The 57,671-nt window shown below is 35.3% G+C and carries 40 protein-coding genes (1 of these 40 only partly in view); 26 read left to right on the top strand and 14 right to left on the bottom strand.

The window, feature by feature from the left end; genetic code table 11:
* Nucleotides 1-126: 126 nt before the first annotated feature.
* Both DM397_RS06730 and tnpA read left to right on the top strand, forming a co-directional pair.
* Entirely contained in the window at nt 127-600 is a 474-nt protein-coding gene (locus tag DM397_RS06730) for a CinA family protein (RefSeq protein ID WP_111376798.1), read from the top strand.
* A 432-nt stretch (nt 601-1,032) separates the two neighbouring features.
* Entirely contained in the window at nt 1,033-1,494 is a 462-nt protein-coding gene (tnpA, locus tag DM397_RS06725) for an IS200/IS605 family transposase (protein ID WP_111376797.1), read from the top strand.
* 96 nt (nt 1,495-1,590) lie between these two features.
* On the opposite strand, the gene DM397_RS06720 is transcribed toward tnpA, so the two are convergent.
* The gene (locus DM397_RS06720; protein WP_111376796.1) at nt 1,591-2,505 is read right to left on the bottom strand and encodes a DsbA family protein; all 915 of its coding nucleotides are present in this window, start codon (nt 2,503-2,505) and stop codon (nt 1,591-1,593) included.
* 281 nt (nt 2,506-2,786) lie between these two features.
* Here DM397_RS06720 and DM397_RS06715 point away from each other — a divergent pair, with 281 nt between their 5' ends.
* The 4 genes from DM397_RS06715 to DM397_RS06700 all read left to right on the top strand — a co-directional run bounded on the left by DM397_RS06715 (nt 2,787) and on the right by DM397_RS06700 (nt 6,371).
* Nucleotides 2,787-3,485 carry an SMI1/KNR4 family protein gene (locus DM397_RS06715; RefSeq protein WP_111376795.1) on the top strand — a complete coding sequence of 233 codons (699 nt, stop codon included), beginning with the start codon at nt 2,787-2,789 and terminating at the stop codon, nt 3,483-3,485.
* Nucleotides 3,486-3,516: 31 nt separating this feature from the next.
* Nucleotides 3,517-4,866: a DUF6138 family protein gene (locus DM397_RS06710; protein ID WP_111376794.1), complete on the top strand. Its 1,350-nt coding sequence runs from the start codon at nt 3,517-3,519 to the stop codon at nt 4,864-4,866.
* Nucleotides 4,867-5,273: 407 nt separating this feature from the next.
* Nucleotides 5,274-5,750, top strand: coding sequence for a TlpA family protein disulfide reductase (locus DM397_RS06705; RefSeq protein WP_111376793.1), 477 nt, complete (start codon nt 5,274-5,276; stop codon nt 5,748-5,750).
* A 6-nt stretch (nt 5,751-5,756) separates the two neighbouring features.
* Nucleotides 5,757-6,371, top strand: coding sequence for a thioredoxin family protein (locus DM397_RS06700; protein ID WP_111376792.1), 615 nt, complete (start codon nt 5,757-5,759; stop codon nt 6,369-6,371).
* A 145-nt stretch (nt 6,372-6,516) separates the two neighbouring features.
* Here DM397_RS06700 and DM397_RS06695 read toward each other — a convergent pair whose 3' ends face one another.
* The 4 genes from DM397_RS06695 to DM397_RS06680 all read right to left on the bottom strand — a co-directional run bounded on the left by DM397_RS06695 (nt 6,517) and on the right by DM397_RS06680 (nt 10,183).
* Nucleotides 6,517-7,746, bottom strand: a complete 1,230-nt coding sequence (locus DM397_RS06695) for a PQQ-dependent sugar dehydrogenase (protein ID WP_111376791.1) — start codon at nt 7,744-7,746, stop codon at nt 6,517-6,519.
* A gap of 349 nt (nt 7,747-8,095) precedes the next feature.
* Nucleotides 8,096-8,389 carry a DUF3861 domain-containing protein gene (locus DM397_RS06690; RefSeq protein WP_111376790.1) on the bottom strand — a complete coding sequence of 98 codons (294 nt, stop codon included), beginning with the start codon at nt 8,387-8,389 and terminating at the stop codon, nt 8,096-8,098.
* A 19-nt stretch (nt 8,390-8,408) separates the two neighbouring features.
* Nucleotides 8,409-9,140 (bottom strand): LytR/AlgR family response regulator transcription factor, encoded by a 732-nt coding sequence (locus tag DM397_RS06685; protein WP_111376789.1) that lies wholly within the window; start codon nt 9,138-9,140, stop codon nt 8,409-8,411.
* Nucleotides 9,137-10,183 (bottom strand): sensor histidine kinase, encoded by a 1,047-nt coding sequence (locus DM397_RS06680; protein WP_111376788.1) that lies wholly within the window; start codon nt 10,181-10,183, stop codon nt 9,137-9,139. Before DM397_RS06680 ends, DM397_RS06685 begins: the two co-directional genes overlap by 4 nt.
* Nucleotides 10,184-10,449: 266 nt before the next feature.
* Here DM397_RS06680 and DM397_RS06675 point away from each other — a divergent pair, with 266 nt between their 5' ends.
* The 4 genes from DM397_RS06675 to DM397_RS06660 all read left to right on the top strand — a co-directional run bounded on the left by DM397_RS06675 (nt 10,450) and on the right by DM397_RS06660 (nt 16,888).
* Nucleotides 10,450-11,604, top strand: a complete 1,155-nt coding sequence (locus tag DM397_RS06675) for an efflux RND transporter periplasmic adaptor subunit (RefSeq protein WP_111376787.1) — start codon at nt 10,450-10,452, stop codon at nt 11,602-11,604.
* 5 nt (nt 11,605-11,609) lie between these two features.
* On the top strand, nt 11,610-14,780 hold the full coding sequence (locus DM397_RS06670) for an efflux RND transporter permease subunit (RefSeq protein WP_111376786.1): 3,171 nt from the start codon (nt 11,610-11,612) through the stop codon (nt 14,778-14,780).
* 18 nt (nt 14,781-14,798) lie between these two features.
* Nucleotides 14,799-16,205, top strand: coding sequence for an efflux transporter outer membrane subunit (locus DM397_RS06665; RefSeq protein ID WP_111376785.1), 1,407 nt, complete (start codon nt 14,799-14,801; stop codon nt 16,203-16,205).
* Nucleotides 16,206-16,384: 179 nt separating this feature from the next.
* Complete coding sequence (locus DM397_RS06660; RefSeq protein WP_111376784.1) at nt 16,385-16,888, top strand: hypothetical protein; 504 nt, start codon at nt 16,385-16,387, stop codon at nt 16,886-16,888.
* Nucleotides 16,889-17,308: 420 nt separating this feature from the next.
* Here DM397_RS06660 and fucP read toward each other — a convergent pair whose 3' ends face one another.
* From fucP to DM397_RS06625, 7 genes are all read right to left on the bottom strand, one after another.
* Nucleotides 17,309-18,613 carry an L-fucose:H+ symporter permease gene (gene fucP / locus DM397_RS06655; protein WP_111376783.1) on the bottom strand — a complete coding sequence of 435 codons (1,305 nt, stop codon included), beginning with the start codon at nt 18,611-18,613 and terminating at the stop codon, nt 17,309-17,311.
* Between the two features lie 135 nt (nt 18,614-18,748).
* On the bottom strand, nt 18,749-19,192 hold the full coding sequence (locus tag DM397_RS06650) for a MaoC/PaaZ C-terminal domain-containing protein (protein WP_111376782.1): 444 nt from the start codon (nt 19,190-19,192) through the stop codon (nt 18,749-18,751).
* 106 nt (nt 19,193-19,298) lie between these two features.
* Nucleotides 19,299-20,372 (bottom strand): Gfo/Idh/MocA family protein, encoded by a 1,074-nt coding sequence (locus tag DM397_RS06645; RefSeq protein ID WP_111376781.1) that lies wholly within the window; start codon nt 20,370-20,372, stop codon nt 19,299-19,301.
* A 33-nt stretch (nt 20,373-20,405) separates the two neighbouring features.
* Nucleotides 20,406-21,662 carry an extracellular solute-binding protein gene (locus DM397_RS06640; RefSeq protein ID WP_111376780.1) on the bottom strand — a complete coding sequence of 419 codons (1,257 nt, stop codon included), beginning with the start codon at nt 21,660-21,662 and terminating at the stop codon, nt 20,406-20,408.
* On the bottom strand, nt 21,662-22,801 hold the full coding sequence (locus DM397_RS06635; RefSeq protein ID WP_111376779.1) for a CaiB/BaiF CoA transferase family protein: 1,140 nt from the start codon (nt 22,799-22,801) through the stop codon (nt 21,662-21,664). The genes DM397_RS06640 and DM397_RS06635 overlap by 1 nt, the downstream gene beginning before the upstream one ends.
* A 117-nt stretch (nt 22,802-22,918) precedes the next feature.
* Nucleotides 22,919-24,061 (bottom strand): CaiB/BaiF CoA transferase family protein, encoded by a 1,143-nt coding sequence (locus DM397_RS06630; protein WP_111376778.1) that lies wholly within the window; start codon nt 24,059-24,061, stop codon nt 22,919-22,921.
* The gene (locus tag DM397_RS06625) at nt 24,058-25,206 is read right to left on the bottom strand and encodes an ABC transporter substrate-binding protein (RefSeq protein ID WP_111376777.1); all 1,149 of its coding nucleotides are present in this window, start codon (nt 25,204-25,206) and stop codon (nt 24,058-24,060) included. Before DM397_RS06625 ends, DM397_RS06630 begins: the two co-directional genes overlap by 4 nt.
* 399 nt (nt 25,207-25,605) lie before the next feature.
* Between DM397_RS06625 and DM397_RS06620 the strand changes: the two genes are divergently transcribed.
* The 4 genes from DM397_RS06620 (at nt 25,606) to DM397_RS06605 (ending at nt 29,366) form a co-directional block, all read left to right on the top strand.
* Nucleotides 25,606-26,460 carry a fumarylacetoacetate hydrolase family protein gene (locus DM397_RS06620; protein ID WP_111376776.1) on the top strand — a complete coding sequence of 285 codons (855 nt, stop codon included), beginning with the start codon at nt 25,606-25,608 and terminating at the stop codon, nt 26,458-26,460.
* Between the two features lie 188 nt (nt 26,461-26,648).
* On the top strand, nt 26,649-27,662 hold the full coding sequence (locus DM397_RS06615; protein WP_111376775.1) for a zinc-binding alcohol dehydrogenase family protein: 1,014 nt from the start codon (nt 26,649-26,651) through the stop codon (nt 27,660-27,662).
* A gap of 63 nt (nt 27,663-27,725) precedes the next feature.
* On the top strand, nt 27,726-28,523 hold the full coding sequence (locus DM397_RS06610) for an SDR family oxidoreductase (protein ID WP_111376774.1): 798 nt from the start codon (nt 27,726-27,728) through the stop codon (nt 28,521-28,523).
* Between the two features lie 6 nt (nt 28,524-28,529).
* Entirely contained in the window at nt 28,530-29,366 is an 837-nt protein-coding gene (locus DM397_RS06605; RefSeq protein WP_111376773.1) for an amidohydrolase family protein, read from the top strand.
* 176 nt (nt 29,367-29,542) lie between these two features.
* Here DM397_RS06605 and DM397_RS06600 read toward each other — a convergent pair whose 3' ends face one another.
* Entirely contained in the window at nt 29,543-31,219 is a 1,677-nt protein-coding gene (locus tag DM397_RS06600; protein ID WP_111376772.1) for a glycoside hydrolase family 28 protein, read from the bottom strand.
* A 433-nt stretch (nt 31,220-31,652) separates the two neighbouring features.
* Here DM397_RS06600 and DM397_RS06595 point away from each other — a divergent pair, with 433 nt between their 5' ends.
* The 4 genes from DM397_RS06595 to DM397_RS06580 all read left to right on the top strand — a co-directional run bounded on the left by DM397_RS06595 (nt 31,653) and on the right by DM397_RS06580 (nt 38,100).
* The gene (locus DM397_RS06595) at nt 31,653-34,160 is read left to right on the top strand and encodes a right-handed parallel beta-helix repeat-containing protein (protein WP_111376771.1); all 2,508 of its coding nucleotides are present in this window, start codon (nt 31,653-31,655) and stop codon (nt 34,158-34,160) included.
* 149 nt (nt 34,161-34,309) lie between these two features.
* On the top strand, nt 34,310-35,374 hold the full coding sequence (locus DM397_RS06590; RefSeq protein ID WP_111376770.1) for a Gfo/Idh/MocA family protein: 1,065 nt from the start codon (nt 34,310-34,312) through the stop codon (nt 35,372-35,374).
* A complete protein-coding gene (locus DM397_RS06585; RefSeq protein WP_111376769.1) occupies nt 35,371-36,951 on the top strand; it encodes a sodium:solute symporter in 1,581 nt (526 codons plus the stop codon). The genes DM397_RS06590 and DM397_RS06585 overlap by 4 nt, the downstream gene beginning before the upstream one ends.
* Nucleotides 36,952-37,188: 237 nt before the next feature.
* Nucleotides 37,189-38,100 (top strand): M23 family metallopeptidase, encoded by a 912-nt coding sequence (locus tag DM397_RS06580; RefSeq protein ID WP_162615470.1) that lies wholly within the window; start codon nt 37,189-37,191, stop codon nt 38,098-38,100.
* Nucleotides 38,101-38,175: 75 nt separating this feature from the next.
* Here the strand turns inward: DM397_RS06580 and DM397_RS06575 are convergent, their stop codons facing one another.
* Nucleotides 38,176-39,387 (bottom strand): MFS transporter, encoded by a 1,212-nt coding sequence (locus tag DM397_RS06575; RefSeq protein WP_111376767.1) that lies wholly within the window; start codon nt 39,385-39,387, stop codon nt 38,176-38,178.
* A gap of 101 nt (nt 39,388-39,488) precedes the next feature.
* On the opposite strand from DM397_RS06575, the gene DM397_RS06570 reads away from it, so the two are divergent.
* From DM397_RS06570 to DM397_RS23785, 8 genes are all read left to right on the top strand, one after another.
* Nucleotides 39,489-40,307 carry an AraC family transcriptional regulator gene (locus DM397_RS06570; protein WP_111376766.1) on the top strand — a complete coding sequence of 273 codons (819 nt, stop codon included), beginning with the start codon at nt 39,489-39,491 and terminating at the stop codon, nt 40,305-40,307.
* 436 nt (nt 40,308-40,743) lie between these two features.
* Nucleotides 40,744-42,930, top strand: a complete 2,187-nt coding sequence (locus DM397_RS06565; protein ID WP_111376765.1) for an alpha-L-rhamnosidase-related protein — start codon at nt 40,744-40,746, stop codon at nt 42,928-42,930.
* Between the two features lie 257 nt (nt 42,931-43,187).
* On the top strand, nt 43,188-44,867 hold the full coding sequence (locus DM397_RS06560; RefSeq protein WP_111376764.1) for a glycoside hydrolase family protein: 1,680 nt from the start codon (nt 43,188-43,190) through the stop codon (nt 44,865-44,867).
* A gap of 326 nt (nt 44,868-45,193) precedes the next feature.
* Nucleotides 45,194-46,315 carry a glycoside hydrolase family protein gene (locus tag DM397_RS06555; protein ID WP_111376763.1) on the top strand — a complete coding sequence of 374 codons (1,122 nt, stop codon included), beginning with the start codon at nt 45,194-45,196 and terminating at the stop codon, nt 46,313-46,315.
* A gap of 166 nt (nt 46,316-46,481) precedes the next feature.
* On the top strand, nt 46,482-49,823 hold the full coding sequence (locus tag DM397_RS06550; RefSeq protein ID WP_239457810.1) for a glycoside hydrolase family 2 TIM barrel-domain containing protein: 3,342 nt from the start codon (nt 46,482-46,484) through the stop codon (nt 49,821-49,823).
* 316 nt (nt 49,824-50,139) lie between these two features.
* Nucleotides 50,140-53,529 carry a glycosyl hydrolase gene (locus tag DM397_RS06545; RefSeq protein ID WP_111376762.1) on the top strand — a complete coding sequence of 1,130 codons (3,390 nt, stop codon included), beginning with the start codon at nt 50,140-50,142 and terminating at the stop codon, nt 53,527-53,529.
* Nucleotides 53,530-53,792: 263 nt separating this feature from the next.
* Nucleotides 53,793-55,226 carry a sialate O-acetylesterase gene (locus DM397_RS06540; RefSeq protein WP_239457809.1) on the top strand — a complete coding sequence of 478 codons (1,434 nt, stop codon included), beginning with the start codon at nt 53,793-53,795 and terminating at the stop codon, nt 55,224-55,226.
* A gap of 186 nt (nt 55,227-55,412) precedes the next feature.
* Nucleotides 55,413-57,671, top strand: partial view of a DUF5703 domain-containing protein gene (locus tag DM397_RS23785; RefSeq protein WP_162615469.1) — the 5' portion only. 69 nt of this gene lie beyond the right edge of the window; the window shows 2,259 of its 2,328 coding nt (coding positions 1-2,259); it begins with the start codon at nt 55,413-55,415; its stop codon lies beyond the right edge, outside the window.

The following is a 57,671-nucleotide window of genomic DNA, read 5'->3' as shown; positions in this document are numbered from 1 at the left end:
AAATGATAGTTGCATAATTAACAGTTACTTACAATGTAAATATTGTAAGAAATTATGTAAGTTTACTATATTGAAACAATCTACATTTGAGGTTGAAATTAATGTGTAATTAAATTTGAAATCAATATGGCGTCAGATAAGGTAACCGCATGTTGTCAGAGTTTAATAGAAAAGAACTTAACAATAGCATTTGCAGAAAGTGCTTCTGCTGGAAAAATATGTTATGAATTTTCGACAGTTCTTAATTCTGGAAGAATTCTCATAGGAGGAATAGTCTGTTATCATTCTTCAATGAAAGAAGATTTACTTCATATTCCGTGGGGAACCATAGAACAATACAGCGCCGAATCTGCTGAGGTTACCAAGTTGATGGCGCAAAATTTTTACCGCTATATTAATTCAGATATTTGTGTGGGTTTAACAGGACTGACTACACCAGGCGGAAGCGAAAGCGAGTCAAAACCAGTTGGGACCATTTTCATCCATATCATTTTTGGCGAAAAACAAATTGCCAAGCGTTTTGAGTTTAAAGGAACTCCCGAAAAAATTATTAATCAAGCAATAGATGTTGTGGCCGATTTGATTTTGAGGGAAATTTAACCAATCAAACGTCCCTACGGGACGTGAACCAACTAAACATTTTTTTTGCTACCGATGAGATGTTCCTAGCGGAACATTTTTTTATTTTGGATTCATAGTTTTTTAGATGTTGTAGGCGATTTGATTTTGAGGGAAATTTAATAAACCAATCAAACGTCCCTACGGGACGTGAACCAACCAAATATTTTTTTTGCTACCGATGAGATGTTCCTAGCGGAACATTTTTTTAATTCTTTCTATTCTATAAAGAAATGCTCCTATGGAATATTTTGTCTTAAAGTAATATTCTAAAGACTTTTAGAAGGCATATCAAAAGCGATTATTTTTAAAATTCGTATTGGTGAGAAAAGAAATGTTCCGTTAGGAACATCTCATCGGTAGAATTTTTAATTAATCATGTTTATTTCGTTCCGTAGGAACGTTTGGTTGGTAATGGCAAACACATATACACAATTGCATATACAATTTGTATTTGCAGTGAAATACAGAAAAGCTTTAATTGCAAAGGATTGGCAGGACAAATTGCATCAATACATTACGGGTATAATTCAAGCGAACAATCATAAAATGTTATGTATTAATAGCATGCCTGATCATATACATATTTTTATAGGGATGCGTCCTACTCAATCCATTTCTTCATTAGTTCAAAATGTAAAAACAGAAACCAGCAAATGGATTAAAGAACAAAAATTATCACCTGATTTCTCATGGCAAGAAGGATATGGCGCTTTTTCATATTCAAGAAGCCATGTTCCAAATGTTATTAGATATATTCAGAATCAAGAACAGCATCATAAAAAAGAAACATTTTTAGAGGAGTATCAAAAATTATTGAAAGCATTTGAAATAGAATTCGATTATCAATATATTTTTAAAGAACCAATTTTATAATACCAAACGTCCCTACGGGACGAAATGTACAATCTCAAATTATTTTTTTCTACCAACCAAATGTTTCGATGGAACATGATTTCAATGCTCTTTTAATTATTTCTTACTATAAAGCGAACCATTTTTAATTGTCTTTTTATCCAATTTTTCTTTGCTGAATAATTCCTCTAAAATAATTTTTGCCTCATTAACTGCGATGTTGTGAATTACAGCATATTCTTTTGGAGCAAGTGTTGGATAAATTTCGAAAATTGACAATGAATTTTTATTCTCAAACTTTTTCGCTTTAGCCTCAGGAAACAGAGCTAGCAAAGCATTTTCATAAGCATCATAAGGTTTAGAACCGTAAACAGTTAATTGATTATTATCGGCGTTGGCTAGAAATAAAGTTGGAAAACCTCTTACGCCAAGAGTTTTTCCTAAATTTAAATCTTCTTGAAAAAGTTCTTCGGCATCATCATAATCAGCTTTTAGTTTCGGAACGTCCAAACCTGCGATTTTTGCAGCTTCTGCTATATTTTCCCATTTTGCAATATTCTTTTTATAGAGATAAAGCTTTTCGCGAAGAATACGCATAAAGTAAACCGCTTTTTCCTTGCTTTGCATTTGTGCTGCTTTCACAGCAATACAGGAAGGATATGAAGAATCTAACGGATCTTCAAGCCAAACATTTCCATCAATTGGCATTTCGTAATATAAACTAGCTTCGTCCCAATGGTGTGCAACGTCAGAAGGTTTGCTTATTCCGCCACTGTTATAGCTCCAATCTGGTAATAAACCGCCCATTCGATAATCGATTTCAATATAATCGCCATATTCTAGTTTTAATTTTCTAAGCTGAGGTTCAATTCCCCAACAAGAAGAACAAATAGGGTCGGTATAGTAAATTATTTTGACAGGTTTATTTTCTGTTGGAATAGCTGTTTTTTGATTCGATTTTTCGCCAGCAGGCATTTCGCACATTCCGCTTACAGGATCGCATAATAACGGATTTGTTTTGTCTTCACTCATTTTAGAATTCGTTTGCGATTGGCAGCTTGAACTGCAAATCAAGATTAATAGTATCGACAGTATTTTCATAATAGTTTTTAAAAGGTACTCTCGGATTTATGAATTTATTGCAAAGTTGAGCCGAATATCATAGCCAGTCAATTAGTCAAAAAAACATGACTAGAAAATATATCCTAGTTTTAAGAAATTGCTTTTCTGAAAAAGTGAGATTATCATTATAAAGTAATTGCAGGCTTGTAATTAATTGTTTATTTTTCACTTCCTAAAAATAGAAGCCAAAGATGAATTATATTCAAAAGATTAAACGCCTTTACAACCTGTCTGAAAATAAAAACTACGGATTTTCAGAAAATCAGATTCTCGATCTTGAGAAAACATTAAACGTAAAACTTCCTTCAAAACTTAAAGAATATTATTTAGAATTAGGAACAGAAGAAAACCTCAATTACTGTTTTAATAGACTTTTGAAACCCGAAAATGAAATCGGATTCTCGGATGATGATTTTCTGGTTTTTTATGAAGAAAATCAAAACGTAGCTTTTTGGGGAATTAAAAAAGAAGATTTATCATTGGAGAATCCGCCAGTATATGGCAACTACGACACAATCGAAAAATCAGATTGGGAAATGGAAATCGAGACAACGGAAAACTTTTTTCTGTTGATGGCAGTTTTTAATGGTACTTTAGGCGGACTTCAATTTAACGGAAATTATTTAGGAGAAATTGATTCTGAAATTGTAAAGTTGGTTGAAGAAAACTATGCGCTTGTTCCAGAAATCAGCAGAGAAAATCAAAAGGTATATACAGCTGATTTTTATGATGTAATCAGTTTGTCATTCGATCAAGAGAACAACTGTACTGGAGCTTTTATCGGATCAAGTGATCAGGAACGATTTGATGCCATTCTTGATCTTGTTGATATTGATTGGTCTTATCTGTCTTATGATCATGAAGAATATGATGAAGACGATGTGGAATAATCAAATTAAAAATGTGACAATAAAATAAACAATGAGAGAATTAAATTATTTAGTAAAAATAGAAGGCAACGAAGCGCTTTTAGAAAAATTCATTGAAGCGATTGATAATAATACGGTTAAAATTGATAAAGCATATCCAAATCCGTACGTATTAGATTCGGACGAAAAATTTCTGTTGTCGCCCATAATTGAATACTTTTTCCAGACTAGACCTTTCTCAAAAGAGTTTTATATTTCATTTGTAGAAAAACTGAGAAAACTTACAGGATTTGAGAGTTACCGTTATGCATTAGGATTGCAAGCTGAAGAATTGGTTTTTAATAGTTTTGAAAGAGTAAAAAAAGGCAAATACAAGATTTTTATACCCAAAACAAAAGAAGAACTTCCGAAACCCATATTGACAGAAGAACAGAAAGAACTTTTAAGTTTTATATGTTATATCGCTGTCTCACATATTAAATATGGGCCAAGTTATGCCACAGTTACGGCAAATGAATATTTTGATGTCGTGACCGAATTAGGTTCTGATGAAGTAGAACAGCTGAAGAAAAACGGAACGGGAAAAATTCCAAAAGAGTTGACCGAGTATAAAGACAAAGATTTTACAGGAAAAGCAAATGATGTTTTTGCTGAAATAAGTCTTAAAATGATTACCGAAACAGAAGAAAGTTACGCAAAAGCATTACACTTCGTGAATAACCTTCTAAAATCTGATTTTCCTAAAAGCTTCGAAATTAGTTTTACATCAAAAGAAAAAGAACTGCTTCCTATAAAAGGGCTTCCAAAATGCGGACAGAATTATCTTTTTGCAGGAGCAGTAAAATATCCAAATCTGCACAAAAGCATTTTAGAATATATTGATCTTACAAAAAAGAAATACGAATGGTACACCAATCTTGAAGCTGAAAATTGTGCCATGCCTTCAACTTTTGCCGTTTTTGCTTTAGGATTACAAGACGAAAAATATTTTGATACGCTGATCGATTATTATCAAACAATAGATGGTGAACATCAGTCTATTCAGCAGAAATTTACACCAGTGTTTCTGGAGAAATTCGGAATAAACGAAAAATCAATTAAAGTCTATATCAATGCTGTTTTATCAATGCAGGAACATCCGCATAATAAATCGTTCATTTCTTATTTTACAAATGAAAATAGCTTGAAGTTATTATTGGATAGTAAAGAGAATTTTGTTTCGTATTATTTTACAGAAGAAGATTTAAAAGAATATTCAGATAGTGGCACTAATGTTCAGGAAATGGCAGATTATTGCTGGGAAGGCGTGATGTATACAACATTTGGCGAGAAAAAGAATTTTGCTAAAATTAGCAAACAGCTTACAAATGGAGAAAAAGAAATCTTTGAAAAGATCAAATAAATACATTTCATCCCAATTTATTTTTAAATATAGAGAAATAAAACAAATGTTCCATCGGAACATCTCATCGGTAGAAATGATATTTGTTTTTTTTAGATCGTCCCGTAGGGACGTTTGAGATCATCAAATTATGCAAATGCTTATATTTGTTAGCAAACGTTTAATCAAACGTTCCTACGGAACGAAAAAAATATGCGCATTTTTTTCTACCAATGAGATGTTCCGATGGAACATTGCTGTTACTGATGTGAATTGTTTAGTTTAATGTTTCTAAAGCGCAATTTGAGAATCTTTGCTCTCTGCAATTTGGTCTTTCTTAAAAAACTCATTAAACTTTCATTAACAAAAACTAATTTATCATTATTTTATATTTGTAAGAGACAAATTAATTCTAAAACATTCTTCTCATGAAAATTAAGCCTTTTTTCTATATATTTTTATTCAGTATTATTTCGGTTTCTGCTTATAGTCAGAATGTGAAACTTATAAATATTAATCAGCTTAATGAGAGAATCAAAAACGGAAAAGACAGCACTTATGTTGTCAATTTTTGGGCAACATGGTGTGCACCATGCATAAAAGAATTACCATATTTTGAGAAGTTAGGAGCAGAGTATAAATCAGAAAAACTGGCTGTTTTATTAGTAAGTTTAGATTTTAAATCGAAACTAGAATCGAATGTTATTCCGTTTGTGAAAAGGAAGAATTTAAAGAATGAAGTCTTTTTATTAAACGAAAGCAGCCCACAAGAATTTATCGATAGAATAGATCCAAGCTGGTCTGGAAGTATTCCGGCAACGCTTTTTATTAAAAATGATAAACGAAAATTTGTCGAAAGCGAATTTACCTACGAACAATTATTAACTGAATATAAAAAACTGTAAACCATTATGAAGAAAATAATCTTATTACTAGCATTAGCATTTTCTGCTTTTCTATCTCACGCACAAAATGCTGTAACACTTAAAGCGGGCGATGCGGCTCCAGATTTCAAACTGAAAAATGTAGACAACAAAGAAGTTTCTTTCGGAACTTTTAAAGATGCAAAAGGATATATTGTAGTTTTTACGTGCAATACATGTCCGTACGCAATTGGATACGAACAGCGAATTATCGATTTGGATAAAAAATTCAAATCTCAAGGATATCCTGTAATTGCAATCAATCCAAATGATCCTGAAGCTTCTACAGCAGATACTTTTGCTAAAATGCAAGATTTGGCAAAAGATAAAAAATACTCTTTCCCATATTTATTTGATCCAGGACAAAAAATTACGGATGAGTATGGAGCAAAACGTACACCTCATATCTTTATCGTTTCTAAAACAGCAAAAGGAAATGTTGTAGAATATGTTGGAGCAATTGATAATGATCCAGAAGGAAATAATCCGCAGAAAATAAAATATGCTGAAGATGTAATCGCATCATTAAAAAGCGGACAGAAACCAGCCATTACACAAACCAAAGAAATTGGCTGTACGGTAAAAAGAAAAGCAAAAGCTTAAGTTTTTTGTTTCAAGTTTAAAGTTTCATGTTTCAAGCTAAACGCAACAGAATAAAACTTGAAACATGAAACCTGAAACAAAAAAACATAAAATACAAACGCCCCATATTTGGGGCGTTTCTTTTGGCATGTATAGATGAACAAGTTTACTTTTTATCTATTCTATAAAGTCTTCCTTGATCGGTAACGGCGTATAATGCTTCATCTTTTCCTTGTGTAATATCTCTAAATCTTTGTCCTTCTCCAGCCAATAATCTTTCTTCACCAGCTACTTTATTGTCTTTAAATGCTAGACGAACAATATGCATACCGCTTAAAGCGCCTATAAATAAATTATTTTCCCATTCCGGAATTCGTTTTCCAGCGTAAAACGTCATTCCACTTGGTGAAACTACAGGATCCCAGTAATAAATAGGCTGTTCCATTCCGGTTTGCTGTGTAATACCTTCTCCAATTTTCGTACCACTGTATTCAATTCCGTAAGTAATTGTTGGCCAGCCATAATTTGCTCCAGCTTTAATTCGGTTAATTTCGTCACCGCCTCTCGGGCCGTGTTCACTTTGCCATAATTCTCCTGTAGTAGGATGCATAGCCAATCCCTGCGGATTTCTGTGGCCAATAGTATAAAGCTCAGGTAAAGCCCCAGTTTGTGTAAAAGTAGGATTTCCTGGCGCTGCTTGTCCGCTTGTGGTAATATGTACAATTTTGCCTAAACTGCTCGTTACTGATTGAGCCAATGGGCGTGTTTCTAGCACAGATCTTTCGCCAATGCTTACAAATAAATTTCCGGTTTTATCAAATAAAACTCGGCCGCCATAGTGCAGTGTACTTGAGTTTGGAGTGTTCGAACGATAAATAACCGTTGCATTTTCAATTGCTTTTTCATCGTCTGAAATTCTACCTTTCGCGACAGCGGTAATATTTCCGCCAGCAACAACTTCAGAAAAAGCCCAATAAATCATTCGGTTAGTAGCATATGCAGGATCAAGGCAAATTCCTAATAAACCACCTTGACTATCAGGATTAACAGCAGGAACGCCAGTTAAGGCATTGCTGATAACTCCTGCTTGGGTTACGATTTTAATTTTACCTGCTTTTTCAGTAACCAAAAGACGTCCGTCGGGAAGATAGGCCACTCCCCAAGGAGCGCTTAAGCCGTTGGTGATTACTTTAGATTCAATTTCGGTGGTGGTTTGGATGCTTCCTGCGCGTGTCTGTCCTGAGAATGCTGGTTGATAACTGGTGTTTGCCGTTCCTGTTTCTACAGGTGGTCCTGTTGGTCCTGGATCTGTGCCTCCGTCCGTATTGTCGTTATTAGAGCAACTGCCTAAAGCAAGAATTCCAGCAAGAAGAAATATACTTTTTTGAATTATCATAATGCTTTCATTTTAATGGTTAAAATTAAATTTTGCATTATCGAACATTTCGAAAGAGAAGGTTATGAGTAGAGATTCAGTAAAGTTGAAGTGGTCAGTTTCAAATGAATGCTCTGTTTTTCAATTAAGAATGCCTAAATGCTGATGCCATTTTATTTGAAGCAGCAGAATTTCAAAAACAGAAATTAAGCTTCTTTTGGAAAAAGCATTTAGTGGGACATGCCTAATTGGAACGGCAAATTGTTATAAAATATTGCCAGTAGGAATTGGATTGTCTTTTTCTTAGCAGAAATTTAACATTCCAAAATTTAACAAGAATAGGGTTGAGGTCTTATTTTTAAAGAAGATTTTAAAGACTTTTTAATTTTTTCATGAAGATCGGAAAAACTTCATTTAATTCTTCAAAAAGAGGGTTTTTACGATTCTTTATTTTGATTTCACTGAATAATTTTAATCCTAAAGCAAATTGAGTTGCTTCTGAATCGTTGGCAAAAATATTCTTTTGTTTAATTTTTTCTATAATTCCAAAGATCTCGTCATGATTGTCAAATTCAATTCCAAGTTCTCTTGCAGGTTCAGTTTCACCATTTGCGTATTCCTTAAGACTTAAAGTAAGGTAATATTTGTTTGATCTTTTTTCCATGATTTTTGTAATTCTAATTTTATTTGAGCCATTTATCGACCAATGTTTTAAAGGCTTCTTTATATTGTTCGCCAACTGTTATTTCTATTTTATCAATAAAAATGGAGTTTTTACTAATGGCGCTTATTTTATCTAAAGACACGATGAAAGAACGATGTACACGCATGAATTTTGAGGAAGGCAGTTTTTCTTCTAGAGCTTTAAGCGAAATCAAAGACATTAAAGCTTTCTGAGAATCTTCAAGATGTACTTTTACATAATCTTTGAGACTTTCGATGTAAGTGATGTCTTTTAGTGAAATTCTGACCCACTGATATTCTACTTTCAAGAATATAAATTCGTCATCTGCAGTAATAGTACTAAATGTATTATTGGCTTCTTCAGCCAATTGTAAAACTTTGCTTGAAGCACGTAGAAATTCTTCGTAGCTAAAAGGTTTTAAAAGATAATCTACAGCATTTACTTTGTAACCTTCAATTGCATAATGATTATAAGCGGTAGTAAAAATGATTTTTGGCAATGGTCCAGCTTGGTCTTGTATTAATCGTGCCAATTCCATTCCGCTTAAATTGGGCATATTAATATCCAAAAAAACAACGTCCGGTTTTGCCTCCCTGATAAGACCCAAGGCATCAACAGCATTGTCGCAAGTGGAAATTAATTCTAAAAACGGAGTCTGCTCTATAAAGGTTTCTACCAATCTTAAAGCCAATGGTTCATCATCTACTGCTATACATTTTAATACTGTCATTGCTCTAAATTTATCTTCAACTTAATTTTATATGTTCCGTGATCGGTAACTCCAAAAGAAATAAAATGCTGATTTGGATAAATCAATTGCAATCTTCGTTTGGTGTTGGTTAAACCAATTCCGCCTACATCAGAAACTGTTGTTTTTTCAAAATAAGTATTTTCAACTTCAAATTCCAGTTCGCTTCCATTTTGCGTAAGCTTAATGTAGATCTCACTTTTATCAGTGGCATGAACGCCATGTTTAAAAGCATTTTCTACTAAAGGTAGTAATAACATCGGAACAATTGGGTAATCATGTATTTTTTCAGGAATATCTGTTGTGATGGTCAGTTTGCTATTGGCGCGAAGTTTCATTAATGCAATGAAATCTCTCATAAACTCAGCTTCTTTCAGCAGCGTTGTTTTCTCTTCTGTGCTGTAAAGCAAATAACGCATCATTCGGCTCAAGGTGTGAAGTGCATTTCGAGAATCTTCAGTATCAGTATAAGTAAGTGAATAAATGCTGTTTAGAGAATTAAAGAAAAAATGCGGATTGATTTGCGCTTTTAGCATCGCCAGTTCGGCCATTGTTTTGTCTTGTTCCAGTTTTTGTTTGTGCAGTGCCGCTTTTTGCCAGTGCTGCAGCATTGCCCAGCTGGTGCCTATCCCTAAAACCAATAATGTTAAGGTAAAAACGTAGTTGTCGAAATAAGGATTTTTGTATTTTTTAAACCCAATGGCTTTCATAATTTGATTATGAAGATCGGTTTGTGAAGTGTAAAAGTAAGCAATGAGCTGCATGGCGATTATAGCAGCAAACGCCCAAAGCAAGAAGAGTGAAGTGTTGTCTTTTATGATGGTTCTAGGAACAACGAGTTTTGCTGTAGAATAAAAGACCACCATGAGTAAAAACAAGATGATTGTTTGCCAGAGCCAGAATACTTGCGGAAGCACAACATTCCAGGTAAGTGGAATATAAAACAGCATAAGATACCCTAATAGAGACCAGCCAAGAATATGTAATCCGGTAAATAAATAAGGTCTGAAAATATTCGGTGTCATTACGATTTATGATTTATACGGACAATATTACATTTTATTTGAATACAAAATTTTAGCAATCGCTAAACCCCGAATTAGAGTCTCTAAAAAGCATTTTAGAGCCGATAAGACAAAAATTAAACGCTTGTTTAATATTTTAAAAAATTCCATCGGTTCTCATCTTACCTTTATCGATTGTCTCTTGCTCTTCGTCTATTTGAAAAATTTCGTGTGTTATATTTTATTTCTTTTGTTGGCATATAATCGATAATTACACATTTTTCACAATGAATAAGCAATCATTTTTAAGCATTCTCGCAGCATCACTTATTATCGCTTCTTGCGGTAAAAATGATAAATCGGCTCAAGCCGGAGGTGCGCCGCAGATTAAAGAATACAAGACTGTGACTTTACAGACAAAATCAGCGACATTAAACAGCGATTTTCCTGCTAGTATTCAAGGACAACAAAACATAGAAATTCGCCCTAGAGTTGAAGGTTATATTGATAAAATTTTTGTTGATGAAGGTGCTGTAGTCAAAGCAGGACAGCCATTGTTTAAAATCAGCGCTCCAGAATATGAGCAGCAAGTTCGTACTGCAACAGCAAGCATAAAAAGTGCTCAGGCAGAAGTAAGTACAGCAAAACTGGCTGTAAACAAAGTGAAACCATTGGTTGAAAAAGGAATTATTAGCAAATACGATTTAGAATCGGCTCAATATACTTATGAGTCAGCTATGGCATCTTTAGCGCAGGCGAATGCAGCTTTAGTAAATGCTAAAGTTAACTTAGGATATACAACTGTAACAAGTCCTGTAAATGGAGTTGTAGGTTCAATTCCTTTCCGTTTAGGAAGTTTGGTAAGTTCTAATACAACCGAACCTTTAACAACCGTTTCGAGTATTGGTAATGTATACGCTTATTTTGCAATGAATGAAAAAGCACTGTTGAATTTTACTAAAGATGCGGGAGGTTCATTAAACCAAAAGATAAAAAGCATGCCAGCAGTTTCTTTATTGCTTTCAGACGGTTCAGCTTATGATCAAAAAGGAAATATTGAAACGGTAAACGGATTAATTAATACAGAAACAGGTACGGTAAATTTTAGAGCACGTTTCCCAAATCCAAAAGGAATTATCAGAAGCGGAAGCAGTACAACCGTGCAAATTCCGAATTATGTAAAAGATGCCATTATAATTCCTCAAAGTGCCACATTTGAACTTCAGGATAAAATGTTCGCAGTTGTTTTAGGAAAAGACAAAAAGACAAGAAATGCTAATATCACAGTATTGGACAATTCGGCTGGAAACTATTACGTGGTAACAAGCGGATTAAATCCTGGTGATGAAATCGTATTAGAAGGAGTAGCCTCATTAAAAGAAGGAACTGAAATTAAAGCCCAAAATCAAAGCACGGAAGCAGTTTACGCCGATTTAAAATAAAAAAAATGTTTAAAAGATTTATACAAAGACCCGTACTCTCGACGGTAATATCTGTTATTATCGTTATTTTAGGTGTTTTAGGCCTAATCGAGTTACCGATTTCCCAATATCCGGATATCGCGCCACCAACGGTAAACGTTGCGGCAAGCTATACTGGAGCCAATGCTGATGTGGTACTTAAAAGTATCGTAATTCCGCTTGAGGAACAGATTAATGGTGTAGAAAACATGACGTACATGACTTCTACAGCAACAAATGATGGCAACGCATCGATCAAAGTTTTCTTTAAAGTAGGAACAAATCCTGACTTAGCAGCGGTAAACGTTCAGAACAGGGTTTCTAGAGCAACAAGTTTATTGCCTGTAGAGGTAACTCAGGCGGGGGTTACAGTAACCAAAAGCCAGAGTAGTAACTTGTTGATTTTCTCTTTATACAGTGATGATAAAGCTTACGATCAGACGTTTCTTCAAAACTATGCAAAGATCAATCTTGTACCGCAAATTCAGCGTGTGGTTGGGGTAGGAGATGTAACCGTTTTTGGTGCCAAAGATTACTCAATGAGAATCTGGCTGAAACCAGACGTAATGCAACAATACAAATTGATTCCAAGTGATATTTCGGCAGCTTTAGCAGAACAAAATATCGAAGCAGCACCGGGTAAATTTGGTGAAAATGGAAATCAGGCATTTCAATATGTAATTAAATACAAAGGACGTTTAACAAGCGCTCAGGAATTTGAAGATATTGTTATCAAATCTGTTGGAAACGGACAGATGTTAAGGCTTAAAGATGTAGCTAAAGTAGAGTTAGGATCTTTAAGTTATGCTCAAACGATTAAAACAAATGGCGTAGAATCGGCAGCAATGGCAATCAGCCAGACTCCTGGATCAAACGCGCGTGATGTAATTATCAATTCTAAAAAACTGATTGAAGAAGCAGCTAAAAGTTTTCCAAAAGGAATGAAATACACCATTATGGTGGACGTTAACGAAAACTTGGATGCTTCTATTGAAAAAGTAATTCACACTTTGGTTGAAGCCTTTATTTTGGTTTTTATCGTAGTATTTATTTTCCTTCAAGATTTTAGATCGACTTTAATTCCAGCAATTGCGGTTCCGGTTGCGATTGTGGGTACATTCTTCTTCCTGAATTTATTCGGATTTACGATTAACTTATTGACGCTTTTTGCGATGGTACTTGCCATTGGTATTGTGGTCGATGATGCGATTGTCGTCGTCGAGGCCGTTCACGCCAAACTGGATCACGGATATAAATCGGCTAAAAAAGCGACGATTCATGCAATGGACGAAATTTCGGGAGCGATTATTTCGATTACATTAGTAATGGCGGCGGTATTTATTCCAGTAACATTTATTAACGGATCAACTGGGGTTTTCTACAAGCAGTTTGGTATTACGCTGGCAGTTGCTATTATTCTTTCGGCGGTAAATGCCTTGACTTTGAGTCCGGCTTTGTGTGCGCTTTTATTGAAACCGCATGCTGATGATCATAAACATAAAAGTTATTTACAGCGTTTTTATACTTCATTTAACGTGGCATTCGACAATGTTACAGCAAGATACAAACGTTCTGTAAGTTTCCTTTCTGCAAAAAAATGGATTGCATTGGCTTCTATTGTAATTGCTGGTGTCGCTTTAGTTTATATGATGAAAACGACTCCATCTGCTTTCGTTCCGTCAGAGGATCAGGGAACTGTTTTCGCTAATATCAGCTTACCGCCATCGGCTTCTATGGAGCGTTCAGATATTATTGCAAAAAGAGTTGATAGTATTGCGAAAACCATTCCGGGAGTTAAAAATACACTTCGTATTGTCGGACAGAACTTTACTGCAGGAGCGGGTAGTGCGTACAGTATGGTTATTGTAAAATTATATCCTTGGGATCAGCGAGAGCTTAGTGTTGATGATGTAATTGGGCAGCTTTTTGCTAAAACAAGTGGTATTCGCGAAGCCAATATTTTCTTTATTTCGCCTCCAACTATTCAAGGTTTTGGACAAAGTGGTGGATTCGAATTCCAATTGCAAGATAAAGGTGGACATACGACTTCTGAGTTCTATAAAGTGAATAATGAATTCTTAGCGAAATTATCTGAGCGTCCAGAAATTCAATATGCGACAACGCCATTTAACCCTGGTTTCCCTCAGTATATGATGGATATTAATTTAGCGAAAGCGAAAGATGCGGGAGTTTCTGTAAATACGATTCTATCAACCATGCAAGGATATTACGGTGGATTGTACGCTTCGAATTTCAACAAATTCGGGAAACAATACCGTGTAATGGTTCAGGCAGCTCCAGAATTTAGAACGAATACGGAAGGGTTGAATAAGATTTTCGTTAGAAATAGCGCAGGAAACATGGCGCCAATTACAGAGTTTGTAAAAATGACAAGAGTTTTTGGACCAGAATCTATTTCGCGATTTAATTTATTTACGTCAATTTCGATTACAGGAGCACCAAAACCAGGCTACAGTTCTGGAGATGCTATTAAAGCCATCCAAGAAGTGGCTGCAGAAAACCTTCCAGCAGGTTATGGGTATGAATTCTCAGGTTTAACACGTGAGGAATTAGCATCAGGAAGTGAAACAATTTTCATTTTCCTTTTATGTTTGGTTTTCGTTTATTTCTTACTAAGTGCACAATACGAAAGTTACATTTTGCCATTTGCGGTATTATTATCAATTCCGTTTGGATTAGCAGGAGCGTATTTATTCTCGATTATTTTTAAATTAAATAGTAACATTTACCTGCAGATTTCCTTAATCATGCTGATCGGACTTCTGGCGAAGAACGGTATTTTGATTGTCGAATTTGCTTTGGATAGAAGAAGAAAAGGACTTCCGATTGTGCAAGCGGCAATTGATGGAGCAGTAGCGCGTTTACGTCCAATTTTGATGACTTCGTTTGCCTTTATTTTAGGATTAGTTCCGTTAATGTTTGCTTCTGGAGCGGGAGCTGTTGGTAATAAATCTATTGGTACTGGTGCCGTTGGGGGTATGTTAATAGGAACCATTTTAGGAGTATTTGTTATTCCAGTTCTGTTTATCATTTTCCAAACTTTACAAGAAAAGGTAAGCGGTCCAGCGAAAGATGGTTATGATGATGAAGACGAAGATGAAGACGAAATTCATTTAATAGAAACTCACAAAGAGTAAATTTAAATTACAACAAAAATGACGAATAGTTCAAATAAATATATTTTACTGGTAATGACAGCCGCACTTATTAGTGCGTGCTCTGTTACCAAAAAATACGAACGTCCCACAACATTAAAAACAGACCAATTGTATCGTGATCAATCTACAACAGATTCGACTACAATTGCAGACATGCCTTGGAATACTGTTTTTAAAGATGAAAAATTAAATGCATTAATCCAGAAAGGTTTAGAACAAAACTTGAATCTGAAAAATGCAATTGAGAATATTGTTCAGGCAAGAGCTTCTCTGCGTCAGAGTAAATTGGCTTATTACCCAAGCTTGCAGTTGGACGCTAATGTAACGCATAACAAACAATCTCAGGCAGGATTAAACTTTCCAGCAGGAATCAACATTAATACTCTAACTACAACTTACAAATTAGGTGTAAGCAGTTCTTGGGAGATTGATGTATGGGGAAAATTAAGTAGTTCTAAAAGAGCGGCTCTAGCAACTTATTTAGCTTCTGATGCTGCAAAACAAGCCGTTCAGACGCAATTAATTGCTGATATTGCCAATAATTACTTCTTGTTATTATCTTATGATGAATCGTTAAAAATTACGGAAGAAACATTAAAAAGCCGTATAGAAAACGTTGAAACCATAAAAGCTTTAAAAGAAGGAGCAATTGTAACTGGTGCGGCTGTTGTTCAGAGTGAGGCCAATCAGCATGCGGCTGAAGTTTTAATTCCAGACTTGAAGCAAAGCATTCGTGAAACTGAAAATGCTTTAAATATTTTGCTTGGACAAGGGCCAGGACCAATTGATAGAGGCGTTTTAGGAACACAGATTATTCCTGAAAAAATTGCAATCGGAATGCCTGCTCAGTTATTAAATAACCGTCCAGATGTCCGTCAAGCGGAATTTAATTTCAGAGTCGCTTTTGAATCAACTAATTTGGCTAAAACATATTTTTATCCAAGTCTGACGCTTACAGCAAGCACAGGATTTTCAAATTTAGAATTGAATGATTTCTTTAGCCATTCTATCTTTTATTCGATTATTGGAGGACTAACACAGCCTTTATTCAATAACGGCTTAAATAAAATGAGATTGACTACAGCGCAGTCACAACAATTACAAGCATATAATAATTTCCAGCAAAGTCTTTTAGTAGCAGGTCAGGAAGTTTCAAATGCCTTGTATGCGTACCAAATGGCTGTTGAAAAAGAAGATTCTAGAGCGAAACAAATTGCAGCTTTAGAGAAAGCAGTAGACTTTACGCAAGAACTTTTAGAATATAGTTCTGCAACTAACTATACAGATGTATTAACATCTCAGCAAAACCTTTTAGCGGCGCAATTAAACGGAGTAAATGATAATCTGCAAAAATTGCAAGCTGTTATTAATTTGTACAGAGCGTTGGGTGGTGGTTGGAAATAATTGTTTATAATGATAAAAACCGTCTCAAAATCTGAGACGGTTTTTTTAAAAGTACATCGTTTAAAAAACACTATTCGTCGATTAGTTTCGTAATTTTGTATAATGAATGCTTGAATCACAAATCTTTGGCATTAATTTCGATTAATATCTATTACAGTTAACATTTAAATTCTAAAGACATGAAAAAGTTAATATTCGCCTCAGTGCTTTTTATGAGTGCATTTTTTGCTCAAGCTCAAGTATCAGTAAATGTAAATATTGGTACTCCTCCAAATTGGGGGCCGCAAGGTTACGACAACAGCAGATACTATTATTTGCCAGATATCGATGTGTATTATGATATAAATCAAAGTGTATTTATTTATGCCAATAGCGGAAAATGGATTCGTGAAAGAAGACTTCCGTCTATATATAGAAACTATGATTTGTATTCAGGATACAAAGTAGTTTTGACTGATTATAGAGGAAATTCTCCTTATTACTATCATTCAAAACATAGAGCTGAATATCCGAAAGGTTACCACGGAAAACCTCAAAAAAATAGAGGTGAAAAGCCAAAAGGCAACAACGGAAACCACTACGGAAATGATAAAGGAAATAGTGGGAACAATGGCAACGGAAACAGCCAAGGAAAGAATAAGTCAGACAAGAACCACGATCACGGTAATGGCAAACACCATTAATAAACATGACTAAAGAAAACGCCTCCAATTGGAGGCGTTTTTGATTTTTTATAGCCACTACCCGAGCGATAGCGAACAGGCGAAGCAATTGCACGAATTAACACGAATTTTATTTTTATAAAAGGTTTTAATTTATGCTAATTCATGGCTAAAATGAATTGCCTCCAGCTTTAGCTGGAGGTTACTAGATTCTACATTTATTGGCTTTAGCCAAACTAGGCGCAAAAGTTTGGCTAAAGCCTTTTATTTCCAAAAAAAACAAAAAACCTCCAGCTTTAGCTGGAGGCAATTGATATTTTTAAAAATAAAAATTCGTGTTAATTCGTGTAATTGCTTCGCCTGTTCGCTATCGCTCGGGTTGTGGCAAAAAAAATCCTTTTTAATCCTATATCCCGATAGCTATCGGGAGTGGCAAAAAAACTATTCAGAAACCGTTTTCACTTTATGACCAAAAGCCCCAAAAGAAAGAATAATCAAGAAACAAACTAGCGGAATAATATATCCTGACTGAATATCATCGTGATTCATATCGATTAAAGTTCCCATTCCGTAAGGAATAATAGCGCCACCAACAATCGACATTACCAACCAAGAAGAACCCGTTTCCGTGTTCGATTTTAAGCCTTTAATTCCTAAAGAAAAAATAGTTGGAAACATAATTGACATAAAGAACCCGATTCCGCCAAGAGCGTAAATAACCACAATTCCAGAACCGTAAATCGCTACTAAACAAAGTAAAACGCTCATTACGCAGTAGATTGACAATAAAACATAATCTTTTACAAAACGTAAAAAGAAAGTTCCAATAAAACGTCCTGCCATAAAAAGGAAACCATAGATTCCTAAATAATATCCAGCAGTTTTTTCGTCTAATCCAGCACCTTGCTGTGCAATTCTGATGAAGAAACTTGTAATGCAAACTTGAGCTCCAACATAAAAAAATTGGGCAATAACGCCCCAGCTTAAATGTCTGAATTTTAAAACAGAGAAAAATCCAGGTTTAATTTCAGCTTCTGCATGAGTCGCTTTCATTGAAGGCAGTTGTACAAAGTAAAATATAATAGCAACCAAAACTAAGATACTTCCTAAAACAATATAAGGCATTTTTACAGAAGCTGCTTCGCCTAATAAATAAGCCACTTTTTCTGCCTCAGGCATTGCTGCCATTTGTTCTGGTGTATGATTGGTTCCTGAAAGAATAAATAACGAACCTACAATTGGAGCAACCATGGCAGCCAATCCGTTGAAAGAAGCTGCTAAATTCAATCTTTTAGAAGAGGATTCCGCAGGTCCTAATATTGCTGCGTAAGGGTTTGCACTAGTTTCTAAAATCGTTAAACCGCATCCAATTACAAAAAGTGCAAATAAGAACAGTTCGTAAGTTCTGGTATTAGCTGCTGGAACGAACAAAAATGCTCCTGCTGCAAAAACTAATAATCCAGTAATGATACTGTTTTTATAACCAAATCTTTTAATAAGCATTCCCGCAGGAATTGCCATGATAAAATAAGCAAAGAATACAGAAGTATCAATTAGAGTAGATTGGCGATTGTTTAATTCGCACGCTTTTTTCAAGTGCGGAATTAAAACTGAATCTAAGTTGTGGGCCATTCCCCACAGAAAAAATAGGCATGTAACGAGGATAAAAGGCAGAAGATATTGTTTTTGATTTCCTCCTTCTGTTGGCACTTCATGTTGATCGCCGGCTTGGTTTGTAATTTGCATTTAGATAGTTTTTTAGTTTATTTTTTTATAGGTTCTAAGGTTCTGAGGTGCTGAGATTCTAAGTTTTTTTCTTTTGCCACGAAGGCACTAAGACTCAAAGTTTTTAAAACCTTAGCACCTTAGAATCTTAGCATCTTAGGACCTTTTCTTCACAAGCAATAGATGATCACATACCAAAACGACTTCACCTCTTTGGTTAATGATTTCCACGTGTTCTGTAACAGTTCCCATTTCAGGATTTTTGGCTTCTCCTTTTTCAGAAATTGTAATTTCAGAATGAATAGTGTCACCAATATGAACTGGTTTTACAAAACGCATTTTGTCGTAACCTCTAGAAAAAGCTTCAGGATTTATTTCAGATGCTGTTAATCCAATTCCGATCGCAAAAACCATGGTTCCGTGCGCAATCCTTTGTCCGAATGGCTGAGTTTTGCACCATTCTTCGTCCATGTGGTGCGGAAAGAAATCTCCAGTGTGTCCAGCGTGAACTACAAAATCAGTTTCTGTAATGGTTCTGCCTAAAGTTACTCGTTTGTCGTCGATTTGATAATCTTCGAAAAAAGTCGATTTAAAATACATAATTTATTCTTTTTATTCGTCAGCTCTTTCAAATAGATTTCAAAATCAGGTTTGTTTTGAAGAGGACTTAAATTTTGTTTTTTGGTTTTGAAATATAGTGTTTTAATTACACTTCATCAAAAGAAATTCCGCCGTTTTTGTTACTTTCATAACAAGCTTCTACAACTTTCATTGTGTTCAAAACATCTTGAACACTTGCTGATAATTTTTGGTCAGAACCCTCTTTGTAACGCATTAGATTAGACATTGCACCAATAAAAGCTTCTGGAAACCACGAACCTTCTAGTTTTACTTCTGTCCATTCATATTCATTTTCATTATCTTTTTTTGGCAGCGCGTATTCAAAAACATCAGGAAGACCGTCAGGATAGTTCATCAACAAGCCCATTTTTGCTTTAACAGCGCCTTTTGTTCCTTCCCATTTGATGTAACTTTCTTCGTGTTTTGGACCAAAGTGATGATCGTGATTCGTATTGATCACAACATGTTTATCTTCGCCATAATCTAGAATAATCGTAGATCGGCTGGAAGATAATTTTTTAAGCGGATGTTTGGCTGTTTTAGCATAAACACTTTTAGGATTTCCCAGAAAAGATCGAATGCAGTCAATATAATGAACGCTATGGAAAAGAATCTCCAATCTCGGATGTTCTTTAATTAAAGGAAACAATTCCCAAGGTGTATTTACGGTAACTTTAAATTCTAAATCATATAATTCGCCAATAATTCCCTGATCGATTAAATATCTGGCAACACTTACAAACGACGCAAAACGCAGTTGGAAGTTAATAGCAGCAACTAAATTTTTTCTTTCGCAGACTTCGACAATCTCACGTGCTTGAGCCAAATCATTTCCCATTGGTTTCTGAATCAAAACTGCAGCGCCGTCAGGCAATTGTTCTAAAATTTCGATGTATTGATCAGGTAAAACGGTAATATCGTAAACAGCGTTTGAAGGCGCATTTTTTACTGCATCGGCAACACTTTCAAAAACATAATCGATTTTGAATTGTTTCTGTAAATCGTATGCTTTCGAAATAGTTCTGTTGGTAATGCCAAAAACTTTAAAACCAGCCATTTCGTAAGCAGGAAGATGGGCATCTTTTACAATACCGCTCGCTCCAATAATCACAATGGGCTGTTCTGTTTGAGGAAGTAAAGGTTTATATTGAATATTCATTTTTTCTATATTTTGAAATTAAGACTGTCAAGTTTAATTTTTGACAGAGCTGTGTAATGTTGTTCCTTGACTTAATTCTTTAATTTTTTTCTGAGTTTCCTCTAAAAGTATATCTGATGAAATATCTGTTTCAATGGCTTTTAAAACAGTGCCGTCAATAAGTTCGGCTACTTTTGGCCAGATTGGTGTTTGAGGTAGTGTTAATGCATTTTCATGAAGCATTTCCAGTTTATGATAAAATGGAATCAAAGTATTGATTTCTTCATCTTTCCAAGTCGATTTCCTGCATCCGATTCCGCCTTCTGTGGTCAATAATTTATCACTTTCAGGTGTAGTAGCAAATCTTAAAAAATCGTAAGCCAGTTTTTTGTGTTTACTCCCAGAACCAATAGTGTACAGCCAATATACATTCAAAGAAGCCGTTTTATGACCTGGATCGGATGGGAGGGAAGTGATATCGATTTTTCCTTTCACTTTCGATTCTTCAATCACTTCTGCCATAGAAGCAAATCCAAACCAGTTTATGGCCATGGCGGCTTGTCCTTCGGCGAAAGCCAAACCTGCTTCAACCGAACCAAATTCTCTCGATTTTGGATGAACCGCAGTTACATCATTGACCATTTTTCGATAAAAATCCAATGCTTTTATCGCCGCTACGTTATGAATGTCAATCTGATTTTTTTTGTTTAATAAAGAACCGCCGCGTGTCCATAATTGCAGGCAAAAATCGAAAACCATATTGTGTCCGTCTGGATAATTGGCAAAAACAGCACCGTATAAATTTTGCTCGGGACGATTAAAAAATGTTGCTATTTCTGAGAATTCTTGCCAAGTTTTTGGTGTAGAAAGTTCGTAACCAAACTGTTTTTTGAAATTCTCTTTTTCTGTTTCGTTTTCGAACAAATCTTTTCGATAAATCAGACATTCAGGACCGTCGTGAAAAGGAAGTCCGAAAATGCCATTGCTTAATTTCTGCAGGTGCAAAAGCGATTTATGCCATCCAAAAGGATAATTTTCTGGCGGATTTTCTCCAATTAATGAAAATAAATTAAGAACCGCATTTTCGTTTGCAGCATCAAAAATCCAATCAGTATTGATATGAGCAATATCCCATTTTCCTTCTTTTAAACCCTTTTCTGAAATCGTGGTTTCATATAAATCATGAAGTTCTAATGCAACCATTTCAGCTTCCATTTTTATATTGTTTTGAAGTGAAAATGCATCCCATAATTTTCGAAGTGTACTTTCGAAAGGATCGAATTTACGAACGGCGATTCTAATCTTTTCCATTAACAGTCTATAAATTCTTTAATAATTTTCTCGTTGTCCTGACCCAGTTTTGGAGAACCTTTTCCTGAAGTCAGATATTCGCCGTCAATTTTTATCGGACAGCGCGTTGTTTTATAAGTGTAGCCGTCCAACATTTCGACTTGTTGAGTGAAATTCAAAACCTTAAATCCATCTTCAGCAAATAGCTGCTGATAGTTTAAAACTCCTGCGCACCAAATGTCTGCGGGTTCTAAAATATCCAGCCAAAATTGTGTTTCTTGCGTTTGCAAATGATCGGCAAGAATATTTTTGATTTCGTCTCTAAGCGTAAATTTATTTTCAGGAAAAGCCAATAAAGCATCGCATTGCAGCAGAGAAGCCAAAACAGGAATAGATCCCATTGCAAGCGCTAAATAACCGTTTATGGTTTTGTAAATTCCGTATGGCGCGCCCAAATAAGCGTGTGCGTTATTGGTTTTCGTTCGAACAGGCAATTCTCCTCCATCATTAAAATAGGTCGTAATCGTTTCAAATTGAAAATCAAATGCCGATTCCAGCATACTGACTTGAATTTGTGCGCCAATATTATGCGTTGCTTTTCGGTATAAAGCCGCTAAAATTCCTTGTGCCAAATGCGCTCCTGCAAGCATATCTACAATCGATAATCCCATCGGAACTGGACCATCTTCTTGATTGCCACTCAGCCAAGTTAAAGCCGTTAAAGATTGCAAAAGTAAATCCTGACCAGGCAAATCTTTCAAGTCTGGATGTTCTCCAAAACCTGAAATCGAACCATAAATCACATTTGGATTAATGCTTTTTACATCGTCATAACTCAAACCAATGCGCTCCATAACTCCGGGTCTGAAATTATGCATCACAACATCAGCTTTGGCTAATAATTTTTTTAATTTTTGAAGTTCCTCTGGCTGTTTAAAATCAATCGCAAAAGATTCTTTGTTTCTGTTGATGGTATGAAAAACAGACGATTCGCCGTTCATAATCAAATCAGAAGTATATAAAGTACGGCAGATATCTCCCGTTCCCGGTTTTTCAATTTTTATCACACGCGCTCCCAAATCGGCCAAACGCAAACTCGCCGACGGGCCCGAAAGAAACTGACTGAAATCTACAATTAAATAATCTTCTAATGGTTTCATTTTTTCTGTTTAACCGTTTTTATGGTTTAATCGTTTAATCGTTGTATTTGTTTAACCGTTAATTCGTCGATTTGTTTAATACGATTAAACGATTAAACAAATAAACGATTCAACAATCTAGCGAATAAACTGTTCGTGTATTTTCAAATTGTCCTGTCCTACTTTTGGTGCTGCTTTTTCGCTTAGCAAAATTTCTCCATCCAATTGTATCGGACTTCTGGTTGTTACCAAAGTTTCACCTTCGGTATTTTTTACGGTTTGTTTTAGCTGTAATTCAGTTACAAAAGGCTGATTGTCCAGTTCTTCGTAATTGAAAACTTTTCCGCACCAAATACCTTCTTTCTGCAAGATTTCAATCCAATAATCAGATGTTTGGGTTTGAATTCTTTCGCTCAAAATCGTTCTGATTTCGTCGCGCTTTTCAAACCAAAGATGTTTATCTGCAAAGGCATTTAAATCTAAACCTAACGTTTTTCCAATAAAAAGCAAATCGCCCATTGCAAGAGACAAATAGCCGTCTTGTGTTTGGTAAACTCCGTAAGGCGCACTTAAAAAAGCATGTGCACTTCCTTTAATATCGCCACGTTCAGGCAATTGACCGCCATCATTTAAGAAAGAAGTAATGGCTTCGAATTGTACATCGAGAATAGATTCTAGCAAACTGACTTCAACCAAAACGCCTTTTTTAGTTTTGGCTCTTTTTAAAAGCGCTGCTAAAATTCCTTGTACAAAATGATTCCCGCACATTAAATCGGCTACAGCCAAACCAAAAGGAACTGGGCCTTGACTTTTGCGTCCGCTTAACCAGCTTAATCCAGAAAGCGATTGTAGCAATAAATCTTGTCCCGGTTTTTTTGCCCACGGGCCTTCATTTCCGTAACCTGTAATGGTTCCGTAAATAAGTTGCGGATTTATAGCAAGCGTATTTTCAAAATCTAAACCGATTTTTTCCATCACTCCAGGTCTGAAATTATGCGTCATAATATCAGCCTTTTCGATTAGTTTTTTGATTAAAACCAAATCGTCGGGATTTTTTAAATCGGCTGCAAAAGATTCTTTATTTCTGTTTATGGTATGAAAAAGCAAACTGCTATCGTCTACAAATAAATCTTTGATGCTCAATTGTCTGCAGGCTTCACCTTTTACAGGACGCTCAATTTTGATAACGCGTGCGCCCAAGTCGGCTAGTTTTAATCCAGCCGAAGGTCCAGCCAGAAACTGACAGAATTCCAGAACAATTAATCCTTCTAAAGGTCTCATAAGGTCTGGATTTTTAGAGATTCCGCGTAAAGGGAATTCATTTCTTCTAACACTTTTGATTCGTCTCCGCCATTCATCAAATAATTACGAACCACATCTCCAGCATGATCTTGGAAATACATGTGACCATAATATCTCGGACGAAGGAAAGCGCGCTCTAAAGCTGGTAAAGTATTTTTGAAATAATCGTGTGTCACTCCATTAATTCTTTCGCTTTTCCAAGCTTGCAAATGTCCTGGCTGACCACCATTATCAGTATAAATATTCTGCTGAACTTGTGATGAACACGTAAATTCAGCATATTTTATGGCAGTTTCAGTATGTTCGCTAAATGAAGAAACAGCCAATCCAGTTCCTCCCAAAGAAGAAATCATTGGATTATCATTCAATTTTACTAAATCATAAAAATGTAGAAGGTTTTGGCTGTAGCCAATGCGAGAATAGTTAGAATAACCATAAGCAAACGGGCAATACGCAATTTCGTCTGAATTGACCATCGCTTCATAAACCTGAATTGGATTACGGTTAAAGTTTTTAGTATCAATTAATTGAGCTAATTCTCTAAACATTTGAAGCGCTTTGATTCCTGTTGTTTCAGAAATCACTTTTTCTTCAGAAAGAAAAGGAGCTTCACCCAAACTGCAGCAAAACATATAAAAACTCATTAAAACATCTACTGGAATTCCAGCAAAGGCAACTAAACCTTTTTTCGCTAAAGCCAATAAATCATCATAATTTTTCGGAACTTCTAAATTATTTTTTTCAAAAATATCCAAGCGGGCAGAGGCAACCGGAGTTGCAGCGTCAATTGGAAGCGCCCATAATTTGTCGTGAAAAACATAACTTCCGTACGATTTTCCGACAGTATTACTTTCTTGATCTTTAATATATTCGTTAGATAAATAATCAGATAACGGAAGAATCGCTTTGGTTTGCGCTCCAAAACCTGTCCAAGGATGATCGATTACCAATAAATCGAACCTTTTGGCCAAGTCTTCGATAGAAGCATCTGCAAATTCTTGTAGACTTCTTTTCTCCCAAGAAATTTCAACTTCAGGATGTAATTCTGTAAAACGCTGCGATGTAGCAACCATAGGAAGCAAACCTCTTGTATGATTCCATGTTATGCCTTTTAATTTTATCATTTTGTATGGGATTTTTTGACAATGTAATCGATTGTATTAATAAATGTAAAAAATACAATTACAAAAGTAGGAATAAGATTGATATGAACAAGAAATCATTTATTTTTAAGAAATCTTTTTTACATAAAGTGATTAAAAGTGATATAATTTTTTACAAACCGTTTAAAAAATGTTATAATTTATTGAAGTTTGATCATTTTTAAAGGTGGAAAATGAAATATATCTCGGATATTAATTTTTAAAAAGTATTTTTGTAATTGTGTTTTTTACATTTATTAATTTTGATTTACTTTTTTACATGATTTCGAATGGATAAGAAGTAGAATTTCTAAGATGATTATACGATTGATGAAGGTTTTTCATCAGAAAAAATAAACTAACAATTAAAAATATACGATTATGAAATTAATACGTTTTGGAGAAATCGGAAAAGAGAAACCAGGAGTTTTGATTGGAGAAAAGAGATATGATGTTTCTTCGATTGTAACCGATTTTAACGAAAGTTTCTTTGAAGAAAACGGATTAGAAAAATTACAAAAAGCATTAGAAAGCAATCCAACTTTACCAGAAGTAGATGCTTCTGTACGTTTGGGTTCGCCAGTGGCGAGACCTTCAAAAATTATCTGCATTGGTTTAAATTATATTGATCACTGCAAAGAAACCAACGCTCCGATTCCGACAGAACCAATTATTTTCTTTAAATCAACAACTTCTTTGTGCGGTCCAGACGATGATTTGATTATTCCAAAGAATAGCGAAAAAACAGACTGGGAAGTGGAATTAGCATTCATCGTTGGTAAAAAAGCAAGTTATGTTGAAGAAGCTGAAGCTTTAGATTATGTAGCTGGTTATGCTTTATTGAATGATTATAGCGAAAGAGCTTTTCAATTAGAGCGTGGCGGACAATGGGCAAAAGGAAAAGGAAGCGACACTTTTGCGCCTCTTGGACCATTTTTGGCTACAAAAGAGGAAATTGCTGATGTTGATAATTTAAAGATGTGGCTGACGGTAAATGGTAAAAAATACCAAGACAGTAATACACTAAATCTAGTTTTCAAAATTCCTTATCTGGTACATTATTTAAGTCAGTTTATGACTTTGCTTCCAGGCGATATTATCAGTACAGGAACGCCTCCGGGAGTTGGTTTAGGTATTAAACCAGATCCGATTTATATTAAAGCCGGCGATGTTGTTGAACTTGGAATTGAAGGTTTAGGAACAAGCAAACAGAAAGCTGTAGCTTATAAAAAGTAATATAACTATCTGTTACTTTACTAGCAATGGTGACGCGGATAAAACGGATTTACTTCGTAAAAACGCAGATTTAAACGGATTTTATATTTAAAAAATTAATGAAAAATCCGTTTAATCCGTGTCTTCGCGATAGCGAATCTGTATCATCCGCGTTTAATTAGATATTTAAACAAAACGAAAAACGAAAAATGAAATATATAGTTTGCGAAAAACCGCAGGAATTTCTATTAAAAGAAACCAATATTCCAGAACCAAAAGAGGGAGAAGTTTTATTGAAAATTAAAAGAATCGGAATCTGTGGGACTGATATTCACGCTTTTGGGGGAACTCAGCCTTATTTTGAATATCCAAGAATTTTAGGTCACGAATTGGCAGCAGAATATGTAAAAGGAAATACAGCAGGTTTTAAACCGGGAGATAAAGTAACCTTTATTCCGTATTTCAATTGCGGAAAATGTGTCGCTTGTAGAAACGGCTTAACAAACTGCTGTGTGAATATCAAAGTTTTTGGTGTTCATATTGACGGCGGAATGGCTGAATATGTTTCGATTCCGGAACAATATTTATTGCACGGTCAAGGTTTAGATTATGATGAATTGGCTTTGGTTGAACCTTTAGCAATTGCAGCGCACGGAGTAAGAAGAGCGGCTGTAAAACCCACTGATACTGTTTTGGTAATGGGAGCAGGACCAATCGGAATTGGTTTGATTCAGTTTGCTAAAATTGCTGGAGCAAAAGTAATTGTAATGGACATTAACGATTACAGATTAAATTTCTGTAAAACAGAACTAAATGCTGATGAAACGATTAATCCGTTAAACGATGATGTTGCACAAAAATTAGCTGAATTGACAAATGGCGATATGGCAAATGTGGTAATTGATGCAACTGGAAATCAGAAAGTAATGAACAGCGCTTTTAATTATATTTCGCATGGTGGAAGATTTGTTTTGGTTGGACTTCAAAAAGGCGAATTAAGTTTCAGTCATCCTGATTTCCACAAAAGAGAATCGACTTTAATGAGTAGCCGAAATGCAACAATCGAAGATTTCGAATATGTAATGAAATGTTTGAAAGAAGGAAAAATTGATCCCAAGAAATACATTACTCACAGAACAAGTTTTGATGAAATGATTACTGATTTTGGGAATCTGATTGATCCGAAGAATAATGTGATTAAGGCGTTAATTGAAATAGAATAAATTTTACGAATAAACCCGACAGGTTTTAAAACCTGTCGGGTTTAACTTTAAATACCTAAAAAAATGGATTTAAACTTAAAAAATAAAATAGTTGTCGTTTCTGGTTCGGCTGGAAAAGAAGGCAGTATCGGAGAAACGATTGTAAACCGATTGGCGGACGAAGGTGCCATTCCGGTTTTGGTGGACAGAAACGCAAGAGGTTTCGAATATGTTGAAAGACTTCAGAAAAGAGGTGTTAATTCCTTATTTGTACAGGCTGACGTAACCGATCCTGTTGCGATAGAAAATGCTGTAAAAGTAATTGGAGCTAAATACGGCAGAATTGATGCCATAATTAATAACGTTGGTGTAAATGATGGCGCAGGATTAGATTCGAGCTACGAGGATTTTATGAATTCATTGAAATTGAATGTAGTAAGTTATTTTTTATTGGCTAAATATGCGCTTCCATACTTAAAAGAATCAAAAGGAAATATCTTAAATATTGGTTCAAAAGTAGCTTTAACAGGGCAGGGTGGAACTTCTGGTTACGCTGCTGCGAAAGGTGGAGTTTTAGGTTTAACAAGAGAATGGGCGGTAGATTTGATTCAGTACGGAATTCGTTCGAATGCCATTATTATTGCTGAAAGTTATACGCCTGCTTACGAAGATTGGATTAAAACTTTGCCAGATGGAGAGGCAGTTTTGAAAAAAATTAGTAAAGCGATTCCATTAGAAAGTCGAATGACTAAAACAGAAGAAATTGCAGATACGGCTCTTTTTATCATTTCTGAAAAATCATCGCATACTACAGGACAATTTGTTTTTGTGGATGGAGGTTACGTACATTTAGATCGCGCATTAATTAGCAATGTTAATTAAAAAGTTATGAGTAAAAGAATAGATTCCCATCAGCATTTTTGGAAGTTTGATCCCGTTAGAGACAGTTGGATTGATGAAACGATGCAGAATATCCAAAGAGATTTTCTTCCTGAAGATTTACAGCCATTATTAAATGCGAATTATTTTGAAGGATGTGTTGCTGTTCAGGCAAGCCAGTCGGAAGAGGAAACTCATTTTTTATTGGATTTGGCTTCTCAAAATGATTTCATAAAAGGAGTTGTCGGCTGGATTGATTTACGAAATGAAAACATTGAAGAGCGTTTGCAATTCTTTTCAGATCAAAAAAAACTGAAAGGTTTTAGACACGTTGTGCAAGGAGAACCAGATGATTTTATGTTTGGAACAGAATTCAGAAGAGGAATCGCAGCTTTAAAAGCATTTAATTATACTTACGATATATTGATTTTCGAACGTCAATTACCAGCTGCAATTAGTTTAGTTCAAGATTTTCCAAACCAAAAATTTGTAATCGATCATATTGCAAAACCAGATATCAAATCAGGAAGTATTGATTCTTGGAAAAATGGTATTGAAGAAATTGCAAAGTGCGAAAACGTCTGGTGCAAAATCTCAGGAATGGTCACAGAAGCCGACTGGAAAAACTGGAAACCAGAAGATTTGAAACCATATTTAGATGTAATTTTTGAAAACTTTTCAGCAGATAAATTGATGTATGGTTCAGATTGGCCCGTTTTAAATGTAGCTTCTGATTATAATGAAGTAGTTAAAACATTGGAAGATTATATTTCGAAGTTTTCTGTTGAAGATCAGAATAAGATCTGGTTTGGGAATGCGAATGAGTTTTATAAACTAAACAGTTAGTTTTTTTTTTAACCATATAAGTTATATAAGTCCAATTTAGCTGGTTCTTAAATAGTTCTCGCAAAGACGCCAAGTCGCAAAGTTTTATTTTCTTAGCGACTTGGCGTCTTTGCGAGATTTTTTTATTCGCATTTTTTATTAAATGAACTTATATAACTTATATGGTTCAAGAAAAACTAAAATTTAACCATTTTTTTAGGAACATTTTTATCAATAGTTGTAGTCTTAGAGAAATTAATCTTAGAACCGCTTAAATCAATATTCTTACTTGCTTCACCATTAATCGTAATTGCGTTTGAAGACGAAGGATTAAATTCGATATTTTTTAGCGAAAGGTTTTTAGTATTGTAAATTTCGAAAGCATTCTTCGCTTCAATATCCAATTGTGTGTTGCTGATTTTAATTCCGTTAGCGTCAATTATTGAAAAACCTTTTTGCGCTTTAGCAATCAGATTTGTGATTTCAATATTTTCTAAGTTCATTTCTGGAAGACCTTGTAAAAATACTGCTTGCTGAGCGCCTTTGATTGTAATGTTTTTGATTACGATATTTTTAAACTGAGGCGTTTCTTCGTTTACCGGAATTGCTTTTGTGCTAACAGTATTTCCACCTTCTGCTAAAGTTTCAGCGATTGATTTTCCTCCGTAATACAAATCGAAAGAAATTGCTTGAGACGGAATATCAGTCATAAAAACATCAGAGATATAAATGTTTTCTACAACACCGCCACGCCCGCGAGTACTCTTGAAACGCAGACCAACATCAGTTCCCATAAAAGTACAATTGGAAACGTGCAGATTTTTTACACCACCAGACATCTCACTTCCAACAGTAACTCCACCATGACCATGATACACAATATTGTTTTTTACAATGATATTTTCGCAAGGAACGCCTCTGTCACGTCCGTCTTTATCTTTACCCGATTTAATGCAGATGGCATCGTCACCCACATCAAAACTTGAATTTTCTATTACTACATTTTTACAAGATTCAACATCAAGTCCGTCACCATTTTGAGAAAACCATGGATTACGAACGGTTATATTTCGAACAATTAAATCTTCAATTAATAACGGGTGAATATTCCAAGCTGGAGAATTTTGAAAAACAGGTCCGTCAAATAGAACTCTTTTACTATTTTGAATGCTTACCAAAACTGGACGAAGGAAATCATGAATAGCCTCAAAATCTTCTTTCGTTTTCAAATCAAGACGAATGTTCTGATCGGCACCTTTAGCACCTTTTAAATATTGTTCAGAAGGATACCAGCTGTCTTTCTTTTCATTTAAAACCCCGCCGGAAGCAACAAATTTCTTCCATTGTTCATCTGTCAGTTTGCTCTTTTTAACTTGTCGCCAAGCTTCGCCAGAACCGTCCCAAATACCATTTCCAGTAAAAGCGATATTCTCTAAGTTTTTTCCATAAATAGGAGAAATACAGCGCCAAGTGTTTAAACCTTCAAAACTGGTTTCGATTATTGGATATAAAGATTTATCGGTACTGAATTTGATTAATGCGCCTCTTTCTGCATGAAGCTCAATATTACTTTTTAGAATGATTGGACCAGTCAGCCAAATTCCAGGCGGAATAATCAGTTTTCCACCGCCTTTTTTCGAAAGTGCATCAATTGCATCTGCAAAAGCTTTTGTATTCAAAACATAACCGCCATTTACTGCCCCAAAGTCTTTTAGATTCACACTGTACTGCGGAATTATAGGCTCTTGAACTTCAGCCATTTTAAACTCAATATTTTTATAAGTGTCAGCAGATTTTTGTGCCGAAGCGGTGTTGAAACTCAAAGCAAAAGAGGCGAGAGCGACACATAAAAGGTTAATTCGGTTAGTTTTCATTCTTATTCTATTATAGTTAAAAGTCTTTTTTAGAGAAATCGATTCACTATTAATTCAATTTTTTATTACTGAAATTTTTATTCAATAAATAAAATTACTGTTTTTTAATTTGAAATATTTAATGTAATCGATTACACAAATCTATTAAAAAAATAATATGAAATGACAGTTTTAGTGAGTTTATCACAGATTTTTTATGAATTTAACTTTTTTTGATTCGGAAATGAAAGGATAATTAAAAGACGAATTTTCGAAATGAATGTCTTGAAGTCAATATTACAGGAGGGTACAGGATGCTCGTAATTTTATATTCTTTTAAATTGTCCCTGTTATTTGGTAAAAGTGTTAAAAATACAATTATTTGTAAAAATTATAGCGCTTTAAATAAATGCCTCGTAATTTTAGCTCAAGAAAAAAATCAATACTATAAATAATGCGTTTAATTCCTTTCAACAAATTACTAGTCGTTTTTTTACTGGTATTCACAATTTCGGCAACTGGAGCTGAAATCTGGGTTTCGCCATCAGGAAAAGATTCAAACCTCGGAACAAAATCAAATCCGTTGGCAACCGTTCACATGGCAATGCGAAAAGCGAGAGAACTTCGTCGTTTAAAAGATCCATCGATTAAAGGCGGAATCCGAATCATAGTAATGAATGGAACGTATTATTTAAACGAACCATTATTTGTACGACCAGAAGATTCTGGAACAGCAGAAAGCCCAACAACAATTGAAGCCGATGTAAATGCAAGACCCATTATAAGCGGTGGAATCGAAATTAAAAACTGGACAAAATCGACAACCATTATCAACGGACTTAAAAAAGGTGCTGTTTGGGTGGCAGATGCTCCTAAAAAAGCAGGAGGCCTAATTGATTACAGACAATTGTGGGTAAATGGCAAAAAAGCCGTAAGAGCCAAAAATACTGCCGGAACCACAATGGAACGTATTTTATCGTGGAATCACGAAGAACAAACCTGCTGGATTCCGTTTAAAGATAAATCGGTGAAGTTCGAGCCGGGAATGGAAATGTTTATTGTACAATGGTGGTCGAATGCCAATCTTAGAATAAAAAATATCGAAGTACAAAAAGACAGCGCCAAACTTTCGTTTGAAGAGCCAGAAAGCCGTATTCAAAGCGAACATCCGTGGCCTGCTCCGTGGATTTCTAAAAATAACGGGAATTCGGCTTATTTCTTAAACAATGCTTTTTCGCTTTTAAACGAGCCTGGAGAATGGTATTTGGATAAGAAAAATGCTAAAATCTATTATGTTCCGAGAGCTGGAGAAGAAATTAATTCGGTTATTATTACAGCTCCAGTTTTAGAAAATCTGGTTGAAGTAAAAGGAACAATCGATTCGCCTGTACATCATTTTCAATTTAAAGGAATTTCGTTTCAGTACAGCAACTGGCTTCGTCCTTCACAGCAAGGTCACGTGCCGTTGCAGTCCGGTTTATATTTATTAGATGCTTATAAATTAAAAGTTCCAGGAACACCAAATCAGGCGAGTTTAGAAAATCAAGCTTGGGTAGGAAGACCTCGTGCAGCGGTTGAAGTTAATTATGCTAATAATATTCAGTTTGAATCTTGCCGTTTTGAACATCTGTCTTCGACAGGTTTAGATTTAAATAAAGGAACGAATCACAATACGGTAAAAGGAAATTTATTTAAAGATATTGGCGGAAGCGCTATCAACGTTGGTGTTTTCTCCGAAGAAGCTTTCGAAGCGCATTTGCCTTTAATTATAAAAGACGAAAGAGAAATGTGTTCGGATGAAGTGATTTCGGACAATTTAATCACCAACGTAACCAATGAAGATTGGGGAACTCTGGGAATCAGTGCAGGTTTTGTTCGAAATATTACAATTGAACACAACGAAATTTCGGATGTCTCTTATTCGGGAATGGCAATGGGCTGGGGTTGGACGCACACGCCAAACGTGATGCAGAACAATAAAATTCTTGGAAATAAAATTCATCATTATGCCAAACATTTACATGATGTAGCGGGAATTTATACGCTTTCGGCTCAGCCAGGAAGCCGAATTGAAGAAAATTATATTGATAAGGTTTACAATAGTCCGTATGCACACGATCCGTTTTTGTGGCTGTATTTATATACCGATGAAGGAAGTGAAGGTTTTACGATTAAAAACAACTGGATTGCCGAAAAGAAAATCCTTAAAAACCATAACGGTCCAAAAGGAAATATTTGGGAGCACAATGATCCGTATGTAAGTTATAAAATTAAAGATGCGGCCGGAATCAGAGCGCCTTACAAAGATTTAGAAAAAGAAGTTGTAATCGATGAAAAATGGGGATTGCAGGAAATGCCAAAACCATATGCAATCGAATTAATAGGTTCTGATTTTGATATCGAAAAAATTAAATCGACTTTAACTGGTTTTAGAATTGTAGGTCAGGAACTGTACCAATGGAAAAATCATTTGGTGATTTACGGGAAAATGAATCAGCCCGAAAGAACGAAACGTAAACTGGCAGGAGCTTTTCCTTCTTTAGAAATAAAAATATATGAAGATTTGGTTTATGATTTCCAAAATTTTGAAAGATGCAAAGATTCAAAACCAGCATCAGATTGGGAAAATGTGGTTTTAACAGCAAATCTTCCTACTGATGAAAAATTGCAAAAAGAATATGTGGAGTATCACAAAACACAATTCGAAAAATGGCCAGAAGTAGCCAAAGGTTTCTGTAATGCTGATTTTCAACAATTGCAGGTTTTTAAAAAAGACAGACAATTGATCTTGGTAATCAGTATTCCGAAAGGAGAAAATCTGGATAAACTCAATCCAAAAACAACACAAAACAATCCTCGCGTAGACGATTGGAACGTCTTAATGAAAAAATACCAAAGCGGAATTGAAGGCACAAAACCAGACGAAACTTGGATTTTCTTGAACAAAGTAGAAACGAAATAAAAAAGAGATAGCCTCGAATTCACGAATTATTTTTTACAATCTAAAGGGAATATTAATTCGAATTATTCGAAAAAAATAATCGCAAAGATTTGAAAAAATAATTCGTGAATTCGTGGCGAAAAAAAACTAATAATCTAAACTAACCACCAATGTTAAAAATAGCCATTCTAGGCCTCGGAGAAGGACGAAGCACAATGTCGGCTGCTATAGAAAGTTCAAAACTAGAACTTGTTAAAATATGCGACCGAAACGAAGAATTGTGCAAACAACGTGCAAAAGAATTCGATTTTCATTCTTATACAACCAATTACGACGATTTATTGAATGATGCATCAATTGATATTATTGCGATTTATACACCAGATCATCTTCATGCACAACATGTAAAACAAGCTTTATTAAGTGGAAAACATGTCGTTTGTACCAAACCGTTTATAGATGATCTTTCGGATGCTAAAGAATTGCTAGAATTAAGCAAATCAACTGGAAAGAAAGTTTTCATTGGACAAAGTTCTCGTTTTTTCGAACCAGCCAAAAGACAAAGAGCGGATTATGAAGCAGGTTTAATTGGAGATTTAATTACGATTGAAGCCCAATATCACGCTGATCACAGATGGTTTTTAAAGAAAGAATGGTCGCTTTTGCAATCGTTTAAATGGCTGTACGGAGGTTTGAGTCATCCCGTAGATTTTATTAGATGGTATTTGCCAAATATTCAGGAAGTAATGGGGTACGGAATGATTAGCAGTAACGGACAAAATGCAGGATTGAAAAATGAAGATACGATGCATTTTATCTTCAAAGCAACTGATGGAAGAATTGCACGTGTAAGTGGTGTCTATACTTCGCCGACTCAGCCAGCGCAACGTGACAGCGGAATGAGCACGATTTTAAGAGCAACAGAAGGAGCAAGTCAGGCAGATTATCATGAATTGCGCTATGCCATTACAGACAAAACTGGCGAAGAAAAAGTAATTACTTGGGGTGACAGTACGATAAAATATTATTTCCGTTTTGAAGGGCAAAGTCACCACGGCGGGGAATATCAGAATTATTTAGAATATTTTACAGATAGTATCGAACAAGGTTTTGAAGCGTATCCAAACATGGAAGAAGGAATTGGAACGGTGGCTTTGTTACAAGCAATGGACAAATCGCTGCAAACTGGAATGCCGGTTAAAATTGCCGATATTCTTAACGAATACGGACTATGAACAGCATCTACGATAAATTAACTACGCTCGATTTTGTCATTGTTGCGGGTTATTTAGTGGCTTTGTTAGTCATTGGATATGTGGTAAGTATGAAACAGAGAAAGAAAAACGAAACGCTTTTTCTGGCCGGAAACTCCTTAAACTGGTACAGCATTGGGTTTAATATGTGGGGAACCAACGTTGGGCCTTCGTCGTTATTGGCTTTTGCAAGTATTGGTTACGCAACGGGAATTGTTGCCGGAAATTTTGAATGGTACGCTTTTGTGTTTTTACTGCTTTTGGCAATGGTTTTTGCGCCAAGATATATTGCGAGTAAAGTGAGCACAATGCCCGAATATATGGGAAAACGCTATGGCGATAGTACACAGAATATTTTGGCTTGGTACGCTTTGGTAAAAATATTAGTTAGCTGGTTGTCTTTAGGATTATTCAGCGGAGGCGTTTTAGTACGTCAGATTTTAGGAATCCCGATGTGGCAGAGCGTTACCGTTTTAGTGATTTTTTCTGGAATTTTTACTTTTGCGGGAGGATTAAAAGCAATTGCAAAAGTGAATGTTTTTCAGATGATTTTGTTAATTGTCGTTTCATTAACACTTTCCTTTTTAGGTTTACAAAAACTAGGAGGAATCGATGTTTTAATTGCTAAAACTCCATCTAACTTTTGGAACTTAGTCCGTCCTTCAGATGATGCGCATTATCCTTGGCCAGCTATTTTGTTAGGATATCCTGTAGCAGCAGTTGCTTTTTTCTGTACGGATCAATCGATGGTACAAAGTGTTTTGGGAGCGAAAAACTTAGAACAAGGACAATTGGGCGTAAATTTTATTGGTTGGTTAAAAGTAATGGCGTTGCCATTATTTATTCTTCCAGGAATTTTGTGTTATGCGTTATATCCAGAATTAGGAAGCAATTCTGATTTGGCTTATATGACCATGGTTACAAACCTTTTCCCAAGCGGAATGAACGGTTTGGTAATCTGTGTGATGATTGCAGTTTTGGTGGGAACAATTGGTTCTTCTTTAAACGCGTTGAGCACCGTTTTTACGAATGATATTTATGTAAAGAAAATTAATCCGACGGCGACAATTCAAGATCAAATTAAAATTGGACGTTTAACCATTGCTGCTGGATGTATTTTTGCGATTCTAATTGCCGTTGCGATTGACAACATCAAAGGACAGAATTTGTTCAACATCTTTCAGGCGGTTTTAGGTTTCCTGGCGCCTTCGTTATCTGTTGTTTTTCTTTTGAGTGTTTTCTGGAAACGCACGACTAAAAAAGCCGTAAATGTAACGCTTTCTTGGGGTTCGGCTTTTAGTTTGTTTGTTGGGGTTTTATATCTATGGATTTTCCCTGCTGATAAATATCCAGTTTGGCCTCACTTTTTATTGATTTCGTTTTACATTTTTGCTGTGCTTTTAATTACAGCTGTTATTATTTCTTTAACCGATAAAAATCCTGAAGTTAATGTTTCAAATGAAACGGATATTCCTAAAACGAGTAAAAAAGTAAAGCTCTTGTTTGGGTTGTTAGGATTGGTGATTGTTCTTTTGTATCTAATTTTTAATTTCAATTAATTATAATTAAAACAGCCAAAAGTTTTAAAGTAAGATTATAAAACTTTGCAGTAATAAAAGCGTTTTCTTGTTTGGAAGCGCTTTTATTGTTTGATATAAAAAATATGTCAAGATAGAATTTCAGTAAATTACTGTGTTAAATAAATAATATAAAGACTACTTTTGTATTTTTAATTGTAGTTTTTGTACTACATTTGTATTGCTTTTTAAACAATGTTTAATGATAAAAATGTAATTATGTCAAAAAGTAATTTTTTTAAAATTTTAGTTTTTCTTCTTTCTGTTTTCAATTCCATTACCGCTCAAAATCAAATCTATGTTACTCGGACCAGAAATGCAGATAATAGTGTTGAGTTTAAATATACTAAGGCAGTGCCGGGTAATTATTTTATAGAATTTAATATAGAAAACGTTTCAAATGTAAACGATATTGTTGCAATCAAAAAAACGTATAACATAAATTTAATTGATGATACGGGAACGCTTTTTAAACTTTATCCTGCTGATAAAGAGAAGCCAATTAATTGTTCGTACAGTTACATTTGTAGAAGGGGACTTATTAAACCTCAAGTAGATTATGCTATAACCTATTTGCTTCCCTTTAAAGAGAATAAAACCGTAACGATTTATGAGTCTAATAGATTTAATGTAAGATCAGATATATGGAAAAATTATGTTGTGTACTCTAAAACAAAAGACACAATTTGTTCCATGAGAAAAGGTATTGTTACTGAAATCAAAAGAAATGCTATTGATAAAGATGGAAAAGTAGTTTTTAAAACTGAAATTGTTGTTGATCATGCAGATGGAACTAATGCATCTTATATTGGTCTTGATGAAAAATCACTATCTGTAAAAGTGAATGATCCGGTTTTTCCTGGCACTCATTTGGGAGTGATGGATGATATATTAGACAATACAAAGAATCGTAATTTTAAATTTAATATCTATTATTTTTCTAATGAAGAAGTAGACATGGTAGACGGGGAAAAAAATGTTAAAATAATTGAAAAATCTGTTATGCCGGTTTTTTATACCTCAGAAGGATATCAAAATTTGATAACGGATCAAAATTATACAGTAAAATATAAAGATGAGATTTTGTTAAAAGAAATGACTCCTCAAGAGAAAGCGATGTATAAGTCTTAGATTAAAAGGTAGATTATTATAAATAAAAAATGCTCCAAATATGGAGCATTTTTTATTTTTTTAAGCTTTTAAAGTTTAAGCATTTTTCTTTCTACCTTCAATATTAGGCAAGAACCCAGTAATAACTCCAATCAAAGGCAGAAACGCACAAATTTTAAATACATATTCAATACTTGTAGCATCGGCAATTTTTCCTAAAATAGCAGAACCTAATCCGCCCATTCCGAAAGCAAATCCGAAGAAAAGACCCGCAACAAGTCCGACTTTTCCGGGCATTAATTCAGTTGCATAAACCAGAATTGCTGAGAATGCAGATGAAAGAATCAATCCGATAATTACAGATAAAGTTCCAACCCAAAATAAAGAAACATAAGGCAACATCAAAGTAAACGGAGCAACACCAAGAATTGAAACCCAGATTACATATTTTCTGCCATAACGATCTCCAATTGGTCCTCCAATTAAAGTTCCTGCAGCAACAGCGCCAGAAAACAAGAATAAATAGACTTGTGACTGCTGAATTGTGATGTGAAATTTATCTATAAGGAAGAAAGTATAATAACTCGTAATACTGCTCATATAGAAATACTTAGAGAAAATCAGAACCAATAAAATAATCAACGAAGCAATTACTCGGTTTTTAGATAAATGATGTGTTTCAATTTTGTGAGCGGCTTTATTCGCATTTCTTTCGGATAAATGTGCTGTGTACCAAATCGCAATTTTATACAAAGCAAAAACGCCAACTAACGCAATAATACAAAACCAAGCGATATAAGATTGTCCGTGCGGAATAACGATAAATGCCGCTAATAATGGTCCGATCGCACTTCCTGCATTTCCTCCCAATTGAAAAATAGACTGCGCCAAACCTCTTTTTCCGCCCGAAGCCAAATGCGCCACACGTGAAGATTCTGGATGAAAAATGGAAGATCCAATTCCGATTAAACTTACGGATAATAATAAGTTGATAAAACTCGAAGCAATCGAAACAAAGAAAAGTCCAACCATTGTAAAACACATTCCAACAATTAGCGAGTATGGTTTTGAGTTTTTATCGGTATACATTCCCACAAATGGCTGTAAAATAGACGCTACCATTTGGTAAGTTAGCGTAATGATACCAATTTGAGTAAAACTTAAACTGAAATTATCTTTTAAAAGCGGATAAATTGAAGGAACAACAGCCTGTAAAAGATCATTAATTAAATGAGAAAAACTTATGATGAATAAGATCGAATAGGTGGTTTTTTTAACTATGTCAGGATTTGCTTTAATAGTGTCCATGAGATATTTTTTGATTTTTAAATTAGATTAAAAAACAACAGCTGTATTATTTTTTGCAAAGATTAAAAGAATACTAATGTCAGAGTTGCTATATTTGGACAATGAATAATCGATATCGGACATATAGAGTGGCAACGGATTTTGGGTATCAAGTAGATTCCTCAATCCCAGTTATCGGTTATACTGAAACAGTTAACAACGAAATGTGTATCTCACACTCGCATCCAAGAGCACAATTGATCTATGCAACTCGTGGCGTAATGAATGTTGTGGTTGGCAATAACATTTGGGTTGTAAATCCGTTGCAAGGCCTTTGGATTCCAAGCGGAGTAGAGCATCAGGTTACTTTTCAGAAAGACGTTAACTATTACAGTGTTTTTATTGATCCTTCTGCAATTGGAGGATTGCCAGAAAAGAGTTTTTCGTTTGATATTCCAATGTTTTTAAAGCAGTTGGTTTTCAAAATCATTTCTTTTGGAACAAGTGGTAAGTTAACAGAATCACAATTAAGAATCATTTATGTCTTTTTAGATGAACTGGCTTTAATAGAGCCAAGCGCCACGTTTTTGCCTACTACAAATGATGAAAGGCTGCAGAAAGTGGTAGAACTTTTAATGAATGATGTTTCGAGTAAACAAACAATTGATTATTATGCCGAACTTTCTTTTATGAGCAGCCGAACTTTATCGCGATTATTCATAAAAGAATTGGGAATGAATTTCAGTGATTGGCGCACCCGAATGAAATTACTGGAAGCCATTAAAAGATTAGGCGAAAAACAATCCATAAAAGAAATCGCTTTAGATTTAGGTTACGAAACAGCAAGTGCTTTTATTTATATGTTTAAAAAGCATTTGGGCAAAACGCCTTCTAATTATATTTTAGAAGATGAAAATGAATCTGATAGAATGATTGCTTAGGTTTTGAGTGTAAATTGAACGCGGATGAAACGGATTTACTTCGTAAAGACGCGGATTGACACGGATTTTTTAAACACATAGAAACATAGGTTTTTATTCTCTTTGCGAAATTGAGGATATTGAAAATGACTAGTCATTAACACATAGCTATGTGTATGTATGCAAGTGAAACGCCTTTTTATGTGCAAAGGAAGTCTATGTTTCTATGTGTTTAAAAAATAAATCCGTTTTCTTCCGCGTCTTCGCGATAGCGAATCCGTCTCATCCGCGTCCCATAAAATTGTAACATCATTTTTTTTAGTACTAAAAAAGTGATAAGCCATAATTTTTCCCTTAAAAAATTATCAAAAAGTATTGTTTTTTATGAAATAGCAGGATAGTGCAGGTTGTCAAATGTAAAGATAACACTTATCTTTAGTCCCAAAATACACTAACTATGCTAAACCGTCTTCCCATTTTTAAGACTTTACTTCTTTTTGTTGCCCTTTTTTCTTGTTCGCTGTCATTTGCGCAAGAAAAACCAAAAGAAGCGACATGGATTTGGTATCCAGGAGATTTCGAAGTTTGGCTAAGTAATAAAATGCAGGTTAGACGTACAGAACGCGAAGCTGTATTTCCTCCGCTTTGGCAATATTACAGTCCTTATGCTTTGGTTACTTTTCAAACAGAAGTAGATATTCCAAAACCAGACGAAGTGAAAATCTTTTCAGAAGGACCTTTTCAATTACTTTTAGACGGCGTTCAAATTTACGGACAGCCAAAATCAATCGCGATTCCTGCGGGAAAACACAAAATTTCTTTTAAAGTGTACAATCAAGAAGTATTGCCAGCTATTTATATTTCAGGTCAATACGTTAAATCTGATGCTTCATGGAAAGTAACCAACGAAGATAAACTTTGGATTGATGAAACTGGAAAAGCACAACAATCTGGCACACCTTGGGTTCCAGTTGGTTCTTGGAATTTTAATTCGCCAGAAAGTAAACCTTCAGAATTTAAACTAACAACCAAACCTTTAAGCGCTAAAAAAACAGAAAAAGTAGGATCTGGTCAACTAGTAGATTTTGGTAAAGAAACTTTTGGGTACATTAAAATTCACGGTTTAAAAGGAAAAGGCAAATTAGCATTGTATTATGGTGAATCTCGTGAAGAAGCTTTAGATTCTGCCAAATGCGAAACTTTAGATCATTTATCTTTTGATGGAAAACAGTCTCAAACTTACACGCATGATGGATCGAAAGCATTCCGTTATGTTCAAGTACAAGCAGATGCAGGAGTAAAATACGATTCTATTTCGATGCTTTATGAATATCTGCCATTAGACTATCGTGGTGCATTCAGATCTTCGGATGAGCAATTGAATAAAATTTGGGATGTGTCGGCTTATACGATGCATTTAACCTCTCGTGAATTTTTTATAGACGGAATTAAACGTGACCGTTGGGTTTGGTCTGGCGACGCTTATCAAAGTTACTTAATGAATTATTATTTGTTCTTTGATTCGGCTTCGGTCGAGAGAACTCTGTTAGCACTTCGTGGAAAAGATCCTGTAACGGCTCACGTAAATATCATTATGGATTATTCGCTGTATTGGTTTGTAGGCGTTTACGATTACTACTTACACACAGGCGATACGAAATTCATCAAAACTTTTTATCCAAGAATGAAATCGCTTATGGATTTCTGTTTAGAAAGAAGAAACAAAAATGGATTCCTAGAACCACTAGAAGGCGATTGGGTTTTTATTGATTGGGCAGACGGACTTCCAAAAACGGGAGAAGTGAGTTTTGAGCAAATGCTTTTAGCAAGAAGTTTAGAAGCGATGGCTGTAAGTGCAGAAATTGCTGGTAAAACTGAGGATCAAAAACAATATCAAAAATTAGGAACTGATTTAAAAACTAAATTATTTGATGTCTTTTGGGATAAAAAAGAAAACGTAATGAAACATCAGCGTATCGATGGAAAAATGCAAAACATCGTAACGAGATACGCTAATATGTTCGGCATTTTCTTCAATTATTTTAATGAAGAACAAAAACAAAGTGTAAAAAATAAAGTGTTGCTTAATAAAGATGTTCTTCAAATCACAACACCATATATGCGTTTTTACGAATTGGAAGCTTTGTGCGCAATGGGCGAACAGAATTATGTTTTAAAAGAAATGAAAAACTATTGGGGAGGAATGCTGAATGAAGGCGCAACATCTTTCTGGGAAGAATACAATCCGAATAAAAAAGGAACGGAGCACTTAACAATGTACGGACGTCCTTACGGGAAAAGCCTTTGCCACGCTTGGGGCGCAAGTCCGATTTATTTATTAGGAAAATATTATTTAGGTGTAAAACCAACTGCTCCAGGTTATTCAGAATATGAAATCAGACCAAATCTTGGCGGTTTAAAATGGATAGAAGGAAAAGTGCCAACACCAAACGGAGAAGTTGCCGTGTATTGCAGTACCAAAGAAATTAAAGTAAAAGCAGGCGAAGGAGAGGGGAAATTGATTTTTGAAAGTTCTGTTAAACCAAAAACAAACTCTGGAATGATTACAGAATTAGCAAAAAATAAATATCAATTGATTGTAAAACCGAATGTGGAGTATAAAGTGAGTTATAAGGCTCTATAGTTATTAGTGATTAGTGATTAGCTCATAGTTTTTAACAACCAGTTTGTCATTCCGAGGAACGAGGAATCACACTCGAAACCACAAAGATTATCACGCCCAGTTTGTCATTTCGACGTAAGGAGAAATCTTCGCAAGTAGCTCCGCAAAGATTGATCTTAAAAGCGTGCTCAGCAAATGAAGATTTCTCCTTACGTCGAAATGACAAGATCGGGGGAAATGCATAAGAAGGAATAAAAGTCAATAAAAATAAAAAACCAATGTTTTCAAAAAACACAAAATACAGCTTCAAATTAAAAATAGTATTCTTAATGCTATTAACCGCCTGCATCCAAGCTACAGCACAAAACACCGCATGGAAACCAGCATCATTTGAAATTGTAAAATCAAACTACAAAACTTTCAAAACGACACAATACGCTCATGTATTTTCAGGAAGCAAACACAATATTGTTCGTTTAGCTCCAGAATTGCAAGGTTTAACGGGGATTGAACTTCCTTTAGATAAATATAAAAATGGAACAAATACTCCATTACAATTAAAGTTTAAAGAGCCTGTAACGGTTTTAATTGGTGTTTTTCAGGATAAAAATGCGGAATATCTACAAGCAAATCAAATTGGAAATAATAATGAGATTCTTGAAAATGGAGTTACAATTACAGGTTTACCACCGGTAAGTGTTTATGCAATTCCGTACGGAAAAGGAACTCACACTATTTTGCCAAATCAAAAAGGATTATTTGCTGTTTTGGGAGTTTTGAAAAGCGACCAGCAGTTGAATGCGAGAGATGCTAAATTACCAGACGGAAAACTTTGGAATCCAACTTTTATCGTTGAAGGATTTTCAGATGAAAAACCACTTTTCGAAATTATCGGCGGAGAAAACAAACCGGTTATAGATGAAGGAATGTCTGGAACAGAAGGAATTCAGGGAGGTTTTGAAGGCGGACGTGTGGTTAAAGTTGGCGATATGTATCATATGTTTCCAACCGAAAGAGCAGGCGAAAAAGGTGTTGATTACTATTATGACCGTGTAAAAACCAAAATAGGACATTGGACAAGTAAAGATGCAATTCACTGGAAAAGAGAATCAACAATTTACCAAGCAAGCGGAACTTATGCCGTTACAGATGACGATAATCCAATGAATGATCGTCGTGCAGCTATTTGGTCTTATATGCCAATTTTCAACGAAAAAGCAAACAAATGGTACGGCTATTATTTGGCGTACACGGTAAGTAAAGAAATAGAACCAAATCATTCATTCGGAAGAATTTGGCGTTGTGAATCAACTGTGGATGGAATCAACGGAATCGGCGGACCGTATAAAGATATGGGAATCATTATGGAACCAGGATTGGATTCCCAACCTTGGGAGGGTCGTCAGGGTGTTGCTTCGTTTTTTCCGTATCAAGTTGGCGATAAATACTTCGGATTTTATAGCGGTGCGTACCCATTCAATTCATGGGCAGATTATCCGAAGAAATCAGGAAAAGGCTGGTTTGTAGCTTTAGCCGAATCCAAAAGTTTAGAAGGCCCTTGGTTGAGAATGAATAAAGGTTTGGAACCCATTAAAACCATGCATCCGCTTTTTGTTGAGAATCCAATTGTGAGCCAATTACCAAACGGAATGTACATCGCCATTTTCGACGGAGGCCCAGACGGCTGGGGACATCATTTACCGAATATGATTGCGTATTCATTATCAGCAGATGGAATTAATTGGGCAGAAGCACATTATTTACCAATAGAAACCAAAGTCGATAAATGGTGGGATATTATGAGAACTCCGCTTTGTCTAATCCCGGAAGGGAATGACGTTTACACAATAGTGTACAATGCAATCGATTTGAAAAGAAGATTTCACCCAACAGGAATGGTCAAGGTAAAATTGAATAAAGATGTAATGGAATCTAAATTAAGAGAATTGAAGAAATAATTGAGCATAAATAGAACGCGGATTAAACGGATTTACTTCGTAAAAACGCTGATTTGCACAGATCTTATTTAATTTGAACTAAAGAAATAAATTAAAGTTTCCCGCAGATTTTGCAGATCAAGCAGATAAAAAAAATCAGCTAAATCTGCAGAATCTCCGGGAGAAAAATAAAAAAACTTTGCGACTTAGCGACTTTGCGAGAGCTATAAATAAAGCTTAGAATTAATCTCGCAAAGACACAAAGGCGCAAAGAAAAAATAAACTTAGTCCCGATAGCTATCGGGATAGCGCCTTCGTGGCAAAAGCAAACAAAACATAACCAAAAAATGAAAATTAAATATCTAATCGTAGCCATTTCAGCACTTGCCATAACCAGCTGTGCAACCAAATACAAGAAAAGAGAAATTACCGATAGCGTAATGCAGGAGATTTACGAAGAAATCAAAACGCCTTATAAATACGGTTTGGTAATGGTTCCTACCGATAACTCATACAAAATGGATTGCCCAAGTGTATTTAGAAAAGATGGTAAATGGTACATGACGTATTTAATTTACGACGGAAGAGGTTATGAAACTTGGTTAGCAGAAAGCGACAATCTTTTAGATTGGAAACATCTGGGAAAAGTAATGTCTTTCTCAGAAAATGAAAAACATTGGGATGTCAACCAAAAAGCAGGATATATTTCGTTGCAAGATCTGACTTGGGGCGGAAGCTACGAATGGGAAAAGTACGATGACAAATACTGGATGAGTTATTTTGGCGGAGACAGCAAAGGTTATGAAGCAGGCGTTTTATCAATCGGAATGGCATACACCAAAGAAGCGCCGACAAAACCACACGAATTTCAGAGATTAGAAAATCCGGTTTTAACGCCAAAAGACAAAGACGCCAAATGGTGGGATAATAGTACGATGTACAAAAACAGTGTAATTCGTGATAAAGACAAAGTTACAGGACACAATTTTATCATGTATTACAATGCCCGTGGCGATAGTATCAATCCTGCGAAAGGTGCTGAGCGTATTGCGATGGCAGTATCAAACGACATGAAGACCTGGAAACGTTATGGCGACAAACCATTAATCAACCATCATATAGGAATTTCGGGAGATGCTTATATTCAGCGTATTAATGATACTTGGGTAATGTTCTATTTTGGAGCTTTTTGGTCGGGTTGGAATCAAGGTGCATTTAACCGTTTTGCAGTGTCAAATGATTTAGTAAACTGGACAGATTGGAAAGGCGATGACTTAGTTAAATCATCTGAACCATACGATGATTTGTTTGCACATAAATCATTTGTCGTAAAACATGATGGGGTTGTGTATCATTTTTACTGCGCCGTTAACAAAGCAGAACAAAGAGGAATTGCCATTGCAACATCTAAAGATTTAGGAAAAAGCAAATTGAATTTTGTGGCTCCGCCGGAGAAAAAGAAAAAGTAGTTATGAGTTATGAGTTATGAGTTATGAGTTATGAGTTATGAGTTATGAGTTATGAAATAACTTAATACTCCCAACTGAAATGACTCCGTTAGGAGGCACTCGTCGGTAGAAGAGAATATTAACGCATTTATTGTTTGTCCTGTAGGGACAATTGAATTAAATAATAATGAAATACAATATAGAAACAATGTTTACATCAAAATCAAATTATAACAATCCATTTTTCAGATTACGATTTTTGACGTATGCATTTTACATTTTACTATTCACAATTAACACAAACGCACAATCCGTAACAGGAGAACCGGCGGGTGTTCCCGAATTGCATAAAAAATACGAATTTGCTCCGTGGGAAGATCCAACAATTACAAGCATCAACAGACAGCCATCAAGAGCGACGGCCTATTCATATGCAAGTGTTGAGGACGCTTTAAAAGGCGACAGAACCAAAAGCCGAATCCAAATGCTAAACGGCGATTGGAATTTTAAATATGCAGTGAATCTGAAAGAAGCTTCAAAAGATTTCTATAAAAACACCGTTTCAGGATGGGATAAAATTGAAGTGCCTTCTAACTGGGAAATGAAAGGGTACGATAATCCAATTTACAAAAGTGCCGTTTATCCGTTTAGACCCATAAATCCGCCTTATATTCCTAAAGATTATAACGGAGTTGGTTCGTATCAAAGAAGTTTTACGGTTCCCGAAAACTGGAAAGATATGACCGTGACATTACATTTCGGAGCCGTTAGTTCAGGTTTTGAAGTTTGGTTAAATGGAGAATTTTTAGGTTATGGCGAAGACAGTTTTCTGCCATCAGAATTTGATATTACGCCTTATTTAAAAGCAGGAGAAAATGTAGTTTCTGTTCGTGTAATTCGTTGGACAGACGGTTCTTATTTAGAAGATCAGGATCATTGGCGTATGAGCGGAATCCAGCGTGAAGTTTTTATTATGGCCGAGCCGAAATTACGTATTCAGGATTTCTTTGTTCAAACCAAATTAGACAAACAATACACAGATGCTATTTTTAAACTGCGTCCGAAAGTTGAAAATTTAACTGGAGCAAAAATCAAAGATTACACTATGAACGTTCAGTTGTACGATGCCAATAATACTGCCATCTTCAAAGAACCGCTTCAAAGACCTGTAATTGATTTAATCAACGAAAGTTATCCTCGTCTGGACAATGTTCGTTTCGGATTCTTCCAAGAAACCATTAAAAATCCTAAAAAATGGAGTTCAGAAGAACCGAATTTATATACAATGGTCATTTCCATAAAAGATAAAAACGGAAATGTTACCGAAGCCAAAAGCTGTAAAGTTGGTTTCCGTTCGATTGAATTCTCGAAAGAAAACGGAAAAATGCTCATCAACGGAAAAGAAACATATGTTTATGGTGTAAACCGTCACGATCATCATCCAACAAGAGGAAAAGCCGTTACAAGAGAAGATATCAAACAAGATATTACCACGATTAAAAAGTTTAATTTCAATTTTATACGTACAAGTCATTATCCAAACGATCCTTATTTCTACGAATTATGTGATCAATACGGAATCATGGTTATGGACGAAGCCAATCAGGAAACACACGGAATTGGCGGGAAATTAAGCAACGATCCACTGTGGACAAATGCTTATATGGAAAGAATGATTCGAATGGTTGAAAGAGATAAAAACCATCCGTCTGTTGTGATGTGGAGTTTAGGAAACGAAGGAGGAAAAGGCCCGAATCATGCTGCAATGTCGGGCTGGGTTCATGATTTCGATATAACACGTCCAGTTCATTACGAACCAGCGCAGGGAAATGCCAAATTAGACGGATATATTGATCCGCTTGATCCGGGATATCCAAAAACAATCGATCACGCGTATCGATTCGAAAATCCGCAGGATGATTCGTATGTCGATATGGTGAGCCGTTTTTATCCGGGCATTTTCACACCGAAATTTTTAGTTGATCAAAAGAAAGATACTCGTCCGATTATTTTTGTGGAATATTCGCATGCGATGGGAAATTCGGTTGGAAATTTAAAAGAATTATGGGATGAATTCCGTTCGCTTCCTAGAGTTATCGGAGGTTGTATTTGGGAATTTAAAGATCAGGGAATTGTGAAATTCGATTCCAGATCAGGTCAGAATTATTTTGCTCACGGAGGAGATTTTGGCGAGAAATACCATGACGGGAACTTCAATACCAAAGGAATTGTAGATTCTTACGGAAAACCAAAAGGTTCGATTTTTGAGAATAAATGGGTGTATCAGCCAGCGATTTCGACTTTAAACGGAAATCAAATAGAAATTAAAAATCGTCAGGCGGTTAAGTCTTTAGAAGGTTATATTCCGGTTTTAAAAGTTTTGGAAAACGGAAACGTAATCAAAACTCAGATTTTAAAACCGTTAAAAGTAGAAGCAGGACAATCAACAACATTAGATATCAGTTCTTATCTTCCAAAAATGAAAGCCGATGCCGAATATATTTTAAATATAGAATTCCAGCTTTCAAAAGATGAACTTTGGGCTTCAAAAGGTTACGCTGTCGCTGAAGATCAGTTTATATTGAAAAAGAAAGAAGTTGTTTCTCCAGAATCGAAAAAAGAAACGCTGAACGTTTCTGAATCAGATTTAGATTTTAAAATCAAAGGAAAAACTTTTGATATTACAATTGGAAAAACAAACGGAGCTTTGAGTTCTTATATTTTCAATGGAGAAGAACAAGTTTTTGCACCATTGCTTCCGAACTTCGTAAGACCACTTACAGATAACGACAAACGTGGTTGGAAATCGCAAAAGTTGTTGAAACAATGGTATAAAGCAAAACCAAAATTGGTTAAGATTTCAATTGATAAATCAGCTTCTGAAATTAAAATAACAAGCGATTATGAAGTTATAAAAGATAGTGCGAGCGTAAAAGTGATCTATAATATTTTACCAAACGGATTAATAAAAGTAGATTATAGTTTAAAAGCATCAAACAAACTGCCAAACATTCCAAAAATCGGAATGCAGATGGGAGTTCAGAGAAAATTCGATCAGATTTCATGGTACGGAAAAGGCGAATTAGAAAATTATAGCGACAGAAGTTTTGGTTCGTTTGTTGGGAAATATTCGCTTCCAATAAATGATTTTATCGAACATTATCCAAAACCACAAGAAAACGGAAACAGATGTGATATAAGATGGATGGCATTAAGTACTCCGCAGAAAAATAACGGATTTTTAGTAGTAAACGATACCAAAGTTTTAAGCATGAGTGCATGGCCGTATACACAGGAAAACTTAAGCTCATCTGGTCATACATACGATTTGAAAGATCCAGGATTTTTAACGCTGAACATAGATTTAATCCAAATGGGAGTGGGAGGAAACGACAGCTGGACGATTGTAGCACAGCCATTAGAGCAATATCAGATTAAATCTGGAAATTACGAGTATAGTTTTTATTTGACGCCTTTCAGCGGTTCGAAGAATGAATTGGAAAGTAGTTTGAAGAAGTTTAAATATTAGTTGATAATTGATAATTGATAATTGATAATTGATAATTGATAATTGATAATTGATAATTGATAATTGATAATTTTTAAATTAAAAACTAAAGATTAAAGATAACGTTTGTCATTTCGACGAAGGGGAAATCTTCGCAAGAAACTCCACAAAGGTTATCAAACATAGCCCGAGGTTTCAACCTCGGGAAACGTGTCGTTAAATAACGATGCGTCCCAATGGTTGAAACCATTGGCTATGTTTTAATAACAAATAATATATCAAACCCGACAGGTTTCAAAAACCTGTCGGGTTTACAAACGAAATAAAACAAAGAATAATGTTTCAAAAAAAACACCTCTTTTTTATCCTTCTTTTTGCAAGCATCGTCTCTGCACAGGAAATCCATAAAAAAGAAACCAATTTTCAACCAACATTAGAATCCTCAAGACCTTGGGTGTATTGGTATTGGATGAAATCTGCGTATTCTAAACCCGGAATTACAGCCGATTTAGAAGCGATGAAACAAGCTGGAATTGCAGGCGCTTATTTAATGACCATTAAAGGACCAGTAAATCCGCCATTGATAGATCCGCCAGTTTTACAGTTGACGCCTGAATTTTGGGATATGATTCATTGGGCTTTTAAAGAAGCAGATCGTTTAGGATTAAAACTGGCTTTTCACGGAGCAGACGGATTTGCCGTTGCAGGTGGGCCTTGGATTACACCAGAAAAGTCGATGCAGAAAGTAGTCTGGTCAACGACTGAAATTTTAGGCGGAAAAAAAGCGGCTTTAAAACTGCCAGTTCCAGAACATTACAAAGATTATTATAAAGACATTGCCACTTTTGCTATTCCGATTAAGGAATACCAAATCACTTCGCAAATGCAATTGCCAAAAGTAACGACATCAAACAATACCGATGCTTCGTTTTTGGCGGATCCTAAAAAAGACGAAAATTTCAAGTTTGCCGATGCAGGATGGATTCAGTATGAATTTGCACAGCCTTTTACCTGCAAATCTATTGTAATTGAAACCAAAGGAAGAGATTTTCAGGCACAGCGCCTGATTGTAGAAGTGAGTGATGATGGAGTTAATTTTAGATTCCACGATAGAATGATCGCACCACGTCACGGCTGGCAGGATATGGATTTCCCCAATACACATACTATTACGCCAGTTACAGCAAAATATTTCAGATTTGTTTACGATCCAAAAGGGACAGAACCTGGAGCAGAAGATTTGGATTTTGCAAAGTGGAAACAGAATCTGAAAGTGAGTAAAATTATACTCTCAAATCAATCATTAATAAATAATTATGAAGGAAAGTCAGGAGCAATTTGGCGTTTGACTCCACAAACTACTGAAAAAGAAATTCCAAATTCTGAGGCATTCAAAAAATCAGAAATCATTAATATTTCGAATTTTGTGGATGCCGATGGAAACCTGAACTGGAAAGCGCCAAAAGGGAAATGGAAAATTATCCGAATGGGACATACTTCGACAGGGCATGAAAATGCCACTGGCGGAGCAGGAAAAGGATTGGAAGTTGATAAATTTAATCCCGAATTAATTCGTTTTCAATTGGATCATTGGTTTGGAGAAGCCGTTCGTTCTGTTGGGCCAGAATTGGCTTCAAAAGTTCTGGAAATCCTTCATTTTGACAGCTGGGAATGTGGAAGCCAAAACTGGTCTTCGGTTTTTCAGGCTGAATTTAAAAAGAGACGTGGTTATGATATTGTAGATTATCTGCCTGTAATGGCTGGAATTCCTGTAGAAAGTGCCGATTTTTCAGAGAAAGTTTTATACGATGTTAGAAAAACAATTGCCGATTTAGTTGCCGATAATTTCTATGGAACTGTGGCGCAAATCGCCAAAGAAAATAACGTTAAATTAAGTTCAGAAAATGTTGCGCCAACCATGATGAGCGATGCTTTATTGCATTATAAATATGTCGATTATCCAGGTGGTGAATTTTGGCTGAAAAGCCCAACACACGACAAACCTTTTGATATGGTCGATGCCATTTCGGGCGGACATATTTATGGGAAAGACATCATTCAGGCAGAATCTTTCACGGCTTTGCGAATGGATTGGAACGAACATCCCGGAAATCTAAAAACGACAGCAGACCGCAATTATGCTTTAGGAATCAACCGTTTGTTCTACCATGTTTTTGTTCATAATCCGTGGACAGATAGAAAACCGGGAATGACTTTAGATGATATCGGAACTTTTTTTCAAAGAGATCAAACGTGGTGGAAACCCGGAAAAGCTTGGTTTGATTATTGTCAGAGAGTGCAGTTTCAATTGCAAAAAGGAAAACCTGTAATTGATTTGGCGGTTTTTATTGGAGAAGATTTTCCTTCACGTTCTTTTGTTCCAGATCGTTTAGTGCCGTTTATTCCGAATGTTTTCGGAAAAGAAAGATTGGAAAGCGAGAAAATCCGTTTAGAAAATGAAGGTCAGCCAACGGCAAAAATGCCAAAAGAAGTGACCTATTCTAAAAATATAACCGATTTATCACAATGGATTAATCCGTTGAATGGATATCAATATGATTCTTTCAATGCTGATGTTTTAATTAATAGAGCGAAAGTAGTAAACGGAAAAATTTCATTTGATGGCGGAATTGAATATGGTGCTTTATTCTTCCCAGGAAGTCATAAAATGTCGCCAAATAAGATTTTGTCTCTGGCTTCTGCCGAGAGAATATTACAATTGCTAAAAGACGGAGCTACGATTTTTGTAGATGAAAAACCAACTATTCAGCCAGGAATTCAATCAGAATCAGATCAAAAGAAATGGCAGAGTGTAATTGATGAAATCTGGAATAACAACAATTCTTCAACATGGAAAATCGGAAAAGGAACAGTTATTAAATTACCGTATTTAGGAAATGATTTTGCTTCCATCGGAATCACCCAAGACGTTTATTTTCCAAATTTAAACCGAGCCGATTCAGAAACATTAGCGTGGGCGCATCGTAAATCGGATACTGAAGATATTTATTTTATTTCAAATCAGAAAGCAGAAAAAAGAACATTTAATGCTTCGTTTAGAATTTCAAGAAAAGTGCCGCAATGGTACAATCCTGTAACAGATCAAACTTCGGCTTTAGCCAATTGGAAAATAGAAAACGGAAGAACAATTGTTTCGATAGCTTTAGAGGCAAACGAGTCTGGTTTTGTGATTTTTAAAGAAGAGACGAAAGAAGTTTTAGCAAAAGGAAAATCATCTGAATTTGAAAAAGTTCAAACTTTAGATGAAAGTTGGGAATTGCAATTTGATCCAGAATTTAAAGGTCCGAAAGAAGTGGTAAAAACAAACAAACTTTTTGATTGGAGCACTTCTAATAATGATCAGATTAAGTATTATTCAGGAACCGTGGTTTATAAAAAAGAGTTTATTTGGAAAGGAAAAAACACCGATAAAATCTGGCTGGATTTAGGCGAAATTGCCAATATAGCCGAAATCAAAATCAACGGAAAAGATTGTGGAACGCTTTGGACTTTTCCTTTCAAAACGGATATTTCAAAAGCTTTACAAAAAGGAAAAAATTCAATAGAAATTAAAGTTACAAATACTTGGGCAAATAGATTAATTGGTGATCAAAAATTACCAAAAGAAGAAAGGTTAACGTGGACAACAGCGCCATTTCGATTAGAAGGAGAACTGTTGTTGAAAGCAGGGTTATTTGGGCCCATAACGATTTTAAAAGAGGAGTAAAGAATATGTCGCTCCGCTGGAGCTTTTGTATGATGGTGTTGTTTATTCTATAAATATTTCGTCCCTCTGGGACTTGTTCAGTAGGATCGGATTATTTATTGAAAAGAAATTTAAAAACATGTATTTATTTCAAAGAATGTATGTCGTTAGAAAAGATAAAAAAAAGCTCTGGAAGAGCGAAATATTTATAGAAACTAATTAGGAAGAGAATAGTTTAGCTCCAGCGGAGCGACACATCTTTTGTGAATTTAAAGAATAAAAGAATGAAGAATTTGAAACAAATTTTTGTTATTGTAATTGCATTTTTAGTGAGTTTTCAAATCAATGCCAAAATCAAACTGCCAGCATTGTTCACTGACAATATGATGTTGCAACAAAAATCAAACGTACCAATTTGGGGCTGGGCAGAAAAGAACGCCAATGTCGTAATCAAAACTTCGTGGGATGCTAAAACCTACAAAGTAAAGGCAGATGCTTCAGGAAAATGGAAAACAGAATTACAGACTTCCACTTTTGGCGGCCCATACACGATTGAAGTCTCGGAAGGAAACGAAAAAGTAACCATCAAAAATGTTTTACTGGGTGAAGTCTGGCTTTGTTCAGGGCAATCGAATATGGAGATGCCATTAAAAGGATTTCAAGGACAACCCGTTAAAAACGGAAATGAAATCATAGTAAGATCGACCAATAAAAACATTCATTTGATCACAATTCCAAGAGCAACAGTTTTGGAACCTTTACAAGATTTTGAAGGAAAATGGGAAGAAGCTTCTCCAAAATCGACTTCTAATTTTAGTGCAACAGCTTGGTATTTTGGTTCGCTTTTGCAGGAGGTTTTAAATGTTCCGGTTGGTTTGATTCATGTTTCTTACGGCGGTTCTAGCATGGAAGCTTGGATGAATCAGGAAATGCTGAAAGATTTTGCAAGCGCTAAAATCCCAACTACAAAAGAAGAATTGGCAAAAGATCCAAATCGTGTTCCAACAACTTTATTTAACGGAATGCTTTCTCCTGTAATTGGTTACGGAATCAAAGGCTGTATATGGTATCAGGGAGAATCAAATTACGAAAGGGCTTCTGAATATACCGCTTTAATGAAGAAAATGGTCAGCAGTTGGAGAACGTTGTGGAATCAGGGAGATTTCCCTTTTTATTACGCTCAGATTGCACCTTTCAATTATGCTTCATTTCATCCAAAAGATTATTTAGAAAAATACAATTCAGCTTATTTGAGAGAGGCGCAATTAAAAGCTTCAAAGGAAATTCCGAATTCAGCAATGGCAGTTTTAATGGATGTTGGGGAAGAAAACAACATTCACCCAATGGACAAGGAAAAAGGTGGAAACCGATTGGCTTTTCAGGCTTTAGCAAGAACGTACGGTATTGAAGGTTTCGAATTCGAAAGTCCGAAATACAAATCGATGGAAATAAAAGATGGTGCTGTAACAATTTCTTTTGATGATGTTGCAAACGGAATTACATCGTACGATAAAGAAGTTTTAGGTTTTGAAATAGCAGGAGCAGACAAAGTTTTTTATCCAGCGAAAACTGTGGTAAGAAGAAAATCTGTGGTTCTGACTTCTGATAAAGTAAAGAATCCAGTTGCTGTTCGTTATTTGTGGAAAGATTTCACGAAAGCGGAATTGTTTAGTGCAGGAGGATTGCCAGTTTCTTCATTTAGAACAGACGAATGGTAATTTAATGGTTAATGGTTAATTGTTAATTGTTAATGGTTAATTGTGAATTGACACCTAGTTTGTCATTCTGAGGAACGAAGAATCACACTCGTAAATCGACAAAGATTTAAGACATTCTATGCGAAGTTTCTAGTGTAATTCTTCGTTCCTCAGAATGACAAGTAAGACTAAAAAAAAACAGATAAATTGAAATACATAAAATACATACTTCTCTTCACAACGCTTTGCCTCAAAGCGCAAATTCCCATGCTTGATGATTACAACCAAGTGTGGAATACGCAAAGCAGTAATTCATCAGAATCTATGCCGTTGGGCGGCGGTGATATTGGTATGAATGTATGGGTAGAGAAAGGCGATTTGTATTTTTATTTTTCAAGAAGCGGCACTTTTGATGAACATAATACTTTATTGAAATTAGGTCGTGTAAAAGTTACTTTAACACCAAATCCATTTGAAGGAAAAGAAGGGTTTTATCAGGAATTGAAACTCAAAGATGGTTATGTTTTAGTTGGGCAAAATGACACTAAAATCAAACTTTGGGTGGACGTTTTTAAACCCATTATTCATGTTGATTTAGAAAGTAAAACTTCAATTAAAATGACAGCTTCTTATGAAAGCTGGCGTTATCAAAATCGTTATCCGAAAGGAAAAGAAAACAATGCCAATTCTTATAAATGGGCACCCCAAGGAGAACTTATTATGTATAAAGATTCTATTGCTTTTGAAAATAATGGAATCAAATTTTACCACAGAAACAGAGAAAATACCGTTTTTGATGTAGCCGTTAAACAGCAGAAAATGGAATCGGTTAAAGACCAAATGCTGAACCCGATTGCGAATTTGACTTTCGGCGGATTCATTAAAGGAGATAACTTAAAGCCAGATGGAACGTATCTTGGAAAATATGAGGATACCGATTTTAAAGGGTTTAATTTAACAAGCATAAAACCATCCAAAAAACATGCATTAGAAATTTATTTAAACACCGATCAATCTGATTTTTCTACTTGGAATAACGGATTGAAGAATTTGATTTCAGCCAATAAAAATACAGCGAAACAAGCCGAAAAAAACACTCAAAAATGGTGGAATAATTTCTGGAATCGTAGTTTTATTTTCACTCAAAAAAATCAATCGAATGCTAAAGATTCGGTTTATCAAATCGGACAAAATTATCAGTTGTTTCGATACATGCTCGGATGCAATGCGTACGGGAAATATCCAACGAAATTCAATGGCGGACTTTTTACGGTTGATCCCGTTTACACGAATAAAGACCTGAATTTTGCGCCTGATTTCAGAAATTGGGGTGGAGGAACGATGACGGCTCAAAACCAGCGATTGGTTTATTTTCCGATGGTAAAAAGCGGTGATTTTGATATGATGAAATCACAATTGGATTATTACGTAAGTCTTCAAAAAAATGCTGAATTAAGAAGCGAAGTTTACTGGAAACACAACGGAGCATCTTTCACAGAACAATTAGAAAACTTTGGACTTCCAAATCCAGCTGAATACGAATGGAAACGTCCCGCAGATTACGATCCGGGAATGGAATATAATGCGTGGCTGGAATATGAATGGGATACCGTTTTAGAATTCTGCCAAATGATGTTACAGCAAAAAGAATATGCTGGAGAAGACATTCAAAAATACAACCAATTCATCATTAGCTGTCTTCGTTTTTTTGATGAACATTATCAATATTTAGCCAAACAACGAGGCAGAAAAGCTTTGGACGGAAACGGGAAATTAATTCTTTTTCCGGGTTCGGGAGCAGAAACTTATAAAATGGCGAATAATGCCAATAGCACAATTTCGGCTTTACAAGTAATTACAGAAAGTCTTTTAAACCTTTCAGGGAATCAATTGTCAAAAGAAGACTCAGAATATTTAAAAGCATTTCAAACTAGGATTCCGCCTTTGAATTTTGGGCAGATTGAAAATCATAAAGTTTTACTTCCTGCTAAAACTTGGGAAAGAGTTAATAATTCGGAAGTTCCGCAATTGTATCCTGTTTATCCGTGGGGAATTTACGGTGTTGGAAAACCAGATTTAGAAACGGCTTTAAATACATGGAAGTACGATCCTGATGCTTTAAAATTTAGAAGTCATATTGGCTGGAAACAAGACAATATTTTCTCGGCTCGTTTGGGATTGACAGATGAAGCAGCAAAATACAATACCATGAAAATGGCGAATTCAGAGAGACGTTTTCCAGCATTTTGGGGACCCGGATTTGATTGGGTTCCAGATCATAATTGGGGCGGATCGGGAATGATTGGCATGCAAGAAATGCTTTTGCAGGAAGCAGACGGAAAAATCTATCTTTTTCCAGCGTGGCCAAAAGAATGGAATGTACATTTTAAATTACATGCGAAACAAAATACAACAATTGAAGCCGAACTCGTAAATGGCGAATTGAAGGTTTTAAAAGTGATTCCA

The organism is Flavobacterium nitrogenifigens (assembly GCF_003254565.1).
Classification (GTDB): domain Bacteria; phylum Bacteroidota; class Bacteroidia; order Flavobacteriales; family Flavobacteriaceae; genus Flavobacterium; species Flavobacterium nitrogenifigens.
Note: the sequence above shows the minus strand (reverse complement) of the source record. Positions and strands in the feature narration are given on the sequence as shown.

What these genes read in the sequence shown, in the direction of transcription:
- DM397_RS06730 (WP_111376798.1), top strand. Translation starts at nt 127, where the DNA reads ATGGCGTCAGATAAGGTAACCGCATGTTGTCAGAGTTTAATAGAAAAG.
- tnpA (WP_111376797.1), top strand. Translation starts at nt 1,033, where the DNA reads ATGGCAAACACATATACACAATTGCATATACAATTTGTATTTGCAGTG.
- DM397_RS06720 (WP_111376796.1), bottom strand. Translation starts at nt 2,505, where the DNA reads ATGAGTGAAGACAAAACAAATCCGTTATTATGCGATCCTGTAAGCGGA.
- DM397_RS06715 (WP_111376795.1), top strand. Translation starts at nt 2,787, where the DNA reads ATGAATTATATTCAAAAGATTAAACGCCTTTACAACCTGTCTGAAAAT.
- DM397_RS06710 (WP_111376794.1), top strand. Translation starts at nt 3,517, where the DNA reads ATGAGAGAATTAAATTATTTAGTAAAAATAGAAGGCAACGAAGCGCTT.
- DM397_RS06705 (WP_111376793.1), top strand. Translation starts at nt 5,274, where the DNA reads ATGAAAATTAAGCCTTTTTTCTATATATTTTTATTCAGTATTATTTCG.
- DM397_RS06700 (WP_111376792.1), top strand. Translation starts at nt 5,757, where the DNA reads ATGAAGAAAATAATCTTATTACTAGCATTAGCATTTTCTGCTTTTCTA.
- DM397_RS06695 (WP_111376791.1), bottom strand. Translation starts at nt 7,746, where the DNA reads ATGATAATTCAAAAAAGTATATTTCTTCTTGCTGGAATTCTTGCTTTA.
- DM397_RS06690 (WP_111376790.1), bottom strand. Translation starts at nt 8,389, where the DNA reads ATGGAAAAAAGATCAAACAAATATTACCTTACTTTAAGTCTTAAGGAA.
- DM397_RS06685 (WP_111376789.1), bottom strand. Translation starts at nt 9,140, where the DNA reads ATGACAGTATTAAAATGTATAGCAGTAGATGATGAACCATTGGCTTTA.
- DM397_RS06680 (WP_111376788.1), bottom strand. Translation starts at nt 10,183, where the DNA reads ATGACACCGAATATTTTCAGACCTTATTTATTTACCGGATTACATATT.
- DM397_RS06675 (WP_111376787.1), top strand. Translation starts at nt 10,450, where the DNA reads ATGAATAAGCAATCATTTTTAAGCATTCTCGCAGCATCACTTATTATC.
- DM397_RS06670 (WP_111376786.1), top strand. Translation starts at nt 11,610, where the DNA reads ATGTTTAAAAGATTTATACAAAGACCCGTACTCTCGACGGTAATATCT.
- DM397_RS06665 (WP_111376785.1), top strand. Translation starts at nt 14,799, where the DNA reads ATGACGAATAGTTCAAATAAATATATTTTACTGGTAATGACAGCCGCA.
- DM397_RS06660 (WP_111376784.1), top strand. Translation starts at nt 16,385, where the DNA reads ATGAAAAAGTTAATATTCGCCTCAGTGCTTTTTATGAGTGCATTTTTT.
- fucP (WP_111376783.1), bottom strand. Translation starts at nt 18,613, where the DNA reads ATGCAAATTACAAACCAAGCCGGCGATCAACATGAAGTGCCAACAGAA.
- DM397_RS06650 (WP_111376782.1), bottom strand. Translation starts at nt 19,192, where the DNA reads ATGTATTTTAAATCGACTTTTTTCGAAGATTATCAAATCGACGACAAA.
- DM397_RS06645 (WP_111376781.1), bottom strand. Translation starts at nt 20,372, where the DNA reads ATGAATATTCAATATAAACCTTTACTTCCTCAAACAGAACAGCCCATT.
- DM397_RS06640 (WP_111376780.1), bottom strand. Translation starts at nt 21,662, where the DNA reads ATGGAAAAGATTAGAATCGCCGTTCGTAAATTCGATCCTTTCGAAAGT.
- DM397_RS06635 (WP_111376779.1), bottom strand. Translation starts at nt 22,801, where the DNA reads ATGAAACCATTAGAAGATTATTTAATTGTAGATTTCAGTCAGTTTCTT.
- DM397_RS06630 (WP_111376778.1), bottom strand. Translation starts at nt 24,061, where the DNA reads ATGAGACCTTTAGAAGGATTAATTGTTCTGGAATTCTGTCAGTTTCTG.
- DM397_RS06625 (WP_111376777.1), bottom strand. Translation starts at nt 25,206, where the DNA reads ATGATAAAATTAAAAGGCATAACATGGAATCATACAAGAGGTTTGCTT.
- DM397_RS06620 (WP_111376776.1), top strand. Translation starts at nt 25,606, where the DNA reads ATGAAATTAATACGTTTTGGAGAAATCGGAAAAGAGAAACCAGGAGTT.
- DM397_RS06615 (WP_111376775.1), top strand. Translation starts at nt 26,649, where the DNA reads ATGAAATATATAGTTTGCGAAAAACCGCAGGAATTTCTATTAAAAGAA.
- DM397_RS06610 (WP_111376774.1), top strand. Translation starts at nt 27,726, where the DNA reads ATGGATTTAAACTTAAAAAATAAAATAGTTGTCGTTTCTGGTTCGGCT.
- DM397_RS06605 (WP_111376773.1), top strand. Translation starts at nt 28,530, where the DNA reads ATGAGTAAAAGAATAGATTCCCATCAGCATTTTTGGAAGTTTGATCCC.
- DM397_RS06600 (WP_111376772.1), bottom strand. Translation starts at nt 31,219, where the DNA reads ATGAAAACTAACCGAATTAACCTTTTATGTGTCGCTCTCGCCTCTTTT.
- DM397_RS06595 (WP_111376771.1), top strand. Translation starts at nt 31,653, where the DNA reads ATGCGTTTAATTCCTTTCAACAAATTACTAGTCGTTTTTTTACTGGTA.
- DM397_RS06590 (WP_111376770.1), top strand. Translation starts at nt 34,310, where the DNA reads ATGTTAAAAATAGCCATTCTAGGCCTCGGAGAAGGACGAAGCACAATG.
- DM397_RS06585 (WP_111376769.1), top strand. Translation starts at nt 35,371, where the DNA reads ATGAACAGCATCTACGATAAATTAACTACGCTCGATTTTGTCATTGTT.
- DM397_RS06580 (WP_162615470.1), top strand. Translation starts at nt 37,189, where the DNA reads ATGTCAAAAAGTAATTTTTTTAAAATTTTAGTTTTTCTTCTTTCTGTT.
- DM397_RS06575 (WP_111376767.1), bottom strand. Translation starts at nt 39,387, where the DNA reads ATGGACACTATTAAAGCAAATCCTGACATAGTTAAAAAAACCACCTAT.
- DM397_RS06570 (WP_111376766.1), top strand. Translation starts at nt 39,489, where the DNA reads ATGAATAATCGATATCGGACATATAGAGTGGCAACGGATTTTGGGTAT.
- DM397_RS06565 (WP_111376765.1), top strand. Translation starts at nt 40,744, where the DNA reads ATGCTAAACCGTCTTCCCATTTTTAAGACTTTACTTCTTTTTGTTGCC.
- DM397_RS06560 (WP_111376764.1), top strand. Translation starts at nt 43,188, where the DNA reads ATGTTTTCAAAAAACACAAAATACAGCTTCAAATTAAAAATAGTATTC.
- DM397_RS06555 (WP_111376763.1), top strand. Translation starts at nt 45,194, where the DNA reads ATGAAAATTAAATATCTAATCGTAGCCATTTCAGCACTTGCCATAACC.
- DM397_RS06550 (WP_239457810.1), top strand. Translation starts at nt 46,482, where the DNA reads ATGAAATACAATATAGAAACAATGTTTACATCAAAATCAAATTATAAC.
- DM397_RS06545 (WP_111376762.1), top strand. Translation starts at nt 50,140, where the DNA reads ATGTTTCAAAAAAAACACCTCTTTTTTATCCTTCTTTTTGCAAGCATC.
- DM397_RS06540 (WP_239457809.1), top strand. Translation starts at nt 53,793, where the DNA reads ATGAAGAATTTGAAACAAATTTTTGTTATTGTAATTGCATTTTTAGTG.